Annotated in this window: 51 protein-coding genes and 1 pseudogene; 27 read left to right on the top strand and 25 right to left on the bottom strand. The window is 71.9% G+C overall.

From position 1 onward, the window contains the following. The first annotated feature begins 107 nt into the window (after window positions 1-107). The gene (locus tag A3IC_RS0130765) at window positions 108-578 is read left to right on the top strand and encodes a MarR family transcriptional regulator (RefSeq protein WP_205354566.1); all 471 of its coding nucleotides are present in this window, start codon (window positions 108-110) and stop codon (window positions 576-578) included. Between the two features lie 166 nt (window positions 579-744). On the opposite strand, the gene A3IC_RS0130760 is transcribed toward A3IC_RS0130765, so the two are convergent. Both A3IC_RS0130760 and A3IC_RS57415 read right to left on the bottom strand, forming a co-directional pair. Further along, window positions 745-1,176, bottom strand: a complete 432-nt coding sequence (locus A3IC_RS0130760) for a nuclear transport factor 2 family protein (RefSeq protein WP_020553926.1) — start codon at window positions 1,174-1,176, stop codon at window positions 745-747. Window positions 1,177-1,260: 84 nt separating this feature from the next. Then, window positions 1,261-1,830, bottom strand: a complete 570-nt coding sequence (locus A3IC_RS57415; protein WP_020553925.1) for a GNAT family N-acetyltransferase — start codon at window positions 1,828-1,830, stop codon at window positions 1,261-1,263. 149 nt (window positions 1,831-1,979) lie between these two features. On the opposite strand from A3IC_RS57415, the gene A3IC_RS0130750 reads away from it, so the two are divergent. The 4 genes from A3IC_RS0130750 (at window position 1,980) to ligD (ending at window position 5,207) form a co-directional block, all read left to right on the top strand. Further along, complete coding sequence (locus A3IC_RS0130750; protein WP_020553924.1) at window positions 1,980-3,473, top strand: pyridoxal phosphate-dependent decarboxylase family protein; 1,494 nt, start codon at window positions 1,980-1,982, stop codon at window positions 3,471-3,473. 64 nt (window positions 3,474-3,537) lie between these two features. Beyond that, window positions 3,538-3,708 (top strand): DUF5670 family protein, encoded by a 171-nt coding sequence (locus A3IC_RS0130745; RefSeq protein WP_020553923.1) that lies wholly within the window; start codon window positions 3,538-3,540, stop codon window positions 3,706-3,708. 255 nt (window positions 3,709-3,963) lie between these two features. After that, window positions 3,964-4,242 carry a hypothetical protein gene (locus tag A3IC_RS0130740; protein ID WP_020553922.1) on the top strand — a complete coding sequence of 93 codons (279 nt, stop codon included), beginning with the start codon at window positions 3,964-3,966 and terminating at the stop codon, window positions 4,240-4,242. 83 nt (window positions 4,243-4,325) lie between these two features. Continuing rightward, entirely contained in the window at window positions 4,326-5,207 is an 882-nt protein-coding gene (ligD, locus tag A3IC_RS0130735) for a non-homologous end-joining DNA ligase (RefSeq protein WP_020553921.1), read from the top strand. A gap of 93 nt (window positions 5,208-5,300) precedes the next feature. Here the strand turns inward: ligD and A3IC_RS0130730 are convergent, their stop codons facing one another. Both A3IC_RS0130730 and A3IC_RS0130725 read right to left on the bottom strand, forming a co-directional pair. Continuing rightward, on the bottom strand, window positions 5,301-6,251 hold the full coding sequence (locus A3IC_RS0130730; protein WP_026218932.1) for an ATP-dependent DNA ligase: 951 nt from the start codon (window positions 6,249-6,251) through the stop codon (window positions 5,301-5,303). A gap of 124 nt (window positions 6,252-6,375) precedes the next feature. Beyond that, window positions 6,376-11,022 carry a hypothetical protein gene (locus A3IC_RS0130725; RefSeq protein ID WP_020553919.1) on the bottom strand — a complete coding sequence of 1,549 codons (4,647 nt, stop codon included), beginning with the start codon at window positions 11,020-11,022 and terminating at the stop codon, window positions 6,376-6,378. Between the two features lie 354 nt (window positions 11,023-11,376). On the opposite strand from A3IC_RS0130725, the gene A3IC_RS0130720 reads away from it, so the two are divergent. Together A3IC_RS0130720 and A3IC_RS0130715 are read left to right on the top strand one after the other, a co-directional pair. Beyond that, window positions 11,377-12,486, top strand: a complete 1,110-nt coding sequence (locus A3IC_RS0130720) for a carboxylate-amine ligase (RefSeq protein WP_020553918.1) — start codon at window positions 11,377-11,379, stop codon at window positions 12,484-12,486. A 212-nt stretch (window positions 12,487-12,698) separates the two neighbouring features. Beyond that, window positions 12,699-14,492, top strand: coding sequence for an amidohydrolase (locus A3IC_RS0130715; protein WP_020553917.1), 1,794 nt, complete (start codon window positions 12,699-12,701; stop codon window positions 14,490-14,492). A gap of 75 nt (window positions 14,493-14,567) precedes the next feature. Here the strand turns inward: A3IC_RS0130715 and A3IC_RS0130710 are convergent, their stop codons facing one another. Continuing rightward, on the bottom strand, window positions 14,568-15,113 hold the full coding sequence (locus tag A3IC_RS0130710) for a YbaK/EbsC family protein (protein ID WP_020553916.1): 546 nt from the start codon (window positions 15,111-15,113) through the stop codon (window positions 14,568-14,570). Between the two features lie 94 nt (window positions 15,114-15,207). Beyond that, the gene (locus tag A3IC_RS0130705) at window positions 15,208-15,885 is read right to left on the bottom strand and encodes a hemerythrin domain-containing protein (RefSeq protein WP_020553915.1); all 678 of its coding nucleotides are present in this window, start codon (window positions 15,883-15,885) and stop codon (window positions 15,208-15,210) included. 173 nt (window positions 15,886-16,058) lie between these two features. On the opposite strand from A3IC_RS0130705, the gene A3IC_RS0130700 reads away from it, so the two are divergent. Next, window positions 16,059-19,571, top strand: a complete 3,513-nt coding sequence (locus A3IC_RS0130700; protein WP_020553914.1) for an ATP-binding protein — start codon at window positions 16,059-16,061, stop codon at window positions 19,569-19,571. 107 nt (window positions 19,572-19,678) lie between these two features. On the opposite strand, the gene A3IC_RS0130695 is transcribed toward A3IC_RS0130700, so the two are convergent. The 5 genes from A3IC_RS0130695 to A3IC_RS0130675 form a co-directional block, all read right to left on the bottom strand. Further along, window positions 19,679-21,424, bottom strand: coding sequence for a GMC oxidoreductase (locus A3IC_RS0130695; protein WP_020553913.1), 1,746 nt, complete (start codon window positions 21,422-21,424; stop codon window positions 19,679-19,681). Between the two features lie 142 nt (window positions 21,425-21,566). Then, entirely contained in the window at window positions 21,567-21,797 is a 231-nt protein-coding gene (locus A3IC_RS0130690; RefSeq protein WP_020553912.1) for a DUF5302 domain-containing protein, read from the bottom strand. Between the two features lie 152 nt (window positions 21,798-21,949). Then, entirely contained in the window at window positions 21,950-22,585 is a 636-nt protein-coding gene (locus A3IC_RS0130685) for a TetR/AcrR family transcriptional regulator (RefSeq protein ID WP_020553911.1), read from the bottom strand. Between the two features lie 136 nt (window positions 22,586-22,721). Beyond that, window positions 22,722-24,377 carry a DHA2 family efflux MFS transporter permease subunit gene (locus A3IC_RS0130680; RefSeq protein ID WP_106669055.1) on the bottom strand — a complete coding sequence of 552 codons (1,656 nt, stop codon included), beginning with the start codon at window positions 24,375-24,377 and terminating at the stop codon, window positions 22,722-22,724. A 154-nt stretch (window positions 24,378-24,531) separates the two neighbouring features. Further along, on the bottom strand, window positions 24,532-24,981 hold the full coding sequence (locus tag A3IC_RS0130675) for a MarR family winged helix-turn-helix transcriptional regulator (RefSeq protein WP_020553909.1): 450 nt from the start codon (window positions 24,979-24,981) through the stop codon (window positions 24,532-24,534). Window positions 24,982-25,083: 102 nt separating this feature from the next. Here A3IC_RS0130675 and A3IC_RS0130670 point away from each other — a divergent pair, with 102 nt between their 5' ends. Then, complete coding sequence (locus tag A3IC_RS0130670; RefSeq protein WP_020553908.1) at window positions 25,084-25,476, top strand: nuclear transport factor 2 family protein; 393 nt, start codon at window positions 25,084-25,086, stop codon at window positions 25,474-25,476. Window positions 25,477-25,588: 112 nt separating this feature from the next. After that, a pseudogene (locus tag A3IC_RS65470) lies at window positions 25,589-25,750 on the top strand (SDR family oxidoreductase); the annotation flags it as partial. A gap of 106 nt (window positions 25,751-25,856) precedes the next feature. Here the strand turns inward: A3IC_RS65470 and A3IC_RS0130665 are convergent. Further along, window positions 25,857-26,570 carry a hypothetical protein gene (locus A3IC_RS0130665; protein ID WP_020553907.1) on the bottom strand — a complete coding sequence of 238 codons (714 nt, stop codon included), beginning with the start codon at window positions 26,568-26,570 and terminating at the stop codon, window positions 25,857-25,859. Between the two features lie 455 nt (window positions 26,571-27,025). On the opposite strand from A3IC_RS0130665, the gene A3IC_RS0130660 reads away from it, so the two are divergent. The 5 genes from A3IC_RS0130660 to A3IC_RS0130640 all read left to right on the top strand — a co-directional run bounded on the left by A3IC_RS0130660 (window position 27,026) and on the right by A3IC_RS0130640 (window position 32,161). Continuing rightward, window positions 27,026-27,247 (top strand): hypothetical protein, encoded by a 222-nt coding sequence (locus tag A3IC_RS0130660; RefSeq protein ID WP_026218929.1) that lies wholly within the window; start codon window positions 27,026-27,028, stop codon window positions 27,245-27,247. Window positions 27,248-27,587: 340 nt separating this feature from the next. Next, window positions 27,588-29,393, top strand: a complete 1,806-nt coding sequence (gene leuA, locus A3IC_RS0130655; protein ID WP_020553904.1) for a 2-isopropylmalate synthase — start codon at window positions 27,588-27,590, stop codon at window positions 29,391-29,393. Between the two features lie 38 nt (window positions 29,394-29,431). After that, window positions 29,432-30,124 (top strand): FadR/GntR family transcriptional regulator, encoded by a 693-nt coding sequence (locus A3IC_RS0130650; protein ID WP_020553903.1) that lies wholly within the window; start codon window positions 29,432-29,434, stop codon window positions 30,122-30,124. Between the two features lie 227 nt (window positions 30,125-30,351). Then, on the top strand, window positions 30,352-31,470 hold the full coding sequence (locus tag A3IC_RS0130645) for an LLM class flavin-dependent oxidoreductase (protein WP_026218928.1): 1,119 nt from the start codon (window positions 30,352-30,354) through the stop codon (window positions 31,468-31,470). Between the two features lie 55 nt (window positions 31,471-31,525). Beyond that, the gene (locus A3IC_RS0130640; protein ID WP_020553901.1) at window positions 31,526-32,161 is read left to right on the top strand and encodes an FMN reductase; all 636 of its coding nucleotides are present in this window, start codon (window positions 31,526-31,528) and stop codon (window positions 32,159-32,161) included. A gap of 121 nt (window positions 32,162-32,282) precedes the next feature. Here the strand turns inward: A3IC_RS0130640 and A3IC_RS0130635 are convergent, their stop codons facing one another. The 4 genes from A3IC_RS0130635 to A3IC_RS0130620 all read right to left on the bottom strand — a co-directional run bounded on the left by A3IC_RS0130635 (window position 32,283) and on the right by A3IC_RS0130620 (window position 36,111). Further along, window positions 32,283-33,254: a phosphotriesterase family protein gene (locus A3IC_RS0130635; RefSeq protein WP_245599704.1), complete on the bottom strand. Its 972-nt coding sequence runs from the start codon at window positions 33,252-33,254 to the stop codon at window positions 32,283-32,285. 78 nt (window positions 33,255-33,332) lie between these two features. Then, window positions 33,333-34,136, bottom strand: a complete 804-nt coding sequence (locus A3IC_RS0130630; protein ID WP_020553899.1) for an SDR family NAD(P)-dependent oxidoreductase — start codon at window positions 34,134-34,136, stop codon at window positions 33,333-33,335. Then, window positions 34,133-34,888: an SDR family oxidoreductase gene (locus tag A3IC_RS0130625; protein ID WP_040877412.1), complete on the bottom strand. Its 756-nt coding sequence runs from the start codon at window positions 34,886-34,888 to the stop codon at window positions 34,133-34,135. Before A3IC_RS0130625 ends, A3IC_RS0130630 begins: the two co-directional genes overlap by 4 nt. Then, a complete protein-coding gene (locus tag A3IC_RS0130620) occupies window positions 34,885-36,111 on the bottom strand; it encodes an acyl-CoA dehydrogenase family protein (protein WP_020553897.1) in 1,227 nt (408 codons plus the stop codon). The genes A3IC_RS0130625 and A3IC_RS0130620 overlap by 4 nt, the downstream gene beginning before the upstream one ends. A 147-nt stretch (window positions 36,112-36,258) precedes the next feature. Here A3IC_RS0130620 and A3IC_RS0130615 point away from each other — a divergent pair, with 147 nt between their 5' ends. Both A3IC_RS0130615 and A3IC_RS0130610 read left to right on the top strand, forming a co-directional pair. Then, complete coding sequence (locus tag A3IC_RS0130615; protein WP_052173888.1) at window positions 36,259-36,894, top strand: TetR/AcrR family transcriptional regulator; 636 nt, start codon at window positions 36,259-36,261, stop codon at window positions 36,892-36,894. 62 nt (window positions 36,895-36,956) lie between these two features. Next, window positions 36,957-37,628 carry a GNAT family N-acetyltransferase gene (locus A3IC_RS0130610; protein WP_026218924.1) on the top strand — a complete coding sequence of 224 codons (672 nt, stop codon included), beginning with the start codon at window positions 36,957-36,959 and terminating at the stop codon, window positions 37,626-37,628. A 17-nt stretch (window positions 37,629-37,645) separates the two neighbouring features. Here A3IC_RS0130610 and A3IC_RS0130605 read toward each other — a convergent pair whose 3' ends face one another. Next, window positions 37,646-37,843, bottom strand: a complete 198-nt coding sequence (locus tag A3IC_RS0130605) for a DUF397 domain-containing protein (RefSeq protein ID WP_026218923.1) — start codon at window positions 37,841-37,843, stop codon at window positions 37,646-37,648. Window positions 37,844-38,012: 169 nt separating this feature from the next. On the opposite strand from A3IC_RS0130605, the gene A3IC_RS0130600 reads away from it, so the two are divergent. The 4 genes from A3IC_RS0130600 (at window position 38,013) to A3IC_RS57405 (ending at window position 41,326) form a co-directional block, all read left to right on the top strand. Beyond that, window positions 38,013-39,230 carry a helix-turn-helix domain-containing protein gene (locus A3IC_RS0130600; RefSeq protein WP_020553894.1) on the top strand — a complete coding sequence of 406 codons (1,218 nt, stop codon included), beginning with the start codon at window positions 38,013-38,015 and terminating at the stop codon, window positions 39,228-39,230. A 346-nt stretch (window positions 39,231-39,576) separates the two neighbouring features. Beyond that, complete coding sequence (locus tag A3IC_RS0130595; protein WP_020553893.1) at window positions 39,577-40,029, top strand: hypothetical protein; 453 nt, start codon at window positions 39,577-39,579, stop codon at window positions 40,027-40,029. Continuing rightward, complete coding sequence (locus A3IC_RS65465; RefSeq protein WP_020553892.1) at window positions 40,026-40,220, top strand: hypothetical protein; 195 nt, start codon at window positions 40,026-40,028, stop codon at window positions 40,218-40,220. The genes A3IC_RS0130595 and A3IC_RS65465 overlap by 4 nt, the downstream gene beginning before the upstream one ends. Next, on the top strand, window positions 40,217-41,326 hold the full coding sequence (locus A3IC_RS57405; protein ID WP_020553891.1) for a methyltransferase domain-containing protein: 1,110 nt from the start codon (window positions 40,217-40,219) through the stop codon (window positions 41,324-41,326). Before A3IC_RS65465 ends, A3IC_RS57405 begins: the two co-directional genes overlap by 4 nt. A 150-nt stretch (window positions 41,327-41,476) precedes the next feature. On the opposite strand, the gene A3IC_RS0130580 is transcribed toward A3IC_RS57405, so the two are convergent. The 5 genes from A3IC_RS0130580 to A3IC_RS0130560 form a co-directional block, all read right to left on the bottom strand. After that, window positions 41,477-42,808: an SAM-dependent methyltransferase gene (locus tag A3IC_RS0130580; RefSeq protein ID WP_020553890.1), complete on the bottom strand. Its 1,332-nt coding sequence runs from the start codon at window positions 42,806-42,808 to the stop codon at window positions 41,477-41,479. Window positions 42,809-42,959: 151 nt separating this feature from the next. Beyond that, window positions 42,960-43,766: an amino acid ABC transporter ATP-binding protein gene (locus A3IC_RS0130575; protein WP_020553889.1), complete on the bottom strand. Its 807-nt coding sequence runs from the start codon at window positions 43,764-43,766 to the stop codon at window positions 42,960-42,962. Continuing rightward, window positions 43,763-44,677: an amino acid ABC transporter permease gene (locus tag A3IC_RS0130570; protein ID WP_020553888.1), complete on the bottom strand. Its 915-nt coding sequence runs from the start codon at window positions 44,675-44,677 to the stop codon at window positions 43,763-43,765. Before A3IC_RS0130570 ends, A3IC_RS0130575 begins: the two co-directional genes overlap by 4 nt. A gap of 111 nt (window positions 44,678-44,788) precedes the next feature. Next, window positions 44,789-45,694: an ABC transporter substrate-binding protein gene (locus A3IC_RS0130565; protein ID WP_026218921.1), complete on the bottom strand. Its 906-nt coding sequence runs from the start codon at window positions 45,692-45,694 to the stop codon at window positions 44,789-44,791. Between the two features lie 264 nt (window positions 45,695-45,958). Continuing rightward, on the bottom strand, window positions 45,959-46,876 hold the full coding sequence (locus A3IC_RS0130560; protein ID WP_020553886.1) for a UbiA family prenyltransferase: 918 nt from the start codon (window positions 46,874-46,876) through the stop codon (window positions 45,959-45,961). Window positions 46,877-47,226: 350 nt separating this feature from the next. Here A3IC_RS0130560 and A3IC_RS0130555 point away from each other — a divergent pair, with 350 nt between their 5' ends. From A3IC_RS0130555 to A3IC_RS0130545, 3 genes are read left to right on the top strand one after another with little or no spacing between them, the layout of a single operon-like run. Then, window positions 47,227-48,282: a type III polyketide synthase gene (locus A3IC_RS0130555; RefSeq protein ID WP_020553885.1), complete on the top strand. Its 1,056-nt coding sequence runs from the start codon at window positions 47,227-47,229 to the stop codon at window positions 48,280-48,282. Between the two features lie 7 nt (window positions 48,283-48,289). Beyond that, a complete protein-coding gene (locus A3IC_RS0130550; protein ID WP_020553884.1) occupies window positions 48,290-48,808 on the top strand; it encodes an isoprenylcysteine carboxyl methyltransferase family protein in 519 nt (172 codons plus the stop codon). Further along, on the top strand, window positions 48,805-49,818 hold the full coding sequence (locus tag A3IC_RS0130545; RefSeq protein ID WP_020553883.1) for an NAD(P)/FAD-dependent oxidoreductase: 1,014 nt from the start codon (window positions 48,805-48,807) through the stop codon (window positions 49,816-49,818). Before A3IC_RS0130550 ends, A3IC_RS0130545 begins: the two co-directional genes overlap by 4 nt. A 63-nt stretch (window positions 49,819-49,881) precedes the next feature. Here the strand turns inward: A3IC_RS0130545 and pdxR are convergent, their stop codons facing one another. After that, the gene (pdxR, locus tag A3IC_RS0130540) at window positions 49,882-51,312 is read right to left on the bottom strand and encodes a MocR-like pyridoxine biosynthesis transcription factor PdxR (protein WP_020553882.1); all 1,431 of its coding nucleotides are present in this window, start codon (window positions 51,310-51,312) and stop codon (window positions 49,882-49,884) included. A gap of 47 nt (window positions 51,313-51,359) precedes the next feature. On the opposite strand from pdxR, the gene A3IC_RS0130535 reads away from it, so the two are divergent. Then, a complete protein-coding gene (locus A3IC_RS0130535) occupies window positions 51,360-51,890 on the top strand; it encodes a carboxymuconolactone decarboxylase family protein (RefSeq protein ID WP_020553881.1) in 531 nt (176 codons plus the stop codon). Continuing rightward, a complete protein-coding gene (locus A3IC_RS0130530) occupies window positions 51,887-53,365 on the top strand; it encodes an MFS transporter (protein ID WP_020553880.1) in 1,479 nt (492 codons plus the stop codon). The genes A3IC_RS0130535 and A3IC_RS0130530 overlap by 4 nt, the downstream gene beginning before the upstream one ends. Before the next feature lie 110 nt (window positions 53,366-53,475). On the opposite strand, the gene A3IC_RS0130525 is transcribed toward A3IC_RS0130530, so the two are convergent. Then, window positions 53,476-54,315 (bottom strand): SAM-dependent methyltransferase, encoded by an 840-nt coding sequence (locus A3IC_RS0130525; RefSeq protein ID WP_026218920.1) that lies wholly within the window; start codon window positions 54,313-54,315, stop codon window positions 53,476-53,478. A 353-nt stretch (window positions 54,316-54,668) separates the two neighbouring features. Between A3IC_RS0130525 and aspS the strand changes: the two genes are divergently transcribed. After that, a complete protein-coding gene (gene aspS, locus A3IC_RS0130520) occupies window positions 54,669-55,976 on the top strand; it encodes an aspartate--tRNA(Asn) ligase (protein ID WP_020553878.1) in 1,308 nt (435 codons plus the stop codon). Between the two features lie 78 nt (window positions 55,977-56,054). Here aspS and A3IC_RS65460 read toward each other — a convergent pair. After that, on the bottom strand, window positions 56,055-56,216 hold a 162-nt coding region (locus A3IC_RS65460; protein ID WP_020553877.1), incomplete at its 5' end, for a sigma factor-like helix-turn-helix DNA-binding protein.

Here is a 56,216-nt window from a genome sequence, read left to right as displayed (position 1 = left end):
GGCACGGACGTCGGGCAGGACGTCGGGCCGCAGGGAGTAGTTGATGTGTCATGTAGATCGTCCCGGGCAAGTACATGACATGTCAAGTAGCTGCTAGATTGGTAGCCATGGCCCGTATCGAGGAGACGCCCTGGCTCGACCCGGGGCAGCAGCGCGCGTGGCGGGGATATCGTCGATTGCGGCTGCTCGTGGACACCCGGGTGGCCCGTGATCTGGCCGTCGACTCGGGCCTGTCCGATCCCGACTACGACGTGCTGTCCGAACTCTCCGAGGCGAGCGGGCACCGGCGCAGACTGGGCGAGTTGGCCGAGCGCATGTTGTGGTCGCAGAGCCGGATGTCGCATCACGTCAAGCGCATGCAGCAGCGTGGCCTGGTCCGCCGCGAGGAGTGCGCGCGGGACGGGCGCGGCGCCGAGATCGTGCTGACCGGCGAGGGGTTGCGGGTGATCGAGGAGGCCGCGCCGCACCACGTCGCCTCGGTCCGACGGAACCTGATCGACCTGCTCACCGCCGAACAGATCGCGATGCTGGAGCAGATCGCGGACACCGTGGTCGAGCGCGTCGAACCGCGTCCCTGATCCGATTCCGGCCGCCCGCCGATCGTCCACCCGTCGGCACCGCCGCACGACGCGAGCCGCCCACGACCTCGGTCGTGGGCGGCTCGTGGAAGACGACCCCGCCCGGGGTGCCTTTCGGTGGGACCGCGTGCCGCCCGGCGCTCCCGGCGGGCGCGTGCGAAGCCCGTCAGGCGCCCTGCGCGTAGCCCTTGGCGACGTGCTCGAGCCACCACGGCGGCGCGGCGTTCATCAGCGTGCCGAAGTCCCAGTAGTCGTGCCAGCGCACGATCTTCCCGTCCCGGAACTCGTGGACGGACACGAACGGCAGGACCACCTGCTCGCCGCTCTCCCAGTGCCACTCCTCGGCGTGTTCGGTGACCACCAGGTCGCCTTCCGCGACGGTGCTCCGGTGGTGATGGATGTAGCCGGTGAGCATCTCCAGCCCCAGCCGCAGCCGGGCCTCCACGGCGGCCGGCCCGGTCGCGCCGGGACCGGGCGCGGCGACGTCCGTGTAGTGGCCGTCGGCGGCGAAGTAGCCCGCGACTTTGCCGAAGTCGCGGGCGTACAGGTCCTGCCAGAACTGTTCGATCAGCCGCTTGTTCGCGGTCGCGTCACTCATGGCGCGCACCCTACGCACGCACACCGAAACTAAACAGAGGCAAGCTTCTCGATGGCGTGCCGACCCGGGTCCGCGACGCCGCCGTCACCTCGCGGGCGCGGCACCGGGTCGGCTTCGATCCAGCAGCAACGCCGTGAGCAACGGCGCGTCGGGCCAGGCCGGACGCACATTGCCGAGCACCCGATAGCCCCACCGTTCGTAGAGCGCGAGGACCTTCGGGTGGGTCGGATCCACCAGCAGGGTCACCCGCCGCTCGGTACGGGCCGCCACCAGCGTGTCGTGAATGGTGCGGGCCGCGCCCGAACCGCGCCACGGTTCGCGGACCATCAACTCGTTGAGCGCGAACGTGCGCCGGCCGTCCTCCTCGATGTCCACCGCGGGCACCGGCTCGGTCAGCCCGATCCACCATCGGGCTCCGGCCTGGAGGGTGTAGCCGAACGCGTAGCCCACCGGGACGTCCCGGCTCCAGCCCACGACGCACTCGAAGCCCGGCGCGGCGGCGTATCCGGCCAACCGCTCCGCGAAGCTGCGCACCGAGTGGAAGGGGCGGTCCAGGTCCGCCGCGTATACCTCGGCATAGATGTCGAGCAGCACCTGCCGAATCTCGTCGAGGTCGCCGCCTCGGTGATGGGTCCGCTCGATGTCGGTTGCCACGCTTCCTCCAGACAGAGGTCATCGCCCCCCGCAGCGGGCCTTCCCCGCGCCGCGCACGCCCACGCTCCGCCGCCCTGATGAGCCGTCAACGACCTTGCCCGGAACGGAGATACTCGACGCGGACCGGGTTCGCGTGATCCCCTGCCGGTATGGCTGACCCCCTCCACGAACGCGACCTCGCCCGGCTCGCCCTCGACCTGGTGGCCAAGGCCGCCGGGCCCTACCTGGAGGCGCTTCCCGAGCTGCCGGTCCGGGAGCCGGCCGCCGACGTGCTCTTCGACCGGTTGGGCGGTCCGCTGCCCGAGCGTGGCGACGGCACGCTGGCCGCCGTCGAGGAACTGCTCGACGTCGGCACCCGAGCCGCGATGCAGTCCTCGGGTCCGCGGTTCTTCCACTTCGTCGTCGGCGGCGCCACGCCCGCCGCGCAGGCCGGCGACTGGATCACCGCGCTGCTGGACCAGCCGGCCGGCCTGTGGGCCGCGTCGCCCCTCGCGACCGAGACCGAGACGGTGGTGCTCGGCTGGCTCAAGGACCTGTTCGGGCTGCCCGACGCGTACGGCGGCGTGCTCACCCCCAGCGCCACCTTCGCCAATCTCACCGCGCTCACCTGCGCCCGCCACTGGTGGGCCGCGCGGCACGGCGTCGACGTGAGCGCCGACGGGCTCGCCGGACTGCCGACCATGCCGGTGCTGGCGAGCGGTTACGTACATCCCAGCAATCGCAAGGCGTTGCAGATCCTGGGCTGCGGGCGGGACACGCTGCGGGTGTGCGCGCGCGACGACGCGGGCCGGGTGGACATCGACGCGATGGAGCGGGCGCTGATCGAGATCGACGGACCCGCGGTGCTCATCGCCACCGCGGGCGGGGTCGACACCGGCGACTTCGACCCGATCGACGCGCTCGCCGACCTGGCCCGGCGCTACGGCGCGTGGCTGCATGTGGACGGTGCGTTCGGCCTGTTCGCCGGGGTCTCGCCGCGGCTGCGGCACCTGGTCCGGGGCGTCGAACGGGCGCACTCGGTCGCCTCCGACGGGCACAAGTGGCTCAACGTGCCCTACGAGAGCGGCTTCGCCTTCGTGCGCGACGCCGAGCTGATGGGCAGGGCATTCGGCGCGTGGAACGCCCCGTACCTGCCCGGCGCCGGCGACACGCACCTCAACTACGCCTCGCTCGGCCCCGAATCCTCGCGCCGAGCACGGGCGTTGCCGATCTGGGCCACGCTGCGCGCGTACGGCAGGGCCGGATACCGGGCGATGATCGAGCGGCACAACGACCTGGCGAACCACCTCGGCGCGCTGGCCGAGGAGGCCCCCGATCTGGAACTGCTGGCGCCGGTACGGCTGTGTGTGGTGTGCCTGCGCTACCGCCCCGACGCCGTGCTCGGCGAGGCCGAACTCGACGAGCTGAACCGCCGGCTCGGCGCCGAACTCAACGAGGACGGCCGGGTGTACGCCGGCACCACCGTGTACGAGGGCCGGGTCGCACTGCGCCCGGCGATCGTGAACTGGCGGACCACCGCGGCGGACGTCGAACTGTTCGCGCACGTGGTCCGGGAGATCGGCGCACGGGTGGCCGCGGAGCTGCGCGCGGGTGCGCCGGCGGGCACCGAGGAGCCCGACTCGGGTGCGGGCGCCGTCGAATAACTTTGCGATCGCACCGCGTGAACCCCGCCTTCCGGGGCAGACGTCCGAGCGGAGGTGGTTCACGATGATTCCGCTGCTTGTAGTGCTTTTGCTCGCTTTGATCCTGTTCGGTGCAGGATTCGCCCTCAAGGCTCTCTGGTGGATAGCCGTCGTCGTACTGGTGCTCTGGGCCCTCGGGTTCGTCTTCCGCAGCGCCGGCGCGGGTGGTCGTCGCGGGCGTTGGTACCGCTGGTAGCCGACGCGTCGCCGAACCACCGGAGACGGGGCCCGTCCATGCGACGGGCCCCGTCGCCGCGCCCGGAGGTCGGCGCGCGGCGGGCCGAATCGGTCCCGACGCGATGTCGAAACGATTTTGTGCAGGGGTCTGGACGGTGGAACGGTAGGAGTACTTTGGGGAGACCGAGGGCACCTCGTATGCCGTCAACCATGGCGGCGTCGTCTGCGGCGATCCGGACATCCGCGCACCAGACCGACCAGAGGATTCGAACCCATGTACTCACAGCACTCGATCGCGGGACACCGCCGAAGCGCTCGACCGGAGACCACGGTCGAGATGACCTACGGTCTGGCCTGCACGATGTGCGGCCGCGACCTGCGGGCCGCAGCGGACCGACCCGCGCACGACGCGGTGCCGGTCGGACACGTGGAGGGTCGGCAGACCTTCGCCTGCCGAGGGGTGTGCGCACGGTTCGCGAGCGGTTCGGCGGACGGCATCGCCGAGGAGCCGGTGCCCTTGGACGAGCGGATGGCGGCCTTCCCGAACGAGTGAGGTCCGCGAGAGGCCGCCCGGCGATCGGTCGACCCCATGTCGACCCCATGCATCGAAACACGGCGTCGGGGGACCCTCTCGGTATGCCGGACCGTATCGCCACGACAGTCGACGGACGTTCGCTGACCCTCACCCACCTCGACAAGGTGTGGTGGCCTCGAACCGGATACACCAAGGGCCGGGCGCTGGACTACTACGCCAGGATCGCCCCGGTCCTGCTCCCACACGTCACCGGACGCCCGGCCACATTCGTCCGCTATCCGGACGGCGTGGACGGCGGCAGCCGCTTCTACAACAAACACGTGCCGCCCGGTGCGCCCGACTGGGTGCGCACCATCGAGGTGGCCGGCCGGGACGAGAGCCGCGATCAGGTCGACGTCGACTCACTGGCCGCCCTGATGTGGGCGGCCAACCTGGCCGCGATCGAGATCCATGTGCCGCAGTGGGGCGCCGACCCGGACCGCCACGATCGGCTCGTCCTGGACCTGGACCCCGGTCCGGGCGCGGGTATGCCCGAGTGTCGCCGGGTCGCGCTGCTGGCCCGCGACCTGCTGGCGGCGGACGGGCTGACCTGTGTGGCGAAGACCTCGGGCAGCAAGGGGCTGCATCTGTACGCGGCCCTGGAGCCGACATCGGAGGCGGCGGTCGGCGGGTACGCCAAGGCGCTCGCGATGCGCCTGGAGCGGGAGCACCCGGAACTGGTCGTGCACCGGATGGCCAAGAACCTGCGCGCCGACCACGTATTCGTGGACTGGAGCCAGAACGCGAGCGCGAAGACCACCGCCGCGCCGTACACGCTGCGAGCCCAGCCCGAGCCGACCGTGTCGGCACCGGTGACCTGGGCCGAGATCGAGTCGGACGCGGACCTGGTGTTCGGCCCGGCGCAGGTGCTGGAGCGGGTGGCCCGGGACGGCGACGGGTTCGCGCCGCTGCTGGCCGCCGAGACTACCGGGCGGTTGCCGTAGGACGCTTCGGGCGCCGGGTTCACCGGGCTCAGGACCCGCCGGCCACGGGGTCGGCGGTGCGCAGGGCTCGCCCGCCCGATCGGGTGGTGCCGTTCAGTCCTCGGCCAGGTCCGGGCGCAGCCGGTGCCAGGAGGGATGGCGCAGCAGGCCCGCGCGGGTGCGCATCGCATACCGGACCTCGCCGACCAGTCGCGGCAACACCCAGCGCGCGTCTGCCACCTGCGGCCGGGGTGTGAACGGGCACGTGTCGATCGCGGACACCCGCAACAACTCGCCGAGCACGACCCGATCCCGATCGGCGAAACCCGTGCCCACCGCGCCGACGTAGCGCAACACGCCTTCCTCGCGCACCCCCACCAACAGCGCGCCGGGCAACCCGGTGAGCCGACCGCGCCCGGGGACCCAGCCGCCCACGATCACGTCCAGGGTGTGCACGTGCCGCACCTTCACCCAGTTCGGCGAGCGCTCGCCCGGCGTGTACACCGAGTCCAGGCGCTTGCAGACCAGCCCCTCCAGGCCCTCCGCCCGGGTCGCCGCGAGCGCCGCCTCGCCGTGCCCGACCAACGCGGCCGGTGTGGACCAGTGCGGGCCGCGCAGATCGAGCCCGTCGAGCACCCGGCGCCGATCCGCGTACGGGCGGCGGATCAGCGACCCGCCGGCCAGGAACAGCACGTCGAACAGGAGCAACCGGACGGGCACCCGATCGCGCATCCGAGCCACCTCGCCCAAGTGTTCGGCCAATCCCATCCGGGGCTGCAGGCGCTGAAAGTTGCTGTGCCCGCGCTCGTCCAGGGCGACCACCTCGCCGTCCAGCACCGCCGAGCGGGTACCGAGCGCCGTACCCAGCGCGTGCAACTCCGGATAGGCCGCGGTGATGTCCGCTCCCGAGCGCGACCGCAACACCACCGTGCCGTCACCCGGCAGGTAGCCGACACATCGCTGACCGTCCAACTTGGTCTCGTACGCCCAGCGATCGTCCTCGGCGGCCGGCGGCAGCGTGCCCGCGGTGGCGAGCATGGGCGGATACACCGGCAGATCGGCCATGGGGTGAACGTGGTCGCCGCAGCGGCCGGGTACACGCCCGCTCACCCGAACGGTCCACGTTCCGTCCGGGCCCTCCACCGCCGGGCACCCGCCATCCACCGATCGGTGGATGGCGGGCACGCGGTCAGCGGGTCAACAGGGCCGCGACGGTGGAGCCCGGGGCTTCCGGGGACCAGGTGGGGTCGCAGCCGGCGAGGGCGGCGAAGACCGGGGCCCATGCCGTCGGGTCGGTGCCGAGACGGGTCTCGAGCAGGGCGGCGATCTCCGCCCGGGCCTCGGTCGCGGCCGCGCGGATGGGCGGTTCGACGTCGATGCGATGGGCGGCCTCGGCGATCCAGCGCAGCACCGAGCCGGCACCCCGGGCGACGTGCACCAGGTCGTGGCCGGTCAGCAGGCCGGCCGTGACCAGGTTGTCCAACGTTATGTACCACACGGCGTCGCCCAGGGTGTTGTTCCCGAAGGCGACCGAGGCGCGCGCGTGCTCGGCGTCCAGGGACGCCGCGTTCAGGGCCACCCGGTAGTACACCGGCCCCAGTTCGAGCAGCCGCGCGGGCGAATCCGGCTGGAGCACGAGCCGGTTCAGCACCTCGGCCGGGAACGGCTCCCGCTCGTGCTCGGCGACGATCAGGTCCCAGTCGCGCAGATAGGGCAGGTCGAGCACCTCGTCGGTGTCGGTCGTCCCGAAGCACCTGCGCAGCTTGGCCACCAGCTTGTCGCCGGCCCGCTCGCGGTCGATCCGCTCGGTCAGCGCCGCGTCCGGATCGGCCGTCGCGAGTGCCTTGACCACCACCCGGCCGGCCGTCGCACCGAGCACGCCCTGCTCGACCAGCTCGCCGATGCGCGCCGCGCCGCCGTACCGCAACAGGCCCCGCAGGCCCAGGAGTCGGTCCAGCAGCGAGCCCTTCTTGCCCAACTGGCGCAGGGTGTGCTCGATCAGCTCCGGGTCGGCCGCCTCGACCTTGATCCGCAGCGCCGGCAGCACCGACCCGGTGGCCCGATGGTCGACCAGCAACCGCTCGCGCAGCGCCGGATCCAGCGGGAGCAGATCCGTCGGCCCGCTCGCGGGCCGCCCCCGCGGCACTCGGGACAACACCGCTCGGCGCACCGCGACGCCCTCGCGCACCAGCGGCGTCCCGTACAGGTCCGCGTTCAACTCCGGGTCGTCCAGCCGCAACAACCGGGCCCGGACGTCGGCGTCGCGGCGCCAGGCCGCCATGATCCGCAGCGCGGCCCGGTCGTTCGCCAGGAACGGGTACTCGTCCATCGCGCGCGACGCGTGTTCGGCGTGGCGCGCGTACGCCCACAGCGTGGGGTAGGCGTGCTCGCCGAGGCGAGGCAGCACCACCGTGAGCGCCTCGGGCGACGCGCGCAGCAGCAGGTCGCCGGCCGGCCACCGCCAACCGCGGCGAATCCGCCAGGTGTTCGCGTGGGCCGCGGCGAACTCGATCGTGATCGGCGACTCGACCCGCTGCCAATCACCGTCCCCGTCGGCCCCCGACCGCGCGGCCGCGTCCAGGAGTTCGGGCAACGAGCGGTCGCCGGCGGAGTCCATCGCGATCAGCGCGGCCAACCACCGTTCCGGGTCGACGCCCAACCGCTCGGCGACCAGCGCCTCCACCGCCCGGTTCAGCGGACCCGCCACGATCCGCGAGCGCCACCTCCTGGGCAGCGGGGTCAGCGCCCGCGCGGGCAGCACACCGAGCACGTCGATCGGCCCGACGAAGCCGTGCCGATAGGCGCCCTCGGCCAGGAAGTCGCCGCCGTCCCGCTTTTCGTGGAAGTACTCGCCGATCCAGCGCAGATACGAACCGGGCCGGCTCGGGCCCGGCCAGGTGTCCTTCGTCGGGTACCGCTCCGGGCGTTCGGCCGGGGTGCCGGCCAGGATCGAGGCGAGTCGATCCCTCGTCGGCTCCTCCAGGTCCTTGTTCTCGGCCATCGCCGCCAATACCTCGGGCTCGCCGAGGTCGATCAGGTCGTTGGCCACCGACTCGTCGAACACCCGGCGCCCCAGGGCCACCCGCGGCTGCACCGAATCGCTGCCGAAGCACGCCTCGTAGAGCCAACTCGGGAACTCGTACCCCGGCGTGTCGACGATCCGCACCGACGCCAGTGCCGCGAGCACGCTCGGATCGTCCGGCACCGGGGCGGAATCCGGCCCGAGTTCCGGGTCCGACCCCGCCGCCATCGTGCGCAGCAGATGCGCCGCCACCAGTGGGGAGGTGCGATCGAACTCGGCGGCCCGGCCCGCCTTGGCCCGCCCGGCCGTCGCCGCGGGCGTGGACACCTGCTCGCTGTTCGCCGTCTCGGCCGCCTCGCGCCGCGCGACCTCCAGCGCCGCGGCGTCCGCCCGAGCCAACTCCTCGGCCTCGGGGCGCGGACCCGCGGCCTGGCCGGCCAGCACGATCAGCTCGGCGAGCGACCCGGAGAAGCCGTCGATCAGGCCGACCGCGACGGCCAACGCCTCGGTGTGGCCCGCGAGATGCTCCCGGGTCAGCTCGGCCAACCGGGCCCGCATCGGAGCCAGCACGGCCTCCGGGCTCAGCCCGTGCGCGGACAGGACCACGGCCTGCGCCGGATGGGCCACGTCGACCAACCGGGCCGGATCGAGCAGGCCGTGCTCCACCGCCCCGTTCACCCAGTCCTCGTCCCGGTTGAACGGCTCGGAGCGCAGCCACTCCAGCGGCGGGGTGTCGATCGACCGGCGCGCGTACGTGCGTTGGGCGTTGACCAGCATCAGCCGCAACCGCGCTCGATCCTCGTCGGTGGCGTCCTCGTGCCGGATCAGGTCGTCGATCGCCTCGTAGGCGAACGGCTCCTCGCGGTTGGCCGCCATCAGCAGCGGGAAGTCGTGCGCGTACGGCTCGTGCACCAGATCGCGCACGGTCGTGCGGCTGGTCCGGGTCTGGAAGCGGTGCGGCAACGTGGCCGGGTCGTCGTACGGTTCGCCGCTCGCGCGCAGGTCGGTCAGGCCGTCCTCGGCCTTGAGCGCGGCCTCCACCCGCTTGCGGATCTGCGCCGCGGTGGCCGTCCCGGTGCTGTCCAGGAGCGCGCGCACGCCGTCCGGGCCGTGCCGCTCCCACACCCTGACGTAGGCGTACTGCTGGGCGATCTTGCGGCAGCCGAACGACAGGGCCCGCTCGGCCAGTTCGGGTTCGCCGCTCGCCAACAGCGGAAGCAGGGTGCGCCGGTCGCCGTGGGTGAGCAACTCGCTGCGCAGACCCGGGTCCAGGGCGGGGCGTCGGGCGATGGTGCGGCGCAACGACGGGGTCGAGCGCATGCTGAGATAGGCGGCGGCATCCACCGCCGGGACCTGCTTGGCGACCAGGCGGGCGAGCTCGCGGATGTCCAGGCCGACATTGCGGGCCATCGCCTCCCACGCGCGCGGGTCGGTCGAGGTGATCGCCGCCTCGTGCACGTGCCGCGGGAGCGATCCGCTGGAGAGCAGGTCGCGGACCAGGACGTCGGGCAGGTCGGGCAACAACTCGCGCAGGTCGTCCGCATCGGCGCAGGTCAGCAGGTGCCGGAACGGCTTGGTCAGAGTCGGCGGCGGGCCGCCGACCTGCTCCGGCGGTCCGGTGACGGTGCCCGCCTCGATGCCCGCCAGCAGGGCCGGCAGCGCGTCACGATGCCGGGGCAGCACCGCACGCAGGGTGTTCCAGCGGTCGGCGTGGGCGCCCAGGTGTCGGTGCGACAACTCGCGCAGCTCGGCACACTCCGGGAGTTCGACCAGCGCGGCGACCGCGGTCCGGGCGGGAGCCACCTCGTACAGGATCCGGGCCAGGTCGGCGGGCTCGGCCAGGTCGCGGGTGAGCGCGGCGATCCGGGCCAGCGCCGGGTGCTTGGGGGTGTCGATCGCCGCCCGCAGTACCGCGAGCGCCGGCCGGGCCACCGGGCCCACCGTCGTCGGATGTGTGGTGTACAGCGCGACCAGCAGGTCCTCGGGGCAGTCCGGGTCGGCGGCGAGCAGTACGGCGGCCGCCTCCGGCAGCGGCTCGCGCCGCTGTTCGTCCCGCAGCGCGGCCCAGTCGATCTCCCGACGCCAGGTGGAGGGATGACCTCCGGAGCGCAGTTCGGCGATCAGCCCGACGGGGCCCTCGGCCTCGGCCACCGCGGCGGCCAGGGCGTCGAGTGCGCCGGTCGCCTCGCCCGCTCCGGTCGCCTCGACCGGCCCGGTGGCGAGCGCGGCCACCTCAGGCCGCACGTGTCGCAGCGCCTCGGGCAGCAGGTCGGTGCCGCCGTGGCGGCTCAGCGACAGCAGCCCGCGCAGCTCCTCGGCGGGGGTCAGTGTGCCGGCGCACACCCGCAGCGCGTGCGCGACCAGATCGGGTCGTTCGGCGACCACGGCGGCGCCCAGCCCGCGCGGTTGTTCCCCCGCCGCGGGCAGGCCGAGCAATTCCTCGTGCAGCGCGGTCAACGGATGCGGCGTCTCGGTGTAGCGACCGGGGGCGAGCACGACCCGGCGCATCCAGGTGGTGGCCTCGGGATGTGCGTAGACGATCCGGTCGACCACCGGGTCCGGTTGTTCGAGCAGCGCGGCGAGGTCGGCCGGCGTGAGCACGGTTCCGTTGTGCGCGAGGGTGCGGCGTATCCACGGGTCGGGATCGCGCGCGGCGAGCGCGCGCAGGCTCGGCGCGGGCTTTCGGTCGCCGAGGAGCGCGCCGATCACATCGTCGCCGATGCGGTGGCGGACCCGGCCGAAATCGCCGACGGCGGCGCCTTCGAACAGCAGTCCGACCAGAAGAGCCTTGTTCGCGACCTGTACCCGTGACACCACTCAACCCCGTATTCGCCCGTTCCGCTTGCGGGTTACACCCCATCACAGGGCCCGGACATCTGGTGCTCCGGCCCCGTCGCGAGGCCGCGCCGCCCGGACGCGACCCCGGGTCGACGTGTCGACCTGCGGTGGATACGGGTACAACCGAGCGAGTCCTCCCGAGTAGTACGGCCTGTCCGGATCTTGGTCGAGCACGTACTGCGGCGTGATGTGCCACACCCGGTGGGGTTCCGGAGCATGGCCGGGACCGACGGGTGGCCGGGCACGCGCGGCGCACACCGACCCGGACGGGTCATGTCCAGGCGGAGGCCCTGCCCGGCGGGTTCGCCCGCTCGAAAGGACGGTTCGGTGATGACCACTCTGGGGGTCGAGGAGGAGTACCTGCTCGTCGACCCGGTCAGCGGACTGCCGGTACCGGCGGCCGAGCGGGTCCGGGCCGAGGTGAGTCTGCGGCCCGGGTTCGACTTCAACGACGTGCAGCCCGAGTTACTGAAGGCGCAGTTGGAGGTGGCGACCCCGGTGTGCTCCTCGCTCGACGAGATCGGCGGGCACCTGTACCGGATGCGGCACGAACTGTCGGCGGCGGCCGAGCGGGTCGGCTGCCGGATGGTGGCCTGCGGGACCGCGCCCGCGGGTGACGGGAAGCCGATGGAGATCAGCGAGCATCCGCGCTATCTCGCGATCGCCGAGAACGCCCGGCGATTGGCCGACGTGCAACTCATACACGGGATGCACGTGCACGTGGCGGTGCCGGATCGGGAGACGGGTGTGCAGATCGTCAACCGGATCCGTCCCTGGTTGCCCGCGCTCGTCGCGTTGGGTGCCAACTCCCCGCTCTGGCAGGGGGTGGACACCGGGTTCGCGAGTTGGCGCACGATCCACTACGCGCGCTGGCCGGTCGAGGGGCAACCCCCGGTGTTCATCGACCTGGAGGAGTACGAACGCAGGGTGGACGCACTACTCGGACTGGGGGTGATGCTGGACCGCGGTCAGGTGTACTGGCAGGTGCGGCTGTCCGAGCGGTTTCCCACCATCGAGATCCGTTGCCCGGACGTGCAGTCGCGGGCGGACGATGCGGTGATGTTGGCCGGGCTGGTCCGGGCGCTCGTGGTCACCGCGCTGCAACAGCACGGCGACAAGGCGCCGTACGCCACTCCGGACGCGGAACTGCTGCGTGCCGCCTGCTGGTTGGCGGCCCGCGACGGGTTGGACGGGGATCTGTTCGGGCCGGTGGGACCGGCGGGGACGGCCCGTCGGGTCGACGCGGGCGACCTGGTCCGCGAAATGCTCGCGCACGTCGCTCCGGTGCTGGACGAATTCGGGGACACCACACGGGTGTTCGCCCTGGTGGAGCGGATGATCCGGCAGGGTACGGGCGCCGACCGGCAGCGTGCGGCGTTCGTCGCCGGGGGGCTGCCGAGCGTGATGGACCTGTTGATCTCGGACACTTCGGCCAGGTAGCCGATGGTCGGGCCACGCGGGGGTACCGGCCCGGAGACGATCGGCCCGGAGGAGGGACCCGGGACGCCGGTCGACTTTCCGTGCCGTCCTTCGCCCCTCGGCCGCCCGCCGCGCACAGGATGTCCGAATTTCACCTTCGCTGTCACGCTGAGTTGTCGACAGACTGCATAGCGACACGATCGTCGAGGCAATGAAGGAGAGGGTGAGCGGGGATGTCCAACGAATTCGCGCCGGAAGCGGGCGCGGAAGCGGGTACGGGGTCCGGCCCCGGAACGGCCGATGTGATCTTCCACGGCGGCGAAATCGAGACGGTGGCGGGTGGGCCCGGCCCGAAGGAGGTCGTGGCGGAGGCCGGTGCGCGACCCGAGGCGGTCGCCGTCAAGGACGGCCGGATCGTCTTCGTCGGCAACCTGGACGAGGCGCTCGCGCGGTGGCAGGGGCCCGCGACCGTGCTGTACGACCTGGCCGGCCGGGCGCTGCTGCCGGGCTTCATCGACCCGCACGGCCACGTGGTGGGCACCGGCCTCCAGGAGACGATCGCCGACCTGCTTCCCGAACCGGACGGCGACGTCGGGGACATCGACACGATCGTGCGCAAGTTGCGCGAGTTCGCGGACGGCGAGGTCGGCCGGCGATCCGGGTGGATCGTCGGGTTCGGCTACGACGACGCGCTGCTGGACGGCGGGCTGCATCCGACCCGGGAGGACCTGGACCGGGTCTCCACCGAGCGGCCGGTGCTGGCCATCCACCAGTCGTTCCACCTGGGCGCGGTGAACAGCAAGGGGCTGGAGGTCCTGGAGTACAGCGCCGCCACGAAGGATCCGAAGGGCGGGAGGATCCGACGCGGCGACGAGTCGGTACTGCCGTTCGGCGAGCCGGACGGGGTGTTGGAGGAGACCGCGTTCCTTCCCGCCTCCGGTCGCGCCATCATGGGCATCGCCGAGCAGGACCGGGCGCGCTTCCTGGACAAGGGTCTGAAGGCGGCGGCGAGCTACGGCTTCACCACGGTGCAGGAGGGCGCCACGGAACTTGCGGTGCTGGGCGATCTGCGCGCACTCGCGGCGGCCAAGGCGTTGCCCCTGGACGTCGTCGTCTACGTGAAGGCGGCCGAGGCGATCAAGACGCCGCATCTGGTCGAGGCGAGCGCGGAGTACGTGAACGGCCTGCGGGCCGCCGGGATCAAGCTGAACCTGGACGGCTCCCCGCAGGGCCGGACGGCTTGGCTGCGCGAGCCGTACAAGCCCCTGCCGGGCGATCCGGACGAGGAGTACTGCGGTTACCCGGCGCTGGAGGACGAGGACGCCCTCGACCAGGTCCGGGCCGGTTTCAGGCACGGCTGGCAGGTGATCGCGCACGTCAACGGGGACGCGGCGATCGCCCAATTCATCCGCTGTGTGCGGATCGCCACCAAGGAGGCGAGGCCGGCCGATCGGCGCACGACGGGCATCCACTGTCAGACGGCGGGTGAGGACCAGATCGAGGAGTTTCGCCGGTTGGGCATCATCCCGTCGTTCTTCTCGATGCACACGTTCTACTGGGGCGATTGGTACTACGAGACGGTGCTCGGAGAAGAGCGCGCCGTCGAAATCTCACCCGCGGGGTGGGCCCTGGCCCGCGGCATGGTCTACACGTCCCACCACGACGCGCCGGTGGCCCGGCCGAGTTCGCTCGCGATCCTGTCCAGCCAGGTCACCCGGAAGACCCGGAAGGGGATGACCCTCGGCAAGCACCATTGCGTGTCGGGAGCGGACGCGGTGCGGTCGATCACCATCAACGCGGCCTACCAGTACGGCGAGGAGGGCGACAAGGGCAGCATCGAGGTGGGCAAGCTGGCCGACCTGGTGATCCTGAGCGCGAATCCGGCGACGGTGGCGGGTGAGGCGATCGGGGAGATCACCATCGAGGAGACGATCAAGGCGGGCCGTACGGTCCACCCGCCCGTCGAGGAGATGCCCGTCCCGGTGCCCTCGGGCGTGGGAACGAAGCTGTTCACGCACCACTGCTGACGGCGCGTTCGTCCTGCCCGGGTCCCCTCGGCGCGGGCAGGACGATCCGACGGTCGGGCCGGCGGTACGCCGGGATCAGGCCGGCGGTAGGCCGAGGCCGGGCAGGACCTGTGCGCCCGGGAGTTCGGCCAACAGCCGGCCGGGCACCCACAGTTTGGAGCTGCGGATCCCGGAGCCGACCACGATGCGCGGATGAGCGGCGACGGCCGCGTCGATCAGGATCGGCCAGTCCGCGGGCAGACCGATCGGGGTGATCCCGCCGTACTCCATCCCGGTCGCGGCGAGCACCGTGTCCACCGGCGCGAACGATGCCTTGCGGGCATCGAGGTGCCGGCGGACCAGGCCGTTCACGTCGGCCCTGGTGGTGGCGGTGATCAGACATGCCGCGTAGGTGACCGTGTCGCCACGCTTGGCGGCGATCACCACGCAGTTCGCGCCGTCGGCCGGGGCCACGTCGTAGCGCGCGCAGAACGCGGCGGTGTCGGCCAGTTCGGGATCGATCGCGGCGACCTCGACCAGGTCGGCGGCCTCGGTCGACCAGCCGGCCAGGACACGGGCCACGGGCTCGGCCAGGAACTCGGGGTGGGACAGGGCGGGATGAACGGCGAGTGCGGTGCTCATGGGGCCATCCAATGCAATCGGCCGCACTCGTGCGCGAGAGCGCGCGGGAGACGGGCGTCGCCGTCCGGCCGGCGGGCGTGGTGTTCACCCTTGCTCACCCCCGGACGCGGCGGACGGTGCGGGCGTACATCGGGCGGCCGACCAGGTGCCAGATCAGCCGGGCCGGGAGCGGCAACCCACCGAGCATCGTGGCCCGCTCGGCGGCGTCCGCATCCTCCAGCACTACGCCCAGCAGAAGCAGGATCTGCGGCTTGGGCGTGGTCTCCACGAAGTGCTCGCCCATCGCCTGCCACTCCTGCGCGGTCAGCAGCCGCTGTGCGAGCGGGAGCAGCTCGGCCTCCTCCTCGTCGAGGTGCTCGACCAGCGCCGCGCGGTGCTCGACCAGCGCCGCCACCGCCGCGTCGCGCTCGGAGACCCCCGCGCCGGGCGCCCACGCCGCGATGAGCTCCCCGGCGGTGGTCAGCGAGCCGGCCACCCGCTCGTGCTGGGCCTCCATCCGCAACACCAGGTCGGCCTCCAGGTCGACACGCGCCAGCAGCGGCGGCCACAGCAGTTCGTCCTCGCCGGTGTGGTGGCCGTGCAGGCCCAACCGGTACAGGTCGAAGTGGTCGGCGAGCACCTTGGCCCGGGCGGTGTCGCCCGGCTCGACGGCGGCGATCAACTCGATCAGCAGGCGCGATTCGCGGCGCAGCCCGCGGTGGACGATCACCATTTCCCGGGTGTCGAAGCCGGCCGAGGCGGGGGAGACGGGCGAGGAGGACGAGGCGCTCATGGTGGGTGATCCCTTCGGTGGGCCCTCGACGGGGTGTCGCCGGGCATGCTCATAGCCTGGTCCCGGCCTCTTGGAGGAATCCTGGAAGGAACATGGAGCCGCCCGGCGGGGTTGTCCGGCGAGCGGCTCGCCGATGATGGGCCGCGCGAACCGCGTCGGGTAAAGGGGGAGAGATGGTGTACCTGCGCGTGCTCGGCCCGTTCGAGGCCGAAGTGCACGATGCGACCGTCCCACTGGGTGGTCCGCGTCAGCGCGCCGTACTCGCGCTCCTGGTGGCCGCCCGCGGGCGGGTCGTGTCGATCGACCGGATGATCGAGGACCTGTGGCGCGGCGAACCGCCCGCCCAGGCCGTCACCTCCCTTCAGGCGTACGTGTCCAACCTGCGTCGTCTGCTCGAACCGGGTCGGCCGCGGCGAGCCCCGGCCACGATCCTGGTCAGCGCGGCGCCCGGATACGTGTTGCGACTGCCGGACGACGCGGTGGACGCGTGGCGCTTCGAACGCCTGCTCCGGAGCGCGCGGGAGTCGGCCGAGACCGACCCGGCCCGGGCGCGAACCCTGGTCGAGGCGGCGCTGGCCCTGTGGCGCGGCCCGGCGTTCGCCGCCGCCTCGGATGAGCCGTGGGCCCTCGCGGAGGCCGCCCGACTGAGTGAACTGCAACTGAGCGCACGCGAGTTGCACATCGCCGCCGGCCTGCGCTCGGGCGCTGCGGCGGGCGCTGCGGCGGATGCCGAACGGCTCACCCGCGAGGCGCCGTTGCGCGAGGAGGCGTGGCGACTGCACGCACTGGCGCTGTGGGCGGACAACCGCCAGGCGGACGCGTTGGCCACGCTGCGCCGGGCCCGCGCGGTACTGGCGGCCGACGTCGGCCTGGACCCGGGTCCCGCCCTCACCGAGGTCGAGGCGGCGATCCTGGGTCGACACATGGACGTACTGCACGCGGCGACGGGGCCGGTGGGCGCGGCGGCCGGCGGCGACCGGCCCGCGGTCGGCGACGCGGAGGGTGACGCCGCCAAGGGCGCATCGAGACCGGCGACCGGTCGAGCCGACCTCGGCGGCGACCCGCCCGGTGGCTACGCCGACCGCGACGGCTTCGACGCCGGGCCCGAGCGTCCGCCGCCGGGGGGCCCGACCGCGGAGCCCGCGTTCGGCGCGATACCCGCCGACCCGCGACCCGGCGGCCCCGCCGATTTGTTCGTCGGGCGCGAGGACGAACTCGCCGCGCTGCTGGGCGCGGCCGGACAGACCGGGTCGGCCGGCCTGCGGGTCGCGCTGGTCACCGGCGAGGCCGGGTTGGGCAAGTCCGCGCTGCTGGGCCGGCTCGGCGGTGAACTGGAGCGGGCCGGGCTGCTCGTGGCCACCGGGCGTTGTCCCGAGGTGGACGGCGCACCGCCCGCATGGGCGTGGGTGGAGGCACTGCGGTCGATCGCCGCGGTCGTGCCGCCGCCACCCGAGTCGGCCGCCGCACTCGCGCCGCTGCTGGGCGACGACGCGACCGAGGGGCCCGAACAGGACACCGCGGCGGGCCGGTTCCGGCTGCACCGGGCGGTCTGGTCCTGGCTCGCGGCCGGTGCCCGGCGCCGGCCGCTGGCCGTCCTGCTGGACGACCTGCACCGGGCCGACGCCGAGACGCTGGCCCTGCTCGCCGCCGCGGCCGACGGCGACGCCGCGGGGGCGCCGGTGTTCGTGGTCGCCGCGTACCGTCCCGACGAGGTGGACGGCCGGCTCACCGAGACCCTGGCCGGCCTGGCCCGCCGATCGCCGGTCCGGCTGGCGCTGCCCGGCCTGCCGGAAGCCGCCGTGGCCCGGGTCGTGGCCGCCGTGTCGCAGACGCCCGTCGACCCCGCGACGATCACCGCGCTTGCCGAACGCACCGGCGGCAACCCGTTCTACATCCGGGAGAGCGCCCGCCTGCTGGACAGCGAAGGGGCCCTGGTCGCGCTCTCCGACGTGCCCGAGGGGGTCCGGGACGTGCTGCGCCGGCGGCTGGCCCGGTTGCCCGACCCGGCCGTCGCGGTGCTGCGGCTGGCCTCGGTCGCGGGCCGTGAGGTGGACGTGGACGTGCTGGTGGACGCGGCCGAGGTCGAAGAGGGCGGCGTGCTGGACGCGTTGGACGCCGGCCTGATCGCCGGCCTGCTCACCGAACCGGCCCCCGGTCGAGTGCGGTTCGTGCACGCGCTGGTCCGCGACACGATGGTCGCCGACCTGAGCGGGCTGCGCCGCACCCGGATGCACACCCGAATCGCCGCCGCCCTGGAACGGCTCGGTACCGGGGACGTCTCGGCGCTGGCCTACCACTACGGCAACGCGGCCGGCGCCGGCACCGCGGCTCGGGCCGTCGAAGTGTGCGTCGCCGCAGCCGAGTTGGCCGAGCGCCGTTTCGCCCACGACACGGCCGTCGACGTGCTCGCCCGCGCACTGGAATGCCTGGACCGGATTCCCGCCGACACCGCCGGCGACCGGGACGGCCGACGGGCCGACCTGTTCGGCCGGCTGCTGCGCGCCCAGGTCCGCGCCGGCGACGTCGCGGCGGCCCGGCAGACCCGGCAACGCGCCTTCGAAGCGGCCGAGTCGGCGCACCGCGACGACCTGACGATCGCCGCGTTCACCGCGTGGACGGTGCCCACGCCGTGGCAGAGCCGGCCGTACGGCAGCCTGGACCTCGGCGTGGTGGCGGCGCTGCGCCGGCTGATCGCGCGGACCGACCTCGACCCGCGGACCCGATGCCGGCTGCTGGTCGGCTACGCCGGCGAGCTGAGGGGAGAGGACGTCGACCCCAGCCCGAGCGCGGCGGCCGAGGAGGCCGTCGCGCTCGCGGCCGACCTGGGCGATCCCGATCTGCGGGCACTCACCCTGACCACGCTCACCGGCAACCTGGACAGCCTGCCGCACGCGCCGGCCCGGGCCGAGGTTTCCGTCGAACTAACCCGGATCGCGGACGAGTTCGATCTGCCGGAGTACCGCTGGTACGGCAGATACAACCTGGCCACCGCTGCGGCCGACCACAACGATCCGGCCGTCGCGCGCCGGTTGGTGAAGGAGAGCGCGGCAATCGCCGAGGCGTACCGGATGCCGGACGCGATCGGCGTCGATGCCGTCGCGCTCGCGGCCCTCGCACACATCGACGGCCGTTTCGAGGAGGCCGAGGAGCGCTACGTCCGGGCCACCGAGCCGATGATCGCGCAGGGTTCGCTGCACGCGTACGGCCTGCGCCGGCTCGCCCTCGCCACGATCCTGCTCAGCCGCGGCCGGATTGCGGAACTCGCGCCGGAGGCACCGGAGATGCTGGCCGGCTTCGGACCGTTCGTGGCCGACCTGTGTGCCCTCGCGGTGGCCGCCGACGGCCGGATCGAGCAGGCGCGGGCGATCCGGTCGGTCATCGAGCCGATCCGCCGCGACTTCTTCCACACCCCGATGTCGGTCCTGCGCGCGGCGGCGGTGGTGGCGTTGGGCGAACACGAGGAGGCCGCCGCGCTCTACCCGACCCTGCTGTCACTGCGCGATGCCGCGCCCGCCTGTGCGGGGTTGTCCCTGGCGATCCGGCCGCCCGCCCACACCCTGGGCGAGCTGGCCCGCTTCCTGGGCCGAGAGACGGAAGCGCTCGAACACTTCGACCGCGCCGCGGAGATCGCGGACACCTGGGGAGCGAAGCACTGGGCAGCGCAGGCCCGCGCGGCACGAGGGTAGCCGGACCGGCCGGCACCCCGGCCGGCCGAGCACGCGATCCACCCGCGTGCCGGGTCGCCACGAACCCCCGGCCGGCCGTCGGCCCGACTCCCGACCGCCGACCGCCGTCAATCGTCCGTCGGCCGCAGGCCCGAGCGCACCTCGACGATCGGCAGTCGCAATGCCCCCGGCGCGCCCGCCGGGACCACCGGCGCCACCGGTGCGGTGCAGGCGATCCGCCGGTAGGGCGAACCCAACTCCGGCCGCGGGTCGGCCTGTCCGCGGTTCGGCCACAACGCGGTCGCGCGTTCCGCCTGCGCGGTGATGGTCAGGGACGGGTTGACGCCCGGATTCGCGCTGACCGCCGCTCCGTCCAGGACATGCAACCCGGGGTGGCCGTACACCCGCTGATACGGGTCGACCACCCCGGTCGTCGCCGAGTCGCCGATCACGCAGCCGCCCAGGATGTGGGCGGTCATCGGCACGTTGGCCAGATCGCCCCAGGTGCCGCCGGCCACCCCGCCCAGCCGCTGCGCGATCCGGCGTACCGCCTCGTGGCCGGCCGGGATCCAGTTCGGGTTGGGCTCGCCGTGGCCCTGCCGGGTGGTGATCCGGGTCCGTCCGAACACGCCGCGCTTGCGGTACACGGTCAACGAGTTGTCCCGGGACTGCATCACCAGTGCGATGATCGCCCGTTCGGACCAGTTGCGTACATTCAGCAGCCGCAGCTTGGCCGGGTCCCGCAACGACTGGCGCAACAATTGGCGGACCCGCGGCCGGTCCCCGTCGGTGAGCAGGGTCTGCAACAGCCCCATCGCGTTGGAGCCCTTGCCGTAGCGGACCGGTTCGATGTGGGTGTCCGCGTCCGGGTGCCACGAGGACGTGATGGCCACCCCGCGCGTCGCGTCGATCACCCCGGTGGTCGGTGCGACCGCGCCGACCAGCGCCTCGGAGTTGGTCCGGGTCAGCCGGCCGAGCGTGCCGGACAGGTGCGGCAGCGTACCCTCGGCCGCCATCCGGTGCAGCAGGCGCTGGGTGCCCAGCGTGCCCGCGGCGAACACCACCTGCTCGGCGGTCCAGGTGCGGGGCATACGCGGCGCCGTCGCCGGTCCGCTGTGTACGGTCTCCACCGCGTAGCCGCCGGTGGACCCGTCCGCGTGCCACCCCGCGCCGAGCGGCCGAACCCGGCGCGCCGTACGCTCCGCATGCACCTCCGCACCCGCTCGTTCGGCCAGGTACAGGTAGTTCTTCAGCAGTGTGTTCTTCGCGCCGACCCGGCAACCGGTCATGCACGAACCGCATTCGGTACACGTGGTCCGGCGCGGCCCGACCCCGCCGAAGAACGGGTCGGCCACCTCTTCGCCCGGCCGCTGCCCGCCCTCGGGAAACAACACGCCGACCGGCGCGAGATGGAAGGTGTCGCCCACGCCCATGTCCTCGGCGACGGCCTTCATGTGCTCGTCGGCGGGCGTCATGTGCGGGTTGGTCACCACGCCGAGCATGCGCTTGGCCTGGGCGTAGAACGGTGCGAGTTCGGCGTGCCAGTCGGTGATGCGACCCCACTGCGGGTCGTCGAAGAACGGCTGCGGCGGCTCGTAGAGCGTGTTCGCGTAGTTCAGCGAACCACCCCCCACGCCCGCTCCGGCCAGCACCACCACGTCCTTGAGCACGTGGATGCGCTGGATGCCGGTCAGGCCCAGCGCCGGTGCCCACAGGAAGTCGCGCAACTGCCATGAGGTCTTGGGGAAATCCGCGTCGGCGAAGCGCCGACCCGCCTCCAGGACGCCGACCCGATAGCCCTTCTCGGTCAGCCGCAACGCCGCGACCGAACCGCCGAAACCCGAACCGATGACCAGAACGTCGTAGTCGAACACGGGGGACCCTTCGCCGGGCGGGCAGGAGGCATGCCACGAGATCTCGCGATCCGGCGATCCTACTGCTCGGTAACCCGGCGAAGGCAGCCCCTCGCCGATTCGATTCGACGCACAGGGAATCGGTGCGCAGGGCGGTTTCGACTCAGCCGCTCTTGCGGCGGAACGAGCGCTGCTGCGCGGCGGGCCCGTGCGCACCGTGGATCTTCGACCCGTCGCCGCCGGGACCCTCGCCGGTGCCGTCGGTCTTGGTGCCGCGCTTGCGGGCGAGCGCCTCGCGGAACTTGCGCTTGGTCTCGTCCTCGGGCGTCTCGGGCTCGGTGGCCTCGACGACCGTCTCCTCGGGTGTCTCGTTCGCGGGTGTCTCGTCAGCCATGGTGCGTTCCTGCTCTCGAACTGGATTCGATCCGTGGGGACACCCTTCCATGCCGGAGCCCGCAATGGCACGCCCGGATCGGGTGATGCCCACAAGAGCGGACATACCGGCACCGGCGGACCGGCGGGGTCCGAAAAGCGCGCGCTCGCGTCCTAGGACAGCCGGGCGGTGCGGATGACCAGTGTGTCGATGAAGTCGGTCAGCGGCGGCCAGTCGAAGACGGGCGCGGTCATCCGCAGCAGGATCGCGCCGTGCATCGCGGCCCACACGGCCAGCGCGTCCTCGAACGGATCGGTCCCGGCCGATTGGCCGGCCGCCGCGGTGGCGGCGATCGCGTCGATCAGGGTCTGGAAGACGTCCATGCGACTGGGCAGCGCGGGCGGCGGCGAAGGCGGCTCGTTCGCATCGCCGGCCGGCGGGCGCATCCGGTGGAACAGCGCGCGGTAGCGGCCGGGGCGCTCCATCGCGAACCGGGCGTACGCGCGACAACCCGCGAGCAGCGAACGGTCCGCCTCGCTCTCCTCGGCGGCGGCGGCCACGATGGCCGCCTGCAAGTCGTCGAAGTAGCCGTTGAGCACGGTGTCGAGGATGTCGTCGAGGTCGTGGAAGTGCGCGTAGATCGACGGCGCGGTGATCGCGGCCTCGCGCGCGATCCGGCGCAGCGTCACATCGCCGGAGTGTCCGTCGCGTTCGATGAGTGCGGTTGCCGCGGCGAGAATGTCGTCGCGCAGAAGCGCACCCTGGCCGCGGCGATTGCGTCGGCGGTTCGGCCCCTGATCGTCGTCCATGGCGGCCAGCGTACGAGGCGTGGAAGCGGCGCTTGCGGGCATGGTGCCTCCTCGGGTGTGTCGACGATGGGTCGCCGGACGACGGGTGCACGGCGACCGGGTCGGCCCGGTCGCCGTGCGCTGGGGTGACGCTGCGTCAGGCCGCCGGTACGGCACGGGTGTTGGCCGATTCGGCGGGCTGCCCGACGGCGACCGGGGTGCTGCCCGCCCGGCGCGGGAGGCCGAAGGCGACCACGATCGCGCCGATCGCGGCGACCGCCGCGGCCGTCAGGGCGCCGTTGTTCATCGCGGTGGTGAAGGCGTGGTCGGCGGCCGAGGTGAGTCGACCGGCGGCCTCGGGGGACAGCTGCGCGGCCACGGCGTGCGCGCTGGGCAGGTCGTGTTCGGCGACGGCGGCCGGGCCGGTCAGGTGCTGGTCGGCCATCTCGCCCCGGTAGTGCGCGGAGACCAGCGTGCCCACCACCGCGATGCCCAGCACGCCGCCGAGTTCGCGGACCACGCTGTTGAGCGCACCCGCCATCGCCGAGAAGCGGACCGGCACCGATGCGGTGATCTCCATGCTCGCCGGGGCCATCATCATTCCCATCCCGGCGCCGACCAGGGCCATTTCCCCGGCCAGCGCGACGAACGGGGTGGTGTTGTCGGTGGTCAGACCGAGCACCGACAGGCCGACCGCGATCGCGCCGAGCCCGACGGTGAGCGTGCCGCGGATGCCCAACCGGGCGGTGACCACCGGCGACAGCCCGGACATCGCGGCCATCGCCACGGCGAACGGCATCGCGGAGAGACCGGCCTCCAACGGGCTGTACCCGTGCACGAGCTGGAAGTACTGGGAGAGCACGAACAGCGTGCCGAAGAGCGCGAAGAAGGTCACCGCCAGCGTCGCGGCGGCGAGCACGAAGCCCCGGTTGGCGAACAGGCGGACCTGCACCATCGGTTCGTCGCGGCGCAGTTCCCAGGCCACGAACACGGCGGTGAACACCACGAACGCGCCCAGTTCGGCGAGGGTGACCGGCGCGGTCCAGCCGCGCTCGGGCGCCTCGATGATCGCGTCGACCAGGGTGCCCAGGCCGACGATGGACAACACCGCGGCGGGCAGGTCGAGTCGCGCCGTGCCCTGGCGCGGGATGCTCGGCACGATCCGCAGGATGCCGACGAGCGCGGCGAGCACGAGCGGGACGTTGATCCAGAAGGCGCTGGACCAGGAGAAGCGCATCAGCAGCGCGCCACCGGTGACCGGGCCGATCAGCACGCCGACGCCCGCCGCGGCCGACCAGACGGCGAACGCCTTGGGCCGTTCGACCGGCGGGAACATCCGGATGATGATGGCCAGCGTCGCGGGCATCACGAACGCCGCACCCAGGCCCATCACCGCCCGCCAGGCGATCAGTTCGGCCGCGGTCGAGGACACCGCCGCGATGGCCGACCCGGCACCGAAGAGCGCGAGGCCGCCGAGCAGCGCGCGCCGGGCGCCGAACCGGGCGCCCAGGCTGCCGGCGAGGAGCAGTAGGGCGGCGAAGACCAGCGTGTACGCGTCGGTGATCCATTGCAGATCCGACGTCGACGCGTCCAGCCCCTTCGCCAACGAGGGCAGCGCGGTGTTGAGCACCGAGTTGTCCAGCGTCACCGCGACCAGTGTCGAACTGAGCACGAGCAGCGCGGCCCACCGGCGCGGGTGGCCCGCGGCCTCCGGGGCGTCGGCGGGGCCGGCGCCGGCCGATCGGGTTTCCGGACTGCTCACGAGGTACCCCCTGATTAAAATTAACGCCTGTGTGCTTACGGTCGTAAACATAGCCCGTGGCTATACGCATGTAAAGTCAAGGATTGGCAAAGTCGTCTGACGGTCGAGGGTGCCGCAAGAAGCGGCTGCCGCCTGCTGCGGCCGGCCTGTCCGCTGCGCCTGTCGTGAGCGGCCTGTTCGCTACGCCTCCGTAGTCGGCCTGCCGCTACGCCTCCGTAAACGGCCCGTCCTCGACGAAGCGGCGCAAGCCGCGGGCGAAGATCCGCGCCTCGTCCGCCGGCCACTGCGCGAGTGCCGATTCGAGCCGCTCCGCGAGTCGCTCGCGCAATTCGCGCACGCATGCCGAACCCGCGTCGGTCAGGGTGAGCAGTACGGCCCGGCGGTCGTCCGGGTCGGGCTCGCGGCGGACCAGGCCGGCGGCCTCCAGGCGGGATGCGCGGCGGCTGACGCCGGACCGGTCCAGCCCGATCTCGCCGGCCAGGTCCGCCGCGCTGCACGGCCCGGTCCGAGCCAGGCCGCTGAGCACGGGATACGTCACGTCGTCCACGGCCGGCCCCAGGCCCTCGGTCAGGCCCGCGTACAGGGTGGCGCGGGTGCTGCGGCGGAGCAGTCGCCCCAGGGCGTCGGCGACCTCGTGTCCCCTCGAATGTTCCATGCGCCCAGATTAGCGTGCGCCGCGCACGCTTATGGGCTATGGTCAAAAGCGTGCGCAGCGCACGCATTATCGATAGGCCATCTCGATCGGAGTCGTCCCGCCATGCCTCGAACCGCACTCGTTCCCGCCCTCACCGACCTCCTCTTCCGCCCGGAGCTGCACCTCGACACCGCGATCGACCGGCACTTCGCACCGGACTACCGCCAGCGCACCGACGGCGTCTGGGCGGATCGGGCGGGCTTCGTCGAGCACATCGCGCACCTGCGCTCGGTCGTGGTCGACGGCCGGATCCGACTGCACGAGGAACTGTCCGACGGGTCGCTCTACGCCGACCGGCACACCATCGAGGTGCGCAAGACGGACGGCTCGACGGTGGCGATGGAGGTGTACCTGTTCGGCGAGTTCGCGCCGGACGGCCGGTTCCGCCGGATCGAGGAGACCACGCTCATGCTCGCCGGATCGGCCGCCGATCGTGGTCTGGGGTCGGCCCGATGAAGTTTCTGTAGCGAGCGCTAAAGAAAAGCGGCCGCCGACGAAGGGGCGCCACCATGCGCAAGCTCACCGCCAAGACCGCGCTCGTCACCGGCGCGAGCAGGGGAATCGGCCGCGCGGTCGCGGACGGGCCGAGGCGCGGGCGGCGAGCCGCGCGGCCCTGGGTCGGGTCGGCCGACCGGCCGACGTCGCCGACCTGGTCGCGTTCCTGGCCTCCGACGACGCGCGCTGGGTGACCGGCGGCACGATCGACGCCACCGGCGGGTCGGAGCTGTAGCGCGGATGCCGCTCGGCGCCGGCCCGCCTACCCGTGACGCGCCGCCGCGCGGCCTTCGGTCGGACTCCCGCCGCCCGGAAATCCCGCCGCCCGAAACTCCCGCCGGTCAGAACCCCCGCGCCACGTCCAGCGGTCCGCAGGACAGCGTGCCGCGCGCGTGGGGTGCGGCGATCCAGCTGTCCGTGCTCACGAAGTCCCGCCCTCGCTGGTGCGCCTCGCGGGGCGGCGTCGGGTCGTCCCAGGTCACCGTCAACGGCTTGTGCTCGACGTCCCACTTGGCGCCGCCGAGCGCGCGGTCGTCCGCGGAGGTCGCCTCCACGTGGGTGAGCCGACCGGCGTCGGTGGCCAACACACCCGCGTGCCACAGCGTCACGCCCGCCTCGGTGCGCACGATCGCGGGCGGCGCGACCAGCGCCGGTCCGCTGCCGTCGTGGCGCTCGGAGTCGAAGCGCAACACCAGGCGACGCGGAATGGTCGGCAACACCACGTCCAGGACGAGATCGCCGTCCGGGACGGGACCGAACAGACAGGAGGTGAAGCGGATCGGCCCGGCCGACAAGGTCGTGGCCAGCGCCGAATAGGCGAACCGGTCGCCCGAGCGGGTCACCGACACCCCGTACTGTCCGAACCGCGGCGGCGCCGGCGGGCGCGGGCCGGCGGGGCGGGCCGGGGTCTCCATGCCGATCGTGGTGTACAGACCGGCCGGTGTGCGCAGGATGCCGCCGTGGAAGACCCGTACCTCCTCGTGCGCAAGCAGGATCTCGGGCGGCCTGACCAGCTCGATGTCCATCGGGGCGGGGCCGGCGGTGCTGTCGCTCATGCCGCGACCCTATCGGCGGGCCGCAGCTGGTACGGGCGGCCCGGAGCCGCCTCGGCCGCCGTCGGCGGCGGGTTGCGACAAGCTCGCGACATGACCGCCCGGTCGTACCCGGCGCGAGGTTCCGAGGTACCCGCGATGACGGGTCACGACCCGATCGCGGCGCCGGTCCCGCCCTGCGGCGGGCTGCTCCGAGCGGGCGTCGGCGATGCGTTCGGACGTCGCCCGATCGGCCCAATCGGGTGTACCGGGGCGTTGTTCACATAGGGTGTGCCGTCCGGTCGTGGCCGGATCCCGCGTGACCTGCGGCAGAGTTGGGCGCGGGGCATTTCGGTCGCCTTCGAGGGGCGCATACGGGATTCGAACCGCCATATCGTGGGGACACTTTCCGGTTACGGCTTCGCCTATACCGCCCCCGAACGCCCCGCGCGTCACCCGACAGGCGCATACTGGTGGGGATGACGACGTCAGCCGTGACCCGGCGCATTCTGCCCACCAGTCCCTTCAATGTCCCGGTCGCTCCCATCATCGAGGATTTCGAACTCGGTGCACGAGTGACGCACGATCAGTACGGACTCGGTCGGATCGTCGGTGTCGAAGAGGACATCGCGGTCACTGTCGATTTCGGGTCGCGTCAGGAGCGGATCTGCCGTCCCTACGCGAAGCTGAGCAATCTCTGAACATCCCGACTCCACGCGGTCGGCACATGGGAGGCGCCCCCGGGTAACCGGGTCGGCGCCTCCTTTCGTCGCGCGACAGCGCCCCGAGGACGGCGCCATCGCTTGCCCGCCTCCGGCCATTTCCGGCCACGCGCCCCGAGCGGCGCCCGCCCCGCCGGCTCGGTCGGCGGGCGAATCGACAAAGACGTCAGGTTGTCAGACAAGTTGTGCTAGCGTCGTCGCCATGAAGCTGCGCGTCCTCCTTCTCGGTGGCCGCGGCGGGGCCTGATCCGACCGGCACCCCGCCGCGGGGTTCGGTGCTGCCGGTCGACCCTTCGAACGGCGAGGACGACTCCGCACCATGACCGACGACAGCTTCCCCACCCTGCGCACCCCGGCCGGCCCCATCCCCGACGGCCGACCGCACTGGAACCGGCAGCGTTCGAGCGCGATGCCGCATCACCGCTACCGCCCGGCGCACGAGCGGGTCCGGGTCGAGATCGACCCGAATCGGCGAACCTGGCCGACCCGACGGATCGAACAGGCCCCGCTGTGGGTCCCGGTGGACCTGCGGGACGGCAATCAGGCGCTGGCCGAGCCGATGGACCCGGTGCGCAAGAGGCGGATGTTCGACCTGCTGGTTGCGATGGGCTTCAAGGAGATCGAGGTCGGCTACCCGTCGGCGAGCCGCGCCGACTACGACTTCGTCCGGCATCTGGCGGAGAGCGACGCGGTCCCGGACGACGTGACGATCGTGGTCTTCACCGCCGCCCGGACCGACCTGATCGAACGCACTTATCAGTCCATCGAGGGCCTGCCGCACGCCGTGGTGCACATGTACACCGCTACCGCGCCGACCTGGCGCGACGTGGTGCTCCGGCACGACCGGGCCGCGCTGCACGGCCTGATCCTGGCCGGCGCCAAGGACGTCGCCCGCGGCGCGGACGCCCGGCCGGGGGCGGACATCCGCTTCGAGTTCTCGCCCGAGGTGTTCAACCTGACCGAACCCGACTATGTCCTGGAGGTGTGCGACAGCGTCACCGAGCTGTGGGACGCGAGCCGGGACCGACCGGTGATCCACAACCTGCCGGCCACGGTCGAGATCGCCACGCCGAACGTGTACGCCGACCAGATCGAGTACATGCACCGCCATCTGGCCCGCCGCGACGCGGTGATCCTGTCCGTGCACCCGCACAACGACCGCGGCACCGGGGTCGCCTGTGCCGAACTGGCGCTGCTGGCCGGGGCGCAGCGGATCGAGGGCTGCCTGTTCGGGAACGGCGAGCGGACCGGCAACGTGGACCTGGTCACGCTCGCGCTGAACCTGTACACGCAGGGCGTGGATCCGATGATCGACTTCTCCGACATCGACGAGATCCGGCGCACCGTCGAGTACGCGAACCGGATCGACGTACACGCCCGCCACCCCTACGGCGGCGACCTGGTCTACACCGCGTTCTCCGGCACCCACCAGGACGCGATCAAGAAGGGCTTCGCACACCACGCGCGGCGGGCCGAACGGCTGGGCCGGACCGTGGCCCAGGCGCCGTGGGATGTGCCGTACCTGCCGATCGACCCGGCCGACGTGGGCCGCGACTACGAGGCGGTGATCCGGGTCAACAGCCAGTCCGGCAAGGGCGGCATCGCCTACCTGATGCAGAGCGCGCACGGTCTGGACCTGCCGCGCCGGCTCCAGATCGAGTTCTCCCGGGTGGTCCAGGAAGCCACCGACGACAGCGGCGAGGAGATCACCGCGGCCGAACTGGGCGAGTTGTTCGGGCGGGAGTACCGGGACCGCCGCGCGCCGGTCGACGTCACCGGGTGGCGGGCGGAGGAGACCGAACCGGGGCGGCACCTGTTCACCGGGACACTGACCGATCCCACCGGCGCGCGCCCGGTGGTCGGCGAGGGAAACGGAACGCTGTCCGCACTGACCTCGGCATTCGGCGCGGCCGGGATCCGGGTCGAGATCCTGGACTACGTCGAGCACTCGATCGGTGCGGGCGGCGACCGACAGGCGGCGTCGTACGTCGAGTGCCGGGTCGACGGAGTCACCCGCTGGGGGGTCGGGATCGACACCTCGATCCTGGCCGCCTCGGTGCACGCGACGGTGTCGGCGGTGAACCGGGCGCGCGTGGGGGAGGGGGCGGGTGTTGTGCCCGGCTAGGGTTCATCGGACGACCTGAGATGTGAAGGTGACACGCGATGACGTTCGGCCCCCTGCGCCGCAGCCCGCTGGTCGGCCAGGCGGCCGAACGGCTTCGTGACCAGATCGCCGCCGGGCGCTGGCCGGTGGGCGCCAAGCTGCCCGGCGAGGTCGCGCTCGGCAAGGAACTGGGCATCGGCCGCTCGACCGTCCGCGAGGCGATCCGCGCGCTGGCGGGAGCCGGGCTGGTCGAGTCCCGGCAGGGGGCCGGCGTCTTCGTGATCGCCACCGAACCGGTCGAGGACCTGCCCGCGCGGCTGCGTCGAGCCTCGGCGGCCGAGGTCTACGAGGTGCGCAACCTGATCGAGGTGCGAGCCGCGATGTTGGCCGCGGAGCGGCGCACCGACGAGGACCTCGCCGCGCTGGACGCCGGCCTGGCCGCGCGGGCCGCCGCGCTCGGCGACGACGCGGCGTACATCGACGCGGACATCGCCTTCCACGCGAGCATCGTCGCGGCGGCGCACAACGAGGTACTGACCGACCTCTTCGCGGTCTTCCAGGTGACCATGCGGCCGAGCCTGCTCGACCTGCTCGCCGTCATGGACGAAAAGAACCTGCGAACCGCCTCCCCGGACCCGGGCGCCGACGCCCACGCGGCCATGGTCGCGGCAATCCGAGCGGGCGACGCGGAGAGGGCAGGCCGGGTGACGGAAGCGGAGCTGGCGGTAAGCCTGGGCATCCTGCGCGAGTAGGCGCGGGGCGCGGACTGGGCGGGGGTGTGGGCGCGGCGCGGGCAGCGCGCGGCGCGGGTGGCACACGGCCGCGTAGCGCGTCCCGCCCAGTCCGCGCCCCTCCGGTCCCTCGTGCCCCAGCGCGGCGACGCGCCGGCCCGCGCCGCGCGCCCCCTTCGGGAATAGCGCGGTCGGGATCTCGCTTTCACCCGGTGATTGACTGTTCAACTAATGAAAGAGTGGTCACCGTGCAGTTCGGGATCTTCACCGTCGGAGACGTCACCGTCGACCCCACCACCGGCCGGGAGCCCACCGAGCACGAGCGGATCAAGGCGATGGTGGCGATCGCGCTCAAGGCCGAAGAGGTCGGTCTGGACGTGTTCGCGACCGGGGAGCACCACAACCCGCCGTTCGTGCCCTCGTCGCCGACCACGCTGCTCGGCTACGTGGCCGCGCGGACCGAGCGGATCATCCTCTCCACGTCCACCACGCTGATCACCACCAACGACCCGGTGAAGATCGCCGAGGACTACGCGATGCTCCAGCACCTGGCCGACGGCCGGGTGGACCTGATGATGGGCCGGGGCAACACCGGACCGGTCTACCCGTGGTTCGGCCAGGACATCCGCCAGGGCATCCCGCTGGCGATCGAGAACTACGCGCTTCTGCACGAGCTGTGGCGCAACGACGTGGTCGACTGGGAGGGCCGGTTCCGGACCCCGCTCCAGGGCTTCACCTCGACCCCGCGACCGCTGGACGGCGTCCCGCCGTTCGTGTGGCACGGCTCGATCCGCAGTCCCGAGATAGCCGAGCAGGCCGCCTACTACGGCGACGGATTCTTCGCCAACAACATCTTCTGGCCCCGGGACCACTTCGTCCGGCTGATCAACCTGTATCGCGACCGCTTCGAGCACTACGGCCACGGCACGCGCGAGCAGGCCATCGTCGGGGTCGGCGGGCAGGTGTTCATGCGGAAGAACTCGCAGGACGCGGTGCGCGAGTTCCGTCCGTACTTCGACAACGCGCCGGTGTACGGCCACGGTCCGTCGCTGGAGGAGTTCACCGACCAGACGCCGCTGACCGTGGGCAGCCCGCAGGAGGTGATCGACAAGACGCTGACCTTCCGCGACTCGTTCGGCGACTACCAGCGCCAACTCTTCCTGATGGACCACGCGGGACTTCCGCTGAAGACCGTGCTGGAGCAGCTCGACCTGCTCGGCGAGGAGGTACTCCCGGTGCTGCGCACGGAGTTCGCGGCCCGACGCGGAGCCGACGTGCCCGCGGGCCCCACCCACGCGGCGCTGGTGGCCCGGCGGGACGAGGCCGCGGCGGAGAGCGCCGCGAACGAGAGCGCGCCCGCGCTCTGACCGGCCGTACGTACCGCCGTACTCACCCCACCGAGAGAAAGGAAGAAGGATCACCATGGCGCAACCCGTCAAGCTCGTGGTCGTCTCGGCCGGACTGGGCAAACCCTCGTCCACCCGCATGCTCGGCGACCGACTGGCCGAGGCCACCGGGCGGCAGCTGCTCGATCGGGGTGTCGAGGCCGATGTCCACACGGTCGAACTGCGCGACGTCGCGGTGGACATCGCCCACAACCTGGTCACCGGATTCCCGCCGCCGGGACTGCGCGCCGCGATCGAGACGGTCACCCGCGCGGACGCGCTGATCGCGGTCACGCCGATCTTCACCGCGTCCTACAGCGGGCTGTTCAAGTCCTTCTTCGACGTGCTGGACAACTCCGCGCTGACCGGGAAGCCGGTACTGATCGCGGCGACCGGCGGTACCGCGCGCCACTCGCTGGCCCTGGAGCACGCGCTGCGCCCGCTGTTCGCCTACCTGCGGGCCACGGTCACACCGACCTCGGTGTATGCGGCGACCGGCGACTGGGGCGCGTCGGCGGGCGCCGGCGACGACCTGGCCGCGCGGATCGCCCGCGCCGGCGGCGAACTCGCCGACCTCGCGGCGGGACTGCCCCGGGCCGCAGCTGCGCCAGCCGCGGAATTCGAGGAAGTGGTCCCGTTCGCCGAGCAGTTGGCCGCGCTGCGCCGCGGCTGAGGACGTCACGGGCGAGGACGCGGCGGACCGGAACGCCATGGACGGGGACGCCGCCTACGAGGACGGCCGCCCGGGCGCCGAAGACCCACTTCGGCGCCCGGGTCGACGATCGGCGCCCGGCTCAGGCCCGTTCGAACCACCGGCGCGGGTTGTCCACCAGCATCGCGGTTACATCCGGGTCGGGCACGCCGTGCGCGCGCAGCGCCGGAAGCACGTCGTTCAGCACGTGCCGGTAGTGCCAGTCCGGCAGCAGCGGCATCAACTCCGGGTCGATCCAATCGATATGGCACGCCGCGTCCTGGGACAGCACCATGCTCGACGCATACCCCCGACGGCACATCTCGACCACGATCGCGACCCGCTCCGCAAACGGCATCGTGGTGTCCAGGCCGAACCGGTCCATCCCCAACAGGTAACCCGCGTCGGCGAGTTCGGTCAGGTGATCGGCGTCGTCGGTGTCCCCGCTGTGCGCGAGCTGCACGCGTGCGGCGGGCACGCCCTCCTCGGTCAGCACCCGGCGTACGTGTGATCCGGTCCGGCTGCGCGGGTGGGTGTGCACCATGATCGGCACGCCCGTCTCCAGATGCGCCCGGGCCACCGCGCGCAACACCCGCTCGACGCCGCCGGTCAGGCCCGGTTCGTCGATCGCGCACTTGAGCAGCGCGGCCTTGACCCCGGTGCCCTGGATGCCCTCGCGGATGTCCCGGACGAACAGGTCGACCATCGGATCCGGCAGACCCGGCAGCGCGCCCGGGCCTCGATGGCGGAAGAAGGCCGGGACGTCGACGTACGTGTAGATTCCGGTCGCGACCACGATGTTGAGGTCCGGGACCTGTTCGGCGATCCGCCGCACGCGCGGCACGTTCCGCCCGATCCCGTCCACCGTGGGGTCCACGATGGTGGTCACACCGGCCGCCCGCAGCGCTCGCAACCGCTCGACCGCGTCCGCGACCCGGGCCTCCTCGTCCCAGTCCGGGGACCAGTTGGCCTGGCTGTCCGGGGTCAGCACGAAGATGTGCTCGTGCATCAGGGTCGTGCCGAGCGCGGCGGTGGGCACCGGCCCGAGCACCGTCTCGATCTCGTTCACCGGCACCTGCGGCTCCTTCGGCTGCGTCGGCTGCGTCGCGCCGGCCAAGCCTGCGGCACGGCGCCGCCGTCTCGAACCGGATGATCAGCCTTCCTGCCCCCTGCCGTCCTTCGCAAATTCCAGACGGGCCTGGAGTTTGCGCATTCCGGCCAGCCAACGATCGGGATCGGCGGCCCGCCCCGCGTACATCCGGGCCACCTCGGGGTGTGGCAGAACCAGGAACGGCGCGTTGTTCGTGATCGCCTCGGCGACCACCTCGGCGACCTCCGCCGGATCGACCGCGCCGTCGTTCAGCAGCAGCGCCGCGGCCTCGCCGGTCGCGCCGAGCAGCGCGGTGCGCACGCCCAGCGGGCAGACCGCCTGCACGGTGATGCCCTTGGCGCCGTAGGTGATCGCCATCCACTCGGCGAACGCGTACGCCGCGTGTTTGGTGACCGAGTACGCCGACGCGTCCAACATGGTGAGCAGGCCGGCGGCGGAGACCGTGGTGACCAGGTGGCCGCGGCCCCGGGCCAGCCAGGCCGGGGTGAGCAGTCGCGCGGCGCGTACGTGTGCCATCACGTTGACGTCCCACGAGCGGTCCCACGACTGCTCCGAGGCGTCCAGGCCCATGCCCTCGCCGATGCCGGCGTTGGCGCAGTAGATGTCGATCTCGCCGCCGAGCGCCTTGCGGGCACCGGTGATCAGCGCCGCGACGCCCTCCTCGCCGGCCGCGTCGCCCGGCAGTGCGATGCCGTCGATGTCGGCGGCGACCGCACGGCACGCGTCGGCGTCCAGGTCGTTGACCACCACACGCGCGCCGTCGGCGGCGAAACGCCGGGCCAGCGCCGCGCCGATCCCGGCGCCGGAGCCGGTGATCACCACATTGGCGCCGGCGAGCGCGGTCATCCGACACCGCCGGACAGGCTCACGCCGCCGTCGACCAGCAGCGTCTGACCGGTGATCCAACCCGCCTGCTCGGACAGCAGGAACGCCACCGCGCCGGCCACGTCCTCGGGCACGCCCAGCCGGGCCATCGGATAGGCCGCCGCGACCTCTTCCTCACGGCCCTCGTACAGCGCGGTCGCGAAGACGGTCTTGACCACGGCCGGCGCCACCGCGTTCACCCGTACCCGCGGCCCGAGTTCGCTCGCGAGTTGGGCGGTCAGGTGGGTCAGCGCGGCCTTGCTGACGCCGTAGAAGCCGATCCCCTGGGCGGGCCGCTCGCCGGCGAGCGAGGACACGTTGACGATCGCGCCGCCGTGCTCGCCCAACCACGCCTTGTGCACCCGCTGGGTCCAGGCGAGCGCGGCGAGCAGGTTGACCTCCAGGATCTTGCGCCCGGCGTCCAGGTCGAGTTCCACCAGCGGGCCGTACACCGGGTTGATGCCGGCGTTGTTGACCAGCATGTCGATCCGGCCGAACGCCTCCAGGGTCGCGGTCACCGCGGCGTCCTGGTGGACCGGGTCGTGCGCCTTGCCGGCGACGCCGATCGCGTGTTCGGGGCCGCCGAGCGAGGCGACCACCTCGGCCAGCGTGTCCGCGCCGCGCGCGGTCACGCAGACCCGGTCGCCGCGCGCGACCAGGGCCTGGGCGATGCCCAGGCCGATGCCTCGGCTCGCGCCGGTGACGATGGCCACGGGACGGGACGACTCGCTCACTGGGCGGCTGCCTCTCGGTAGGACTTGAGCTCGCGGTGGGCGAGCGAACGACGATGTACCTCGTCCGGCCCGTCGGCCAGGCGCAGCGTGCGCGCGTGCGTCCACAGCGACGCGAGCACGAAGTCCTGGGACAGGCCGCCCGCGCCGTGCGCCTGGATGGCCTTGTCCAGGATCCACTCGACGGTGAGCGGCGTGGCGATCTTGATCGACTGGATCTCGCGGTGCGCGCCGCGGTTGCCGACGGTGTCCATCAGCCACGCGGTCTTGAGTACGAGCAGGCGCAACTGCTCGATGCGCACCCGGGACTCGGCGATCCACTCCTGGATCACGCCCTGATCGGCGAGCGGGCCGCCGAACGCCTCGCGGGCGACCACCCGTCGGCACATCAGCTCCAGGCCGCGCTCGGCCATCCCGATCAGCCGCATGCAGTGGTGGATCCGGCCCGGGCCCAGCCGGGCCTGCGCGATGGCGAAGCCGTCGCCGGCGTTGCCGACCAGGTTCGCGGCGGGCACCCGTACGTTGTCGAAGACCACCTCGGCGTGACCACCGTGCGGCCCGTCGGTGTAGCCGAAGACGTGCATCCCGCGGCGGATGCGCACGCCCGGGGTGTCGCGCGGGACCAGGATCATGCTCTGCCGGCGGTGGCGTGGCGCGTCCGGGTCGGTCTTGCCCATCACGACCAGGATCTCGCAGGTGGGCGCCATCGCGCCGGAGGACCACCACTTGCGGCCGTCGATTACGTACTCGTCGCCGTCGCGGACGATGCGCGTGGTGATGTTGGTGGCGTCGGAGGAGGCGACGTCCGGCTCGGTCATGCAGAACGCCGAGCGGATGGTGCCCTCCAGGAGCGGCTTCAGCCACCGCTCCCGCTGCTCGGGAGTGCCGAAGTCGTGCAGCAGTTCCATGTTGCCGGTGTCGGGCGCGGCGCAGTTGAGCGCCTCGGGGCCCAGGTGCGGACTGCGCCCGGCGATCTCGGCCAGCGGCGCGTACTGGAGGTTGCTCAGACCCGCGCCCTCGGCGCCCGGCAGGAACAGGTTCCACAGGCCGCGCTTGCGGGCCTCGATCTTGAGCTCCTCGATCACCGGTGGCCGGCCCCACGGATCGGCGCCCGGCTCGGCCACCTGCTCGGTGAACACGGCTTCGGCGGGGTACACGTGCTCGGTCATGAACGCGAGCAGTCGCTCACGCAGTTCCTCGGTCCGTGCGTCGTAGCTGAAGTCCACCGGCGCCTTCCTCTCCCTGGTCGCGGACGACGCGGACGTTTCGTGGCCCGTAGGGTGCGCGAAACGTGCCGTGCGCGAAATACGGTACCGACCGGTCGGTATCTTGGCTAGGGTAGCGTCGAACGCTCCCTCGAAAGGTTGGACATCATGGCGGCTAGAGGTCGCGGAAACGCGGCACCGGTACTGTCCGAGGCCGACGAGACACCCCTGCCACAGCGGCTGCTGCGGATCGCCTCGCGGATGTTCGCCGAGCGCGGCTTCGAGAGCACCTCGGTCCAGGAGATCGTGGCCGCCGCCGGGGTCACCAAGGGTGCGATGTACCACTACTACGCGTCCAAGGACGACCTCCTGGTGGAGATCTACCACCGGATGCTCGCGATGCAGACCGAGCGGCTGAACACCATCGCGGACGGCACCGAGCCGGTCGTGGACCGCCTGCGCGAGGCGGCGGCGGACGTCGTGGTCACCACGCTGGGCAACATCGACGACGCGGTCGTCTACTTCCGCTCGATGCACCTGCTCGCGCCGGACAAGCGCAACGAGATCCGGGCCGAACGGCGGCGCTACCACGAGCGCTTCCGCTCGCTGATCGAACAGGGCCAGCGCGAGGGCCTGTTGCGCGCGGACGTGTCGGCCGACATCGCCACGCACAACTTCTTCGGCGGCGTGCACCACCTGAACAGCTGGTACCAGCTCGACGGGCCGATGTCCCCGCGCGAGGTGGGCGACGTGTTCGCGGACCTGCTGCTGCATGGGCTGGCGCCGACGACGGGGGAGCGGTAGGAGGGCGGCCGGCGTGGCGGAATTCGTTCGCGTGGGAGGGTGCGAGGCGTCGAGAATCGACCATGCTCACTGATCATTGGCCGGTGTTCGGCCTACGGTTGACCACGCCTCGACTGGAGCTTCGACCGGCGAGCCAGGACGACCTGGTGGAACTCGTGGAACTGGCCGCGCGCGGCATCCATCCCCCCGACCGGATGCCCTTTGCCAAGCCGTGGACGCGTCAGGCCCAGCCGGCCTTCGCCCGCAACGGTCTGAAGCACTACTGGGCCACGTGGGCGAACTGGCAACCGGACGACTGGCGGCTGATCCTCGCCGTCGTACACGAGGGCGTGATCGTCGGTACCCAGGACTGCGGCGCCAAGGACTTCGCCCGCCGGCGCGAGGTCGGCTCGGGCTCCTGGCTGGGCCTGGCCCACCAGGGCCACGGCTTCGGTACGGAGATGCGCGCCGCGATGCTGGAGCTGGCCTTCACCGGCCTCGGCGCCCACTGGGCCGTCTCCTCGGCGCTCCTCGACAACGTCCCCTCCCTCGCAGTCTCCCGACGCCTCGGCTACACCGACGACGGCCTCGAAATCCTCCCGGCCGACGAATCCGGCCCCCCACGCCCGGTCCGCCGCCTCCGCCTGACCCGAGACGCCTGGCACGAACACCGCACAATCCCAACCAAGATCGAGGGCTTGGCGGCATGCCGAGAGATGTTCGGCTGCCCCTCGGAAGCGGTTCCGGAGGCGTAGGGGTCGGCCGGGTCGAGTCAGCCTTGGAGGGCGTCGGTCAGCGCTGTCCATGAGGTCACGCCGATGAGGAGTTGACCCACGCTCGGCTCCTTCGAGTCACGTACCGGGACGATGCCCGGGCGATCGTCGCGGACCTCGACGCAGTTGCCTTGATCTCCGTTGCTGTACGAGCTCTTGCGCCACGTGGTGACGTCTGCGTCTTGGGTTCGGTGCATGGTTGCAACTCCTTGATGGTTGCCCGGATCATCGCTGCCGACTCTTTCGGGGAAAGGCATAGGCGCGTAGCCGATCGTATGACGTGAGCCGGTGGTCGGTTCCCGCGATTCTCGGCCGGTCTGCGGGCGTACCGTGGGGTCAGCGCCTACCTCGCCGGGAGTCCGAACCATGCAAGACAGCATTGGGGATCGCATCGCGCGGTTGCGCCTGCGGAGGGACCACACTCAGGAGTCGCTCGCTGCCGTTGCGGGAGTCTCCGTCGATGTCGTTCGCAAGCTGGAACAGAACCAGCGACTCACGGCCCGGCTCGCGACGCTCAACGCGCTCGCGAGGGCGCTCGACGTGGAAACGTCGATCCTGATCGGGCAGCCGACCACGTTCGAGGGCGCGGCGCACCGGGATCCCCTACCGAGCCTGCTGGCGCTCCGGCGGGCCGTGACTCCGGTCTCCGAGTTGATCGAAGACGAGATGGAGGTCGCCGACGGGGAATCGCCGTCCGTCCTGGATCTCCGGGCGTCGCTGAGGTCGACGGAGGTGATCCGGCGCGAAGGGAAGTTGTCGGAGATCGCCGCCGTATTGCCGCGCCTCATCTCGGACGCTCGCTCCGCGACGCGCGAACACTCCGGCGCCGACCGCGCCGCCTCGTTCGCCATCCTGGCGGAGGCGTACCAGGTCGCGGCGACGACTCTGGCCGCGTTCGGCAAGGAGGACGCCGCGTATACGGCGATGGAGCGAGCCGGGATCGCGGCCCGGCACTCCGATGACCCCCGACTCGAAGTCATGGGCATGTCGACGCTGTCGTGGATCTTCAGCAAGCAGGGCCGGATAGACGACGCACAGCGGGTGGCCGAGGCAACCGCGGAGAAGATCGAGCCGTCGTGGACGAAGACACCGCTGATCGACGTGGCCCTGTGGGGCATCCTGCTGCTACGCGCCGCCTCGGCCGCCGTACGCGCGGAGCGCAAGGACACCGCCGCCGAACTCCTGCGCCTTGCCAACGCCGCCGCTGCCCGGATCGGCACCGACCGCATCGACTACGCCACCCCGTTCGGCCCCACCAATGCCGGTGTCGCCACGGTCAACGCCTTCGTCGAAATGGACCGACCCGAACAGGCGTTGGCCGAAGCACGGCGCATCACCGACCTGACCAGCCTGCCGCCCACGTGGCAGGCGCGGTACTACGTCGACCGCGCACTCGCCCACATCGACCTCGCAAACGACGACCGGGCAACCCGCGCCATGCTCAAGGCCGAACACACCGCCCCCGAATGGATGCGCTACCACGCCACATCCCGCCGAGTAGTCGCAGACCTCGCCTCCCGCGAGCGCCGCCGTTCGGCCCCGATCCTCGCCCTCGCCGACCGCTTGCAGATCGGCACCGGGTAGGACGCAACGTCCTACCTCGCGAGCAAGGTGGCCCATAGCGTCCCTGGTCTCGCCGGGCAGTGGTTTCTACGTTCACAGGTACACCAATTCGCCCGAAAGGCTCGGGAGTTCCTGTGACACATCAAATCGGATGGACCCAACGCGGTTCGGTGCGCATGCCGAGCGGCGGGGAGCGCGACGGGCAGGACGAGCGGTTGTGCTTGCTGGTCCGAGAGTGGGTCGGTGGGCGGGGCGCCGAGACTCCCTCGTTCGCCCCGTCTCCGGTGCCGTTTCGGCGCGCGTGGCTACGTTCGCGTCGGTTGGCGGTGCGGTTCCGTGGGCTGCGCTCGGGTGGGCGGAACGCCCGATGACCACTCGACAGCGGGCATCCGGGAGTACGCAGGAGGATCTCGACTTGGGCCACGCGTTCTTCGAGCGCTACCGGCACGCGTGGTGTCGCGACGCCTATTCGGGCCGAGAGGGTGTGCTCATGGACGTGCGCGGGCGGCAGGTTCACCTACGGCTGCGCAGCGGAATCGAATTCGCCTGCTGGGTGCGGGACTTGGTCATTCTTCGGCCGCCTCCGCCGATTCTGTACCGGAGCGTGAGATACGTCGGCGTGGAAGACGCGACCCTCCGGCCGGACGGCACGCTCACGGAGTTGTGCGCCGTGGACAAGGGCATGTTGGCGACGGTTCAACCGCCGCTCGGCCCCGAGTGGTTCGCATTGTTGTCCGACCTGGAGCGAGTCGGCTGCCCGTTGGGCGCGGTGGCCGATTGGTCGGAACCTCCTTTCCTGCTCGACGAGGAGGAGCGATGACGGCGAATTCGATGCCACCACCGACCGACACCGGCTCGACCTACAAAAACTCGGGAGGTACGACGATGGGGAATCACGCCAAGGACGACAAGGACGGCGACGCCAAGACCCCCCAACGACAGCGCGATGGCCAGTGGGACAGGCCCGTGCCGCCGGAGGACAAGGACCGCGACAAGGAGAGGGACAAGTGAGTGCCTTGGTCGACTGGGACGGCGTGTTCGCGGACACGCCCCGGCGCTCGTACGTCCCGGCGGCGGTGTGGGGGAATGACGACGTCCGGATCGACCGCGACACCGACCCCGAGGCGTGGGCGGAGGCCGTGGCGGCCGACATCCCGCTTGTCACCCAGATGGATGACGGCATGCCGGGCGGGAGCCTGATCCCGACGTCGTCGTCGTCGCAACCCTCCCTCGTGCGGCACATGCTCGAACAACTCGACGTCGACCCGAGTCACGACATCCTCGAAATCGGTACCGGCACCGGATGGTCCACGGCGCTGTTGGCCACCGCGCTCACGGCCGGCCGGGTGACCTCGATCGAAGTGGATCCCCTCGTTGCGATCCAGGCGCAAAAGTCCCTGCATGACGCCGACTTGAAGCCGAGCCTGATCGTCGGCGACGGGTTGCTGGGCTACCGGGAAGGCGCCCCCTACCACCGGCTCATCGCCACCATGGCGGTACGGAACGTGCCCTACGCGTGGGTGGAGCAGGTCCGGCCCAAAGGGGTGATCCTCACCCCCTGGGGCACGGCCTTCCACAACTCCGGACTCCTGCGCCTGGTCGTCGCGGCCGACGGCACGGCGTCGGGCCGGTTCGTGGGGAACGTCAACTTCATGTGGGCCCGGTCGCAGCGTCCGAGGTTCGAGACCCGGCGCTTCGTGGGCGACGTGATCGCGGACCCGAGCGCGGGCAGGGTCCGCCACATGACGACGGATCCGCGTCCCCGTCAGGAGGAGCACGCGGATTTCGCGATCGGGCTGCGGCTGCCCGACGTCGAGCAACGCACGTTCTTCGGGTCGGGCGCGCACGCCGGGGAGTTCACCACGTGGTACGCCGACGGACAGTCCTGGGCGTCCGTCGACTACGTACCGGACGCCCCCTCGTTCGAGGTGAACGAGGGCGGCCCGCGCGATCTGTGGCGGGAGATCGAGGCCGCCTACCAAGCGTGGCGGGCGCGGGGTGAGCCCCCACGCGAAGAACACGGCCTCACCGTGACGGTCGATGGCCAATGGACATGGCACGACGGGCCGCTTGGTCGAGTGGACTGCGGGCCGTCGATCCTGCGGAAGGCCCTCTAGAGGATCGGAAGGATCAGCCCCGACTCTCCGAGTCACACAGCGTCGGGGCTGTTCCGACCTCGGCGTCGGCCACGGTGCGTCGGTGGGGCGGCCGGGGGAAATCGGCGGCGGGAGTCGGGTGCCGGTCGCTGTATGGCCGCCCCCCGCCGCTCACATCGTTCGGGTCGGCGGCATGCCCGAGTGTCCCGAGGCCGGCGTCTTGATCGCCAGGATCTGGTTGACGCCGATGCGGTTTTGTTCGAAGGCCAGGGCCGAGGCCGCCATGTACAGGCGCCAGACGCGGACCCGGCCGGGGGAGGTGAGGCGGGTGGCGCGCTCCCGGTCGGCCTCCAGGTTGGCCACCCACGCGCGCAGCGTGGTCGCGTAGTGCTCGCGCAGCGCGTGTACGTCGCGGACCTCGAAGCCCGCCTCCTCCAGGACCGACACCGTGCGGCCCACCGGCGCCAGTTCGCCGTCGGGGAAGACGTAGCGGTCGATGAACTCGTCGACGCGGTAGGCCGCTTCGTTCGGCGCCGGGCGTCTGGCGATCTGGTGGTTGAGCAGCCGGCCGCCGGGGCGCAGGAGTTCGTACAGCGAGTCGGCGTACTCGCGGAAGCGGATCCGGCCCACGTGTTCGGCCATGCCGATCGAGGAGATCGCGTCGTAGGGGCCGTCGGCGTGTTCGCGGTAGTCCTGGATTCTGATCTCGACCCGGCCGGTCAGGCCCGCCTCGGAGACCCGTTTGCGAGCCAGGTCGGCCTGTTCGCGCGAGATGGTGATGCCGACCACCTGGACGCCGTAGTGCTCGGCGGCGTGCAGCGCCATCGAGCCCCACCCGCAGCCCACGTCCAGCAGGCGCATTCCCGGGCCCAGGGCCAGCTTGCGGCAGATCAGGTCGAGCTTGGCCCGCTGGGCGTCCTCCAGCGTCGCGTCGGGGCGGTCCCAGTAGGCGCACGAGTAGACCATCGAGGGGCCCAGGATCAGCGCGTAGAAGTCGTTGCCGACGTCGTAGTGGTGCCGGATCGCCTCCTGGTCGCGCCGCACGCTGTGCAGTATGCCCTGGCGGCGACGGACCTCCTCGACAGGCGCCGGCGGCGGTACCGGCAGTCCGGTCAGGGTGAGCGCCTCGCCCATCGGGCGCAGCGCGCCCAGCGCGGCCCGCACGGACGGGAGCGGGCCCTCGGCGCGGCCGGCGTGGGCCTTGGCCGCCGGTGCGCCGCCGGGCGGCGGTTGGTCGCGGTGCAGGGCGATGCCGGCCAGCCGGTCCAGCGCGTCGTACAGGTCGCCGTCCACGTCGAGATCGCCGGAGACCCAACCGCGGGCGAAGCCCAGCTCGCCCGGCTTCCACATCAGCCGGCGCAGCGCGCGTCGGTTGCGAACGACCAGGGCCGGCCCGTCCGGCGGCCCGGCCTCGCTGCCGTCCCAGGCCCGGATCCGGATCGGCGTGGGGCGCCCGAGTACCTGCTGGGCCAGCGCGGCCAGACGGTCGGCGGTGTGCGGCATGACGGATTCCTCCGCGGTGTGGAACCCCGGACTCCCGAGCCGGGTGACACCTTTTTCCTACCCCGACGAACCGGGACCGCGAACGGAATTGCTCCGTCCGGGGTGGATCACCGCCCCGGACGGAGCACGATGCGAGATAATCGCACCGCCGTCACAGCACCTTGGACAGGAACGCCTTCGTGCGCTCGTGTTGCGGGTTGGTCAGCACCTCGCGCGGCAGGCCGGCCTCGACGACGAGTCCGTCGTCCATGAACACCAGCGAGTCGCCGACCTCGCGGGCGAAGCCCATCTCGTGGGTGACCACGATCATCGTCATGCCGTCCTCGGCGAGGCCGCGCATCACGTCCAGGACCTCGCCGACCAGTTCGGGGTCCAACGCGGAGGTCGGCTCGTCGAACAACATCAGCTTGGGGTCCATGGCCAGCGCCCGGGCGATGGCCACCCGCTGCTGCTGGCCGCCGGAGAGCTGGGCGGGGTAGGCGTTCGCCTTGTCGGCCAGGCCGACCCGGGCCAGGAGCTGGTGGGCGCGCTCCCGGGCGTCGGACCTGCTTATGCCCTTGACCTGGGTGGGCGCCTCCATGATGTTGCCCGCGGCGGTCATGTGCGGGAAGAGGTTGAAGCGCTGGAACACCATGCCGATGTCGCGCCGCTTGAGCGCGACCTCGCTGTCCCGGAGTTCGTAGAGCTTGCCCTCCTTCTCCCGGTAGCCGACGAGTTCGCCGTCCACCCACAGCCGCCCGGCGTTGACCTTCTCCAGGTGGTTGATGCAGCGCAGGAAGGTGGACTTGCCGGAGCCGGAGGGGCCGACGATGCACATGACCTCGCCGGATCCGACCTCCAGGTCGATGCCCTTGAGCACCTCCACCGCGCCGAACGACTTGCAGACGTCCTCGGCCTTGACCATCGGTCGCCCGGGATCGGCCGCCTTGGGCGCGGGCTTGTCGAAGTTGGTCGTCATCGGATCTCGACTCCCGAACGCCGGGTGGGGAACAGGTTGGCCCTGATCCGCTGGAGCGGGGTGGGCGGCAGCGCCCGGCTGGCCCCACGCGAGAAATAGCGTTCCAGGTAGTACTGGCCGATGCTGAAGACCGTGGTGAGCAGCAGGTACCAGAAGCAGGCCGCGAAGAGCAGTTCCATCACCGCGAGGTTGTTGGTGTACACGTCCTTCGCCTTCTGCAGCACCTCGGGGTACACCACGGCGCTGGCCAGCGAGGACGTCTTGAGCATGTTGATGAATTCGTTCCCCGTGGGCGGCACGATCACCCGCATCGCCTGGGGCAGCACGATCCGTCGCAGGGTACGGCCCTTGGACATGCCGAGCGCGTGCGCCGCCTCGGTCTGACCCTCGTCGACGGACTGGATGCCCGATCGCACGATCTCGGCCATGTACGCGCCCTCGTTGATGCCGAGGCCGAGGAACGCCGCCATGAACGGGGTGATCACGTCGTTGGTGTTCTGGCCGAACATGGTCGGGAAGACCAGCGCGAGGTTGCCCCAGATGAGCAACTGGACCAGGACCGGGGTGCCGCGGAAGAACCAGATGTAGACCGAGGAGACGGTGGAGGTGACCGGGTTGCCGGACAGCCGCATGATCGCCGCGACGATGCCCAGGACCAGACCGAGCGCCATCGAGGCGAGGCTGATCAGGAGCGTGTTGCCGGCGCCCTTCATGATCTGGTCGTCGAACAGGTACTTGCCGGTCATGCTCCATTGGATCTTCGCGGTCGCGAAGGCGTTGATCAGCAGGCCGACCCCGACCAGGACCACGACGGCGGCGACCCAACGCCCGTAGTGCGGCACCGGGATCGCTTTGATGTGTTCCCGCTTGGCCGGCTGTTTGTCGGCGGCGGGGGTTGGGGGCGTGGTCACGGGAAGGTGACCTCCTCTTGGAGCACGAGTGCGGAAGCGGGCGCGGAGGGACCGAGGGAACGGTCCGCCGGTCCGGCCCCGCCGCCGCGGGGCGGCGGGCCGGACCTCGGATCAGGAAGTGCCGCCGTTGATGGTCACCTCGTTGACGGCCCCGGCCTCGACCTTCCAGTTGGCCAGGATCTTGGCGTATTCGCCGTTCTTGATCAGAGCCTCCAGCGCCGACTTCAGCGCCTGCTGGAGCTGCGTGTTGTCCTTGCCGACGCCGATGCCGTAGAGGCCGGCGTCGATCTGCTCGCCGGTGACCTCGAAGTCCTTGCCGCCACCGGAGGTCTGCGCGTTGTACGCGGCGACCGGGAAGTCGTTGAGGTCGGCGACGGAGGCGCCGGTCTTGAGCTTGAGCAGGGCCTCGCCGTCGTGCTCGTACTTCTGGATCGTGATCGCGCCCTTGCCCGCTTCCTCACACTTCTTGGACTGGGCGATCGCGACGTCCTCGTTGGTCGTCGCCTGCTGCAACGCGACGGTCTTGCCGCACAGGTCGTCGAGGGTCTTGATGTTCTGCGGGTTGCCCTTCTGCACCAGGATCGAGGTACCGGCGCGGAAGTAGTCCACGAACGCGAGCCCCTGGCCCTGGCGCTCCTTCTTGTCGGTCATCGCGGACATGACCATGTCGAAGCGCTTGGAGGTGATCCCGGTGATCAGCGAGTCGAACTGGGAGTTCTTGTACTCGTACTTGACGCCGAGTTGCTTGCTGAGCGCGGCGGCCAGCTCGGGGTCGACACCGACCGCCTTGCCGTCCTTCATGAACTCGATCGGCGCGTACGCGATCTCCGAGCCGATCTTGAGCTTGCCGGACTTCTGGACGTCCGGCGGGAGCATCTTGAAGAACGGCGCGTTCTCGTCCTTCTTGCCGAGCGCGCTGTCGCCGCCGTCGTCCCCACAGCCGGTCAGGAGCATGGAGCCCGCGACCAAGGTTGCGGCGCAGGCGATCAGGCGGCGGTGGGTAAGGCGTCCGCTCATGTGCGGGTTCCTCCAGGTATGAGGGGACAACAGGGGGATCGGCAGGGCACGAGCCGGCTTGCGGTGCCCGATCTGCGGGCGGTTTGTGTGAATCCGGGATCGAGCTATGGGCATGAATGATTTCCTGGTGCTCTGAACTGGACAATGGGACAGATTGTTAAATACGAAGATCCAATTTGACAGTATGTCAAGCAGCGATGGGGACATTTCATCCGATCAGCCGCTTTTCCGGGGCATATCGAAACGGTTCTGGCCGGGCCCGGTCTACGCGCATTGGCGTGATGATCGTCGGACCCGACGTGATCCGGGTCGCGCGATGCCGGTACCTCTGCGCAGCAGCAGGGCCACGTCGATCGCGGCGACGGCGATCGCGGTGACGAACGGGACCCCGGGACGCCGGCCGCCGAGCAGCGCACCCGCGCCGGCCAGGGCGCCGGCGCCGGCCAGGGCGAGCCGGCCGGCCCGGTCCGGCCGGCCGTACGCGAGCAGCGCGGTGGCGCCGAGCAGCGGCAGCGGGGTGAGTGCGCGAATGCGGGCCGGGCCGAGCCGGTGCGGCAGCCCGTGTACGCCGCCCGTACGGTCGGCATCCAGGTCCGGCAGGGCGTCGGCCAGGTGCGCGCCGCAGCCCAGCAGCGCGGCGGCGGCGACGATCCACCACGTGGGCGCCGGCCGCCCGGGCAGCCCGAACGCGACGAACGCGGGCAGGCCGGCGAAGCCGACCGCATAGGGCACCCAGGACCAGGCGGTGCCCTTGACCCCGAGGTCGTAGGCCCACGCGGCTCCCACCCCGACCACATGCGCGGTGCCCGCCGCCGGTCCCGACGCATAGGACAGCGGTACGCATGCCACGAGCGCGGCTCGGGCGGCGAGCGCCACCCGTTCGGGCCCGACCAGGCCGGCGACCACCGGCTTGCCGGTCCGTTCGGCGGCCCGATCGCGGGCGGCGTCCACCGCGTCGTTGCACCACCCGACCGACAACTGGCCGCTGAGCACCGCCGCGCCGACCAGTGCGCAGCCTTTGGCGTCCCGGCCGGCCGCGGCGGCCAGCGCGGTCACCAGGGCCGTGACCGCGACGGTCGGGCCGGGGTGGCAGGCGAGCAGGAGACCGAGGACGGGGGCGCGTTCGTGGGGGTGCCCGGGTGTGATCACGGTCGGGTGGCTCGACGTCGCGGCTTCGCTCACGAGGGTGACCTTTCCGGGAGATCGGTGCGGGGCCGGCGCATGCGGGCCGCGAGCGCGGGCAAACAACGTGGGTTCGCTGTTCCCGCCGGGCACCGTGCCGGCGTTCCCGATTGCCGGCGGTTGCGATCGCTGCCGTTCCGCCTCCCGCCGTCGTCCCGCCGCGCCGTCCGCCCTCGTCTTCCGCCTCACCTTGTCGTCCCCGCTCTTCTATCGCCCTCGTCGTCGCCTCGGCAGGTGATTCGGCCACCCGGTGTGAACCCGCACCCGTTCAGCGCAACCGCCGCCTTGGCCATCCCCGTTCGCCGTCCAGCATTTCCGCTCCCTCTCCCTCATCCCGTCGGGGGTACGCCGTGACCCGCATCGCCGCCGTCCGTGGTGCACTGCCGCCGCACCGATACCCGCAAGCCGAGATCACCGAGACGTTCGCGGCGATGTGCCTGCCGGCGGGCGCCGATCGCCGCGTCCTGAACCGCCTGCACGCGAGCGCCCGGGTGGACACCCGCCACCTGGCCCTACCCCTGGACCACTACGCCAAGCTGGACGACTTCGGCGCGGCCAACGACGCATATCTGGACGTCGCGGTCGAACTCGCCGCCGAGGCGACCGAGTCCGCACTCGGCGCCGCCGGGTTGAGCGCGCGCGACGTGGACCTGATCGTGTTCACCACGGTGACCGGAATCGCGGTCCCCTCGATCGACGCCCGCCTGGTCGGGCGGCTCGGCCTGCGCCCCGACGTCAAGCGACTGCCGGTGTTCGGCCTGGGCTGCGTCGCGGGTGCCGCCGGGATCGCCCGGGTACACGACTACCTGCGCGGGTGGCCCGAGCACGTCGCGCTGCTGGTCTCCGTCGAGTTGTGCTCGCTCACCCTCCAGCGCGCCGACGCCTCGATGGCCAACCTGGTCGCGGGCGCGCTGTTCGGCGACGGCGCGGCGGCGGTGGTCGCCTGCGGGGACGCGCGCACCGGCCCCGGGCACGGACCGCGCGTGGTGTCCAGTCGTGGTCGGATGTACCCGGACTCGGGCCGGGTGATGGGCTGGGACGTGGGCGGCTCCGGCTTTCGGATCGTGCTGGGCTCGGACGTCCCCGACGTGGTCCGCGAGTACCTGGGCGGCGACGTGCGAGCCTTCCTCGCCGAACACGAGCTGACCGCGGCCGACATCACCGCGTGGGTATGCCACCCGGGAGGGCCCAAGGTGCTCGAAGCGGTCGCCGAGACGCTCGAACTCCCGGCCGGCGCGCTGGACCTGACATGGCGTTCGCTGGCCGCGACGGGAAACCTGTCGTCCACCTCGGTACTGCACGTGCTGCGCGACACGATGGCCGCCCGACCCGAACCGGGAACGTCGGGCCTGATGATCGCGATGGGCCCGGGGTTCTGCTCCGAGCTCGTCCTCTTGGAGTGGTAGGTCGGGGATGTACTGGTATTTCGCACTGGTGGGCCTGGTCGCCCTCGAACGCGTCGCCGAGTTGGCGGTGGCCCGACGCAACCTCGCCTGGAGCCTGGCCCGGGGCGGCGTGGTCAGCGGACGGCGGCACTATCCGCCGATGGTCGTGCTGCACGTCGGCCTGTTGGCCGCATGCGTGCTCGAAGTGTGGTCCGCCGACCGGCCATTCGCGCCCTGGTTCGGATGGACCATGGTCGCCCTCGTGCTCGCCGCGCAGGCGCTGCGCTGGTGGTGCGTCACCGCGCTCGGCCCACACTGGAACACGCAGGTGGTGGTCGTGCCGGGGCTGCCGCTGGTGCGCCGCGGGCCGTACCGGTGGACCCGGCTGCGGCATCCGAACTACCTCGCGGTCGCGGTCGAGGGCCTGGCGCTGCCCCTGGTGCACGGCGCGTGGGTCACCGCGCTCGTGTTCACCGGGCTCAACACCGCGCTGATGGTGGTCCGGATCCGCTGCGAGTCGGCCGCGCTGTCGACGGCGACCGCGTGATCGACCTGCTCGTCGCGGGCGGCGGGCCGGCCGGCCTGGCGACCGCGATCCACGGTGCGCTCGCGGGGCTGCGCGTGGTCGTGGTGGAGCCGCGGCCGGCCCCGGTGGACAAGGCGTGCGGCGAGGGGCTGATGCCCGCGGGCGTGACCGCGCTCGCCCGGCTGGGCATCACGCCCGCCGGACGGCCGTTGGCCGGGATCCGGTACCTGGACGCCAGGCACGCGGTCGAGGCCCGGTTCCGGGCGGGTCCGGGGCTGGGCGTACGACGCACCACGCTGCACGCGGCGTTGTACGAACGGGCGTCGGCGCTCGGGGTCGAGCACCGGGTCGGCCGGGTCGGCGACGTGCGGCAGGACGCACACGGGGTGGCCGCCGCCGGACTGACCGCGCACTGGCTGGTCGCGGCGGACGGCCTGCACTCGCCGATCCGAGCCGCCCTCGGGCCCGCGCGACCGGATCGCCGAGCCCGGCGGTACGGCCTGCGCCGGCACTTCGCGGTCGCCCCCTGGACGGACTTCGTCGAGGTGTACTGGTCGCCGCACGGCGAGGCGTATGTGACGCCGGTGGGACCGGACCTGGTCGGCGTCGCGGTGCTCGGGCCGCGCGGGCGGCCCTACGACGACCACCTGGCCGCGTTTCCCGCGCTGCGGGCCCGGCTGGCGGGCGCGGCGGCCGGCGACGTACGCGGCGCGGGGCCGCTGCGCCGCCGGGTCCGCACCCGGGTCGCGGGCCGCGTCCTGCTGGTCGGCGACGCGGCCGGCTACACCGACGCGCTCACCGGCGAGGGCATCGCCCTGGCCCTGGCCTCGGCCCGGGCCCTGGTCGCCGCCCTCGTCACGGGCCGCCCCGAGCGCTACGAGGCCGACTGGCGCCGCCTGTCCCGCCGCCACCGCCTCCTCACCGAGACCCTCCTCACCGCCCGGGCCCACCCGCACACGGCCCGCCTGATCGTCCCCGCGGCCCACCGCCTGCCGGCGGCGTTCAACACGATCGTGAACGCGTTGGCGTAGGCCGGGCCGCCGTACCGGCACGACCGCCGGACGGGCGACGGCACCGCCCGCACGACCGGCTCGCTACTCGCCCTCCGCCGGCGGCAGCGAGCGGCACAGCGCCTCCACCGCTGCCGGGTACGAGTGGTCCGGGGGCGTCGCGTAGCCGACCACCAACCCGTCCGGAGCCGGGCCCGTCGCGTCCGGGTGGCGGAACGTGGAGAGGCCGTCGAGAGCCAGGCCCTGCCACGTGGCGGCCTTGACGGTGGAGGACTCGGTGCCCGGTGGCAGGCGCAGGACGGCGTGCAGGCCGGCGGCGATGCCGGTCGCGGTGACGTGCGGGGCGTTTTCGGCCAACGCGGCGAGCAGGTGGTCGCGGCGGGCGCGGTAACGCTGGCGCATCCGGCGAATGTGCCGGTCGTAGTGGCCGCCCTCGATGAAGTCGGCGAGGGTGAGCTGATCGGTGACGCCGGCCCATGCCTCGCGCAGGCCCTTCACCGCCAGGACGTCCTCCACCAGGTGCTCGGGCAGCACCATCCAGCCGAGCCGGATCGCCGGGGACAGGCTCTTGCTGACCGAGCCCACGTACACCACGCGGTCCGGATCCATCCCCTGGACCGCGCCCACCGGACGCCGGTCGTAGCGGAACTCGCCGTCGTAGTCGTCCTCCAGCACGATCCCGCCCTGGGCCCGCGCCCAGTCCAGCGCGGCGACCCGCCGCTCGGGCGACAGCGGGCCGCCGGTGGGGAACTGGTGCGCCGGGGTCAGCACCGCCACACGCGCGCCCGACAGGACGGGTGACGCGTCGGTATCGGCGCCGTGTTCGTCGATGCGCAGGGGCAGCGTGCGGACGGACGCGGCGGCCAGGATCGAGCGGTGGAAGGCGAGCCCATACGACTCCACGGCGGCCGGCCCGCGCAGCACGCCGGCGAACAGCAGCCGCAACGCGTGCGCGAAGCCCGAGCAGATCACGATGCGATCCGGGTGGGTACGCACCCCGCGCGCCCGCGCCAGGTAGTCCGTCAGCGCGGCCCGCAACTCCGGGCGTCCCTGCGGATCGCCGGGCCCGAACGCCTCGTTCGGCGCGGCGTTCAGCGCCCGGCGGGCGGACGCGACCCACGCGGTACGCGGGAAGGACGCCGCGTCCGGCTGCCCCTGGCGCAGATTGTGCGTGGAGCCGGCAGGCCGCGCCGGCAGCCCGGTCCGGGCACGGCGGCGCGGCGCGGCGAGCGGTTCGGCCCGGCGGGCGACTCGGGTACCGGAGCCCTGACGCGCCGTCAGCCAGCCCTCCGCGACCAACTCGGCGTACGCGTCGGCGACCGTGTTGCGGGCGATGCCCAGATCGGCCGCGAGCGACCGGTACGGCGGCAGCGGTGTGTCCGGAGCCAGCCGACCGGTGCGGATCGCCTCACGGATCGCGCGGATCAGCACGGCCCGCCGGCTTCCCGTACCCGACAACTCAAGGTGCAGGTCGCGGCCGATCCACTCGGCTGAATTGACCTCGATTTCCGACATGGAACTGCACCCTATACCGGGTCGCTTCCGCGCCTAGATTCGTCGTCATGAGCAGCGAACGCCGCACCGACCGGCCCGCCGAGGCCGACCTCGAACCCCATCCCCGCCCCGACCCCGGAGCCGTCCGGGTCGACTTCGCCCGCGCCGCGCCCAAGGCGTTCAAGTCGCTGATCGGCTTCGACGTCGCCGCCCGGGAGGGGCTGGACCCCGCGCTGGTCGAGCTGGTCCAGGTCCGCGCCTCGCAGCTCAACGGCTGCGCGTACTGCCTGCACATGCACTGGACCGACGCGCACAAGGCGGGCGCGGGCGACGAACGCCTGGCCCTGGTCGCGCTGTGGCGAAACGCCCCGCACCTGTTCACCGAGCGGGAACAGGCCGCCCTCGCGCTGACCGAGGCGCTGACCCTGGTCGCCGCCGACGGCGTCCCGGACCACGTCTACGCCCGCGCCGCGGACCGATTCGACGAGTGCGAACTGGCCCGCCTGATGGCCCTGATCCTCACCATCAACACCTGGAACCGAATCGCGATCGGCACCGGCAAGGTCGCCGGCACCGACGAACGGGGGAAGCAGCGATGACCACCACCACCACCACCACGGGCACCGAGAGCGAAACGAAGACCGGGAACACCACGAACCGCCGGCGCCCCGCGCTGATCCTGGCCCTGCTCGCCTTCGCCCAATTGATCATCTCCGTCGACTACAACATCGTCTACGTCGCGCTGCCCCAGATCGGCGACGGCCTCGGCTTCACCGCGCAGAGCCTGCAATGGGTGGTCAGCGCCTACGCCGTCGCGTTCGGCGGCCTGCTGCTGCTCGGCGGCCGGGCCTGCGACCTGTACGGACCACGCCGGATGTTCGTCCTGGGCCTGGCGCTGTACGCCGGGTCCTCGCTGGCCGGCGGCCTCGCCGGTGACCCCGGGCTGCTGATCGCGGCCCGCGCGGTGCAAGGGGTGGGCGGGGCCTTCCTGTTCCCGGCGACGCTGACCCTGGTCGGCACCCTGTTCGCCGAGGGCAAGGAGCGCAACCGGGCGTTCGCGGTGTGGGGCGCGGCGGGTGGCAGCGGGATGATCGTGGGCTCGCTGCTCGGCGGGGTGCTGACCCAGTTCCTGGGCTGGCAGGCGGTGTTCTACGTCAACGTCCCGCTCGCCGGCGCCGCCGCGCTGACCGCGCTCCGGCTGATCCCCGCGGACGGCGCCCGGCGCGCCGACCGCCGCTTCGACCTGGCCGGCGCACTCACCTCCACCATCGGCACCATCGCGATCGTGTTCGCCTTCGTCCAGGCCCCCGAGTCGGGCTGGACCTCCGCGCCGATCCTGGCGAGCGTCGCCTTCGGGGCGGTCCTGATCGGCGCCTTCCTGGCCGTCGAACGCCGCAGCCCGGACCCGCTGATGCCGCTGCGCCTGCTGCGCGGTCGCAACCTGAGCACCGGCATGGCGGTCACCTTCCTCTACATGGCGACGATCGGCACGCTCGCCTACTTCCTCACCGTCTACTTCCAGGAGGTCAAGGGCTACACCGCGCTGGAGACCGGCCTGGCGTACCTGGTCCCGATGCTCGCGATCACCGCCGGCTCGCTGCTCGGCGGCCGGGCGGCGACCCGGTTCGGAGCGCGCACCGCGATGATCGCGAGCCTGCTCGTCGGCGCGGCGGGCACCGTCGTGGTGGGCCTGTCGATGTCCGCAGACGGCTCGTACGCGTCCATGGTCCCCGGCTTCGTGATCCTGGGTCTGGGGCAGGGCGCCGGCTACACGCTGATGTTCGGCGCCGCCGCGGTCGGCGTGGCCGGCCACGAGCAGGGCATCGCGTCCGGCATGGCCTCCACCGCCCAGCAGATCGGCGGCGCGGTGGGCCTGGCGATCCTGGTCGCGGTGGCCAACGCCCACTCGTCGACGCCGGCCGGGCTGCGTACGGCGGTGCTGATCGCCGGCGCGGGCGTCGGCGCGACCGCCCTGGTGGCACTGCGCTTCGCCCGCGGCGCCGCGGCATCCGTGCCGGTCGCGACCGGCACGCCGACCACCGATTCGGCGGCCCGGATCCCGGCGGTGCGGTGATCGCGGGTGGATCGCCCACCCCGTACCGGGACCTCGGCCCGAGGGCGGTTCGCGCACCCGCGAACCGCCCTCGGGCCGAGGCTCGTTGCCCGCGGCCCCGCGACCGGCCGTTACGGCTTGCGGGCCACCGCGCCCAGGACCAGGCGCTTGGTGACCGACAGGGTCGCCTCGTCCACCGGCTCCTCGGGACGCCACAGGTCGATGTAGACCAGGCCCGGTTCGGCCGTCTCGAGACCGTCCAGGTAGGCCGCGATCTCCTCGCGCTCGCGGAAGCGCCCGCTCTTGTGCGAGCCCTGCATCACCTGCTCCATCCGCTCCGACTCCGGGCCGCTGCGCAGGAAGTGGGTCAGGAACAGCCAACTCCCGGACGGCAGCGCGTCGAGGTAGGTGCGCAGCAGGCCGGCCGGGTCCTCGTCGTCGTTGATGTGGTGGATCACCCCGAGCAACATCAGCGCGACCGGCCGATCGAAGTCGATCAGGCGCAGCACGTCCGGGTTCTTCAGGATCGACGCGGGCTCACGCAGGTCGGCGGTGATCACCGTGGTCCGCTCGTTCTCGGCGAGCAGTGCGCGACCGTGCGCGAGCACGATCGGGTCGTTGTCCACGTAGACCACGGTGGTCTCCGGGGCCAGTGCCTGGGCGACCTGGTGGGTGTTCTGCGCGGTCGGCAGCCCGGACCCGATGTCGACGAACTGCCGGATGCCCTGCTCGACCAGGAATCGCACGCCCCGGTGCAGGATCCGGCGATGCGCGCCGGCGTCGTGTTCGAGGTCGGGCGCCACCTCGATCAACTTCCGGGCCACGGCGCGGTCGGCGGCGTAGTTGTCCTTGCCGCCGATCAGGAAGTCGTAGATGCGCGCGACGCTCGGCACGTTGACGTCGATTCCGGCCGGCGGCCGCTCGCCGGCGGGCTCGGTGGACCACACTCGGTCTCCAGTGTTCTCGGACATGATCTCAACACCTTCGGGCCGCCGATCGGGGGTGGTGCGGCACACCGCCGATGGTAAACCGCAGGTAACGCCCCCCGTCATCAATTGCCGTCCCATCGACGGCAGTTCGCGTCCAGGCAAGCGAACAAGTCGGGTGATGTACGCCCCTGCCGGATATGCGCAAGGCCCATCCGCCGACCGACGCCCCGACGGGCTCGGCATCGGCGAGAGAGGTATCCCGCGCCCTCGGCCGCCGCGTTAATCCGGCGACACCGCCGACCGGGCCACCTACGCTGACCATCTCCTCGGGTGGCCGTCTACCACCCGCCGTACCCGGCGCGACCAACGCGCCCGCAACCAAGGGAGTTGCCGCCATGCCGCGCACCCTCGTCCGAGACCTGTCCGAGCATCCGGGTGAAACGGTCACCGTGCATGGTTGGATCGATACGCTCCGGCTGCAACGCCGCATGCAGTTCGTCGTCCTGCGCGACCACACCGGGCGGGTCCAGGTCACGCACGCGCGGGCCGGCGCCGACGACCCGATCGAGGCCGCGTTCGAGCAGGCCACCGTCGAGTCGGCGGTACGGATCACCGGCAAGGTGGTGACCAACGAGGTGGTCCGCCTCGGCGGCCTGGAACTGCTCCCCGAACGGGTCGAGATCGTCTCGCCCGCCGAACCCGGACTGCCGATCGACGCGCACACCGGCCCCGAGCGCCGTCTCGACTGGCGCTTCCTGGACCTCCGCCGTCCCGACCGGCGACTGGTCCTGGACGTACAGACCACGGTCGAGCAGGCGATGCGCCGGGTCACCGCGGCGGAGGGCTTCACCGAGTTGCACACGCCCAAGCTGATGGGCACGGCGTCCGAATCCGGCGCCGAGGTGTTCACCGTCGACTACTTCGGCCGCCCCGCCTACCTGGCCCAATCGCCACAGTTCCACAAGCAGATGGCCATCGCGGCCGGCGTCGACAAGGTCTTCGAGATCGGGCCGGTTTTTCGCGCCGAGCCGTCGTACACGTCCCGACACGCCACCGAGTTCACCGGTGTCGACGCCGAACTGGCCTGGATCGACGGCGTCGAGGACGTGATGGCCTTCGAGGAGCGCCTGCTGGGGGCGGTACTGGCCGACGTCCGGGCCGTCCACGGCGCGGCGATCGAGGATCTTCTCGGCATCGAGGTCACCGTCCCCGAGCGGCCGTTCCCGCGGATCACCATGGCCGACGCGTTGGCCCGACTGCGTGCCGAGGGCTGGGACCCGGCGGGCACCAGGGTGGACCTGGACCCCGAGGGCGAACGAGCGCTGTGCGCGCGGATCGCGGCGGAGACCGGACACGAGTTCGTCTTCGTGACCCGCTTCCCGGCCGGGATCCGGCCGTTCTACCACCTGCGCCCGGACGAGGACCCCACCGTCACGGAGAGCTTCGACCTGCTCTGGAAGGGCGTCGAGATCACCACGGGCGCACAACGCGAGCACCGTCACGACCGGCTGCTCGGCCAACTGCGGGAAAAGGGCATGGACGCCGCACCGCTCGCGTCCTACCTGGACTGCTTCCGCTACGGCATGCCGCCGCACGGGGGCCTGGGCCTGGGGCTGAGCCGACTGCTGATGTTGCTGTTGGACCTGCCCTCGATCCGGGACGCGACATTCCTCTTCCGCGGCCCGCACCGGCTGGCGCCCTGACGACGCGGCCCGCGGGTGTGGCGCCGGGTACGGACGGAGGCCGCCAAGGTGGCGGTCCGTCCGTACCCGGGGTCCTGCCTAGTCCAGGTAGTCGCGCAGCACCTGGGAGCGGGACGGGTGGCGCAGCTTCGACATGGTCTTCGACTCGATCTGGCGGATCCGCTCCCGGGTGACCCCGTAGACCTTGCCGATCTCGTCGAGCGTCTTGGGCTGACCGTCGGTGAGCCCGAAGCGCATCGA

The organism is Embleya scabrispora DSM 41855, assembly GCF_000372745.1.
Lineage (GTDB): Bacteria > Actinomycetota > Actinomycetes > Streptomycetales > Streptomycetaceae > Embleya > Embleya scabrispora.
Note: the sequence above shows the minus strand (reverse complement) of the source record. Positions and strands in the feature narration are given on the sequence as shown.

What these genes read in the sequence shown, in the direction of transcription:
- A3IC_RS0130720 (WP_020553918.1), top strand. Translation starts at nt 11,377, where the DNA reads ATGACCACTCTGGGGGTCGAGGAGGAGTACCTGCTCGTCGACCCGGTC.
- A3IC_RS0130525 (WP_026218920.1), bottom strand. Translation starts at nt 54,315, where the DNA reads ATGTCCGAGAACACTGGAGACCGAGTGTGGTCCACCGAGCCCGCCGGC.
- A3IC_RS0130535 (WP_020553881.1), top strand. Translation starts at nt 51,360, where the DNA reads ATGAGCAGCGAACGCCGCACCGACCGGCCCGCCGAGGCCGACCTCGAA.
- A3IC_RS0130670 (WP_020553908.1), top strand. Translation starts at nt 25,084, where the DNA reads ATGCCTCGAACCGCACTCGTTCCCGCCCTCACCGACCTCCTCTTCCGC.
- A3IC_RS0130700 (WP_020553914.1), top strand. Translation starts at nt 16,059, where the DNA reads ATGGTGTACCTGCGCGTGCTCGGCCCGTTCGAGGCCGAAGTGCACGAT.
- A3IC_RS0130675 (WP_020553909.1), bottom strand. Translation starts at nt 24,981, where the DNA reads ATGGAACATTCGAGGGGACACGAGGTCGCCGACGCCCTGGGGCGACTG.
- A3IC_RS0130550 (WP_020553884.1), top strand. Translation starts at nt 48,290, where the DNA reads ATGTACTGGTATTTCGCACTGGTGGGCCTGGTCGCCCTCGAACGCGTC.
- A3IC_RS0130605 (WP_026218923.1), bottom strand. Translation starts at nt 37,843, where the DNA reads ATGCACCGAACCCAAGACGCAGACGTCACCACGTGGCGCAAGAGCTCG.
- A3IC_RS0130580 (WP_020553890.1), bottom strand. Translation starts at nt 42,808, where the DNA reads ATGCCGCACACCGCCGACCGTCTGGCCGCGCTGGCCCAGCAGGTACTC.
- A3IC_RS0130740 (WP_020553922.1), top strand. Translation starts at nt 3,964, where the DNA reads ATGTACTCACAGCACTCGATCGCGGGACACCGCCGAAGCGCTCGACCG.
- A3IC_RS0130760 (WP_020553926.1), bottom strand. Translation starts at nt 1,176, where the DNA reads ATGAGTGACGCGACCGCGAACAAGCGGCTGATCGAACAGTTCTGGCAG.
- A3IC_RS0130565 (WP_026218921.1), bottom strand. Translation starts at nt 45,694, where the DNA reads ATGAGCGGACGCCTTACCCACCGCCGCCTGATCGCCTGCGCCGCAACC.
- leuA (WP_020553904.1), top strand. Translation starts at nt 27,588, where the DNA reads ATGACCGACGACAGCTTCCCCACCCTGCGCACCCCGGCCGGCCCCATC.
- A3IC_RS0130685 (WP_020553911.1), bottom strand. Translation starts at nt 22,585, where the DNA reads ATGGACGACGATCAGGGGCCGAACCGCCGACGCAATCGCCGCGGCCAG.
- A3IC_RS0130730 (WP_026218932.1), bottom strand. Translation starts at nt 6,251, where the DNA reads ATGGCCGATCTGCCGGTGTATCCGCCCATGCTCGCCACCGCGGGCACG.
- ligD (WP_020553921.1), top strand. Translation starts at nt 4,326, where the DNA reads ATGCCGGACCGTATCGCCACGACAGTCGACGGACGTTCGCTGACCCTC.
- A3IC_RS0130615 (WP_052173888.1), top strand. Translation starts at nt 36,259, where the DNA reads ATGGCGGCTAGAGGTCGCGGAAACGCGGCACCGGTACTGTCCGAGGCC.
- A3IC_RS0130745 (WP_020553923.1), top strand. Translation starts at nt 3,538, where the DNA reads ATGATTCCGCTGCTTGTAGTGCTTTTGCTCGCTTTGATCCTGTTCGGT.
- A3IC_RS0130660 (WP_026218929.1), top strand. Translation starts at nt 27,026, where the DNA reads ATGACGACGTCAGCCGTGACCCGGCGCATTCTGCCCACCAGTCCCTTC.
- A3IC_RS0130680 (WP_106669055.1), bottom strand. Translation starts at nt 24,377, where the DNA reads ATGTTTACGACCGTAAGCACACAGGCGTTAATTTTAATCAGGGGGTAC.
- aspS (WP_020553878.1), top strand. Translation starts at nt 54,669, where the DNA reads ATGCCGCGCACCCTCGTCCGAGACCTGTCCGAGCATCCGGGTGAAACG.
- A3IC_RS0130765 (WP_205354566.1), top strand. Translation starts at nt 108, where the DNA reads ATGGCCCGTATCGAGGAGACGCCCTGGCTCGACCCGGGGCAGCAGCGC.
- A3IC_RS0130630 (WP_020553899.1), bottom strand. Translation starts at nt 34,136, where the DNA reads ATGACCGCGCTCGCCGGCGCCAATGTGGTGATCACCGGCTCCGGCGCC.
- A3IC_RS65465 (WP_020553892.1), top strand. Translation starts at nt 40,026, where the DNA reads ATGACGGCGAATTCGATGCCACCACCGACCGACACCGGCTCGACCTAC.
- A3IC_RS0130710 (WP_020553916.1), bottom strand. Translation starts at nt 15,113, where the DNA reads ATGAGCACCGCACTCGCCGTTCATCCCGCCCTGTCCCACCCCGAGTTC.
- A3IC_RS0130600 (WP_020553894.1), top strand. Translation starts at nt 38,013, where the DNA reads ATGCAAGACAGCATTGGGGATCGCATCGCGCGGTTGCGCCTGCGGAGG.
- A3IC_RS0130715 (WP_020553917.1), top strand. Translation starts at nt 12,699, where the DNA reads ATGTCCAACGAATTCGCGCCGGAAGCGGGCGCGGAAGCGGGTACGGGG.
- A3IC_RS0130665 (WP_020553907.1), bottom strand. Translation starts at nt 26,570, where the DNA reads ATGAGCGACAGCACCGCCGGCCCCGCCCCGATGGACATCGAGCTGGTC.
- A3IC_RS0130705 (WP_020553915.1), bottom strand. Translation starts at nt 15,885, where the DNA reads ATGAGCGCCTCGTCCTCCTCGCCCGTCTCCCCCGCCTCGGCCGGCTTC.
- A3IC_RS0130690 (WP_020553912.1), bottom strand. Translation starts at nt 21,797, where the DNA reads ATGGCTGACGAGACACCCGCGAACGAGACACCCGAGGAGACGGTCGTC.
- A3IC_RS0130610 (WP_026218924.1), top strand. Translation starts at nt 36,957, where the DNA reads ATGCTCACTGATCATTGGCCGGTGTTCGGCCTACGGTTGACCACGCCT.
- A3IC_RS0130595 (WP_020553893.1), top strand. Translation starts at nt 39,577, where the DNA reads ATGACCACTCGACAGCGGGCATCCGGGAGTACGCAGGAGGATCTCGAC.
- A3IC_RS0130640 (WP_020553901.1), top strand. Translation starts at nt 31,526, where the DNA reads ATGGCGCAACCCGTCAAGCTCGTGGTCGTCTCGGCCGGACTGGGCAAA.
- A3IC_RS0130650 (WP_020553903.1), top strand. Translation starts at nt 29,432, where the DNA reads ATGACGTTCGGCCCCCTGCGCCGCAGCCCGCTGGTCGGCCAGGCGGCC.
- A3IC_RS0130530 (WP_020553880.1), top strand. Translation starts at nt 51,887, where the DNA reads ATGACCACCACCACCACCACCACGGGCACCGAGAGCGAAACGAAGACC.
- A3IC_RS0130750 (WP_020553924.1), top strand. Translation starts at nt 1,980, where the DNA reads ATGGCTGACCCCCTCCACGAACGCGACCTCGCCCGGCTCGCCCTCGAC.
- pdxR (WP_020553882.1), bottom strand. Translation starts at nt 51,312, where the DNA reads ATGTCGGAAATCGAGGTCAATTCAGCCGAGTGGATCGGCCGCGACCTG.
- A3IC_RS0130575 (WP_020553889.1), bottom strand. Translation starts at nt 43,766, where the DNA reads ATGACGACCAACTTCGACAAGCCCGCGCCCAAGGCGGCCGATCCCGGG.